General features: G+C 60.1%; 53 protein-coding genes, 2 tRNA genes and 2 pseudogenes (1 of these 57 only partly in view). 30 read left to right on the top strand and 27 right to left on the bottom strand.

Going from position 1 to position 56,364, the window contains the following annotated elements:
* From KQI17_RS09220 to KQI17_RS09195, 6 genes are all read left to right on the top strand, one after another.
* On the top strand, positions 1-328 hold the 3' portion of the coding sequence (locus KQI17_RS09220) for a DUF6017 domain-containing protein (protein WP_216495864.1). Its footprint begins 611 nt before the window's first position; only the last 328 of its 939 coding nucleotides appear in the window; the start codon falls outside the window, past its left edge; its stop codon occupies positions 326-328.
* A 60-nt stretch (positions 329-388) separates the two neighbouring features.
* Positions 389-6,898, top strand: a complete 6,510-nt coding sequence (locus tag KQI17_RS09215; protein WP_216495863.1) for an S-layer homology domain-containing protein — start codon at positions 389-391, stop codon at positions 6,896-6,898.
* Between the two features lie 235 nt (positions 6,899-7,133).
* Complete coding sequence (locus KQI17_RS09210; RefSeq protein ID WP_216495862.1) at positions 7,134-7,562, top strand: RNA polymerase sigma factor; 429 nt, start codon at positions 7,134-7,136, stop codon at positions 7,560-7,562.
* On the top strand, positions 7,552-7,815 hold the full coding sequence (locus tag KQI17_RS09205) for a helix-turn-helix domain-containing protein (protein ID WP_216495861.1): 264 nt from the start codon (positions 7,552-7,554) through the stop codon (positions 7,813-7,815). Before KQI17_RS09210 ends, KQI17_RS09205 begins: the two co-directional genes overlap by 11 nt.
* 457 nt (positions 7,816-8,272) lie before the next feature.
* Positions 8,273-8,419, top strand: coding sequence for a transposon-encoded TnpW family protein (locus KQI17_RS09200; protein WP_216495860.1), 147 nt, complete (start codon positions 8,273-8,275; stop codon positions 8,417-8,419).
* Positions 8,420-8,508: 89 nt separating this feature from the next.
* Complete coding sequence (locus tag KQI17_RS09195) at positions 8,509-10,164, top strand: recombinase family protein (protein WP_216495859.1); 1,656 nt, start codon at positions 8,509-8,511, stop codon at positions 10,162-10,164.
* A 97-nt stretch (positions 10,165-10,261) separates the two neighbouring features.
* Here the strand turns inward: KQI17_RS09195 and KQI17_RS09190 are convergent, their stop codons facing one another.
* The 4 genes from KQI17_RS09190 to KQI17_RS09175 form a co-directional block, all read right to left on the bottom strand.
* Positions 10,262-11,677: a spore germination protein gene (locus KQI17_RS09190; RefSeq protein WP_216495858.1), complete on the bottom strand. Its 1,416-nt coding sequence runs from the start codon at positions 11,675-11,677 to the stop codon at positions 10,262-10,264.
* 6 nt (positions 11,678-11,683) lie between these two features.
* A complete protein-coding gene (locus tag KQI17_RS09185) occupies positions 11,684-11,962 on the bottom strand; it encodes a hypothetical protein (RefSeq protein WP_216495857.1) in 279 nt (92 codons plus the stop codon).
* A gap of 110 nt (positions 11,963-12,072) precedes the next feature.
* Complete coding sequence (locus KQI17_RS09180) at positions 12,073-13,473, bottom strand: GNAT family N-acetyltransferase (RefSeq protein WP_216495856.1); 1,401 nt, start codon at positions 13,471-13,473, stop codon at positions 12,073-12,075.
* A gap of 104 nt (positions 13,474-13,577) precedes the next feature.
* Complete coding sequence (locus KQI17_RS09175) at positions 13,578-14,459, bottom strand: LysR family transcriptional regulator (RefSeq protein WP_216495855.1); 882 nt, start codon at positions 14,457-14,459, stop codon at positions 13,578-13,580.
* Between the two features lie 180 nt (positions 14,460-14,639).
* Here KQI17_RS09175 and KQI17_RS09170 point away from each other — a divergent pair, with 180 nt between their 5' ends.
* Positions 14,640-16,043 carry a sodium-dependent transporter gene (locus tag KQI17_RS09170; protein ID WP_216495854.1) on the top strand — a complete coding sequence of 468 codons (1,404 nt, stop codon included), beginning with the start codon at positions 14,640-14,642 and terminating at the stop codon, positions 16,041-16,043.
* A gap of 58 nt (positions 16,044-16,101) precedes the next feature.
* Here the strand turns inward: KQI17_RS09170 and KQI17_RS09165 are convergent, their stop codons facing one another.
* The 6 genes from KQI17_RS09165 to argC form a co-directional block, all read right to left on the bottom strand.
* Entirely contained in the window at positions 16,102-17,214 is a 1,113-nt protein-coding gene (locus KQI17_RS09165) for an alanine racemase (RefSeq protein ID WP_216495853.1), read from the bottom strand.
* Between the two features lie 24 nt (positions 17,215-17,238).
* Positions 17,239-18,696, bottom strand: coding sequence for a Na+/H+ antiporter NhaC (nhaC, locus tag KQI17_RS09160; protein WP_216495852.1), 1,458 nt, complete (start codon positions 18,694-18,696; stop codon positions 17,239-17,241).
* A 453-nt stretch (positions 18,697-19,149) separates the two neighbouring features.
* Positions 19,150-20,373, bottom strand: a complete 1,224-nt coding sequence (locus KQI17_RS09155) for an aspartate aminotransferase family protein (RefSeq protein ID WP_216495851.1) — start codon at positions 20,371-20,373, stop codon at positions 19,150-19,152.
* Positions 20,374-20,407: 34 nt separating this feature from the next.
* Positions 20,408-21,283: an acetylglutamate kinase gene (argB, locus tag KQI17_RS09150; RefSeq protein ID WP_216495850.1), complete on the bottom strand. Its 876-nt coding sequence runs from the start codon at positions 21,281-21,283 to the stop codon at positions 20,408-20,410.
* Positions 21,284-21,295: 12 nt separating this feature from the next.
* Positions 21,296-22,522, bottom strand: a complete 1,227-nt coding sequence (gene argJ / locus KQI17_RS09145; RefSeq protein WP_216495849.1) for a bifunctional ornithine acetyltransferase/N-acetylglutamate synthase — start codon at positions 22,520-22,522, stop codon at positions 21,296-21,298.
* 47 nt (positions 22,523-22,569) lie between these two features.
* Positions 22,570-23,643: an N-acetyl-gamma-glutamyl-phosphate reductase gene (gene argC, locus KQI17_RS09140; protein WP_216495848.1), complete on the bottom strand. Its 1,074-nt coding sequence runs from the start codon at positions 23,641-23,643 to the stop codon at positions 22,570-22,572.
* A 227-nt stretch (positions 23,644-23,870) separates the two neighbouring features.
* Between argC and KQI17_RS09135 the strand changes: the two genes are divergently transcribed.
* From KQI17_RS09135 to KQI17_RS09120, 4 genes are all read left to right on the top strand, one after another.
* Positions 23,871-24,797, top strand: a complete 927-nt coding sequence (locus KQI17_RS09135) for a LysR family transcriptional regulator (protein WP_216495847.1) — start codon at positions 23,871-23,873, stop codon at positions 24,795-24,797.
* 194 nt (positions 24,798-24,991) lie between these two features.
* Entirely contained in the window at positions 24,992-26,368 is a 1,377-nt protein-coding gene (gene fumC / locus KQI17_RS09130) for a class II fumarate hydratase (protein ID WP_216495846.1), read from the top strand.
* Positions 26,369-26,395: 27 nt separating this feature from the next.
* Complete coding sequence (locus tag KQI17_RS09125; protein ID WP_216495845.1) at positions 26,396-27,565, top strand: NADP-dependent malic enzyme; 1,170 nt, start codon at positions 26,396-26,398, stop codon at positions 27,563-27,565.
* A gap of 30 nt (positions 27,566-27,595) precedes the next feature.
* Positions 27,596-29,779: a two-component regulator propeller domain-containing protein gene (locus KQI17_RS09120; protein WP_216495844.1), complete on the top strand. Its 2,184-nt coding sequence runs from the start codon at positions 27,596-27,598 to the stop codon at positions 29,777-29,779.
* Here KQI17_RS09120 and KQI17_RS09115 read toward each other — a convergent pair.
* A complete protein-coding gene (locus KQI17_RS09115) occupies positions 29,753-30,085 on the bottom strand; it encodes a hypothetical protein (RefSeq protein ID WP_216495877.1) in 333 nt (110 codons plus the stop codon). The two genes, KQI17_RS09120 and KQI17_RS09115, sit on opposite strands and share 27 nt — an antisense overlap.
* Here KQI17_RS09115 and KQI17_RS09110 point away from each other — a divergent pair.
* Positions 30,068-30,253 (top strand): annotated as a pseudogene (locus KQI17_RS09110) (tyrosine-type recombinase/integrase); the annotation flags it as partial. The gene KQI17_RS09115 and the pseudogene KQI17_RS09110 overlap by 18 nt on opposite strands.
* Before the next feature lie 117 nt (positions 30,254-30,370).
* Here the strand turns inward: KQI17_RS09110 and KQI17_RS09105 are convergent.
* Positions 30,371-30,447, bottom strand: a tRNA-Arg gene (locus KQI17_RS09105).
* A gap of 173 nt (positions 30,448-30,620) precedes the next feature.
* Here KQI17_RS09105 and cysK point away from each other — a divergent pair.
* Both cysK and KQI17_RS09095 read left to right on the top strand, forming a co-directional pair.
* Entirely contained in the window at positions 30,621-31,553 is a 933-nt protein-coding gene (cysK, locus tag KQI17_RS09100) for a cysteine synthase A (protein WP_216495843.1), read from the top strand.
* Between the two features lie 3 nt (positions 31,554-31,556).
* Positions 31,557-32,447, top strand: coding sequence for a serine O-acetyltransferase (locus KQI17_RS09095; protein ID WP_216495842.1), 891 nt, complete (start codon positions 31,557-31,559; stop codon positions 32,445-32,447).
* Between the two features lie 109 nt (positions 32,448-32,556).
* Here KQI17_RS09095 and KQI17_RS09090 read toward each other — a convergent pair whose 3' ends face one another.
* The gene (locus KQI17_RS09090; protein ID WP_216495841.1) at positions 32,557-33,018 is read right to left on the bottom strand and encodes a GyrI-like domain-containing protein; all 462 of its coding nucleotides are present in this window, start codon (positions 33,016-33,018) and stop codon (positions 32,557-32,559) included.
* Between KQI17_RS09090 and KQI17_RS13645 the strand changes: the two are divergent.
* Positions 33,018-33,614 (top strand): annotated as a pseudogene (locus KQI17_RS13645) (oligosaccharide flippase family protein); the annotation flags it as partial. The gene KQI17_RS09090 and the pseudogene KQI17_RS13645 overlap by 1 nt on opposite strands.
* Positions 33,615-33,702: 88 nt before the next feature.
* The gene (locus KQI17_RS09085; protein ID WP_253285753.1) at positions 33,703-33,888 is read left to right on the top strand and encodes a phosphatase PAP2 family protein; all 186 of its coding nucleotides are present in this window, start codon (positions 33,703-33,705) and stop codon (positions 33,886-33,888) included.
* 93 nt (positions 33,889-33,981) lie between these two features.
* Here KQI17_RS09085 and KQI17_RS09080 read toward each other — a convergent pair whose 3' ends face one another.
* The 9 genes from KQI17_RS09080 to KQI17_RS09040 form a co-directional block, all read right to left on the bottom strand.
* Positions 33,982-35,343 carry a hypothetical protein gene (locus KQI17_RS09080; RefSeq protein WP_216495840.1) on the bottom strand — a complete coding sequence of 454 codons (1,362 nt, stop codon included), beginning with the start codon at positions 35,341-35,343 and terminating at the stop codon, positions 33,982-33,984.
* Positions 35,315-37,096 carry an MATE family efflux transporter gene (locus KQI17_RS09075; RefSeq protein WP_216495839.1) on the bottom strand — a complete coding sequence of 594 codons (1,782 nt, stop codon included), beginning with the start codon at positions 37,094-37,096 and terminating at the stop codon, positions 35,315-35,317. Before KQI17_RS09075 ends, KQI17_RS09080 begins: the two co-directional genes overlap by 29 nt.
* Before the next feature lie 51 nt (positions 37,097-37,147).
* The gene (locus tag KQI17_RS09070) at positions 37,148-38,737 is read right to left on the bottom strand and encodes a dicarboxylate/amino acid:cation symporter (protein WP_216495838.1); all 1,590 of its coding nucleotides are present in this window, start codon (positions 38,735-38,737) and stop codon (positions 37,148-37,150) included.
* Positions 38,738-38,791: 54 nt separating this feature from the next.
* A complete protein-coding gene (locus KQI17_RS09065) occupies positions 38,792-39,088 on the bottom strand; it encodes an STAS domain-containing protein (RefSeq protein WP_216495837.1) in 297 nt (98 codons plus the stop codon).
* A gap of 63 nt (positions 39,089-39,151) precedes the next feature.
* The gene (locus KQI17_RS09060) at positions 39,152-39,433 is read right to left on the bottom strand and encodes a hypothetical protein (protein WP_216495836.1); all 282 of its coding nucleotides are present in this window, start codon (positions 39,431-39,433) and stop codon (positions 39,152-39,154) included.
* 182 nt (positions 39,434-39,615) lie between these two features.
* Positions 39,616-40,893: a sensor histidine kinase gene (locus KQI17_RS09055; protein WP_216495835.1), complete on the bottom strand. Its 1,278-nt coding sequence runs from the start codon at positions 40,891-40,893 to the stop codon at positions 39,616-39,618.
* Entirely contained in the window at positions 40,890-41,618 is a 729-nt protein-coding gene (locus KQI17_RS09050; RefSeq protein ID WP_216495834.1) for a LytTR family DNA-binding domain-containing protein, read from the bottom strand. The genes KQI17_RS09055 and KQI17_RS09050 overlap by 4 nt, the downstream gene beginning before the upstream one ends.
* A 337-nt stretch (positions 41,619-41,955) precedes the next feature.
* A complete protein-coding gene (locus KQI17_RS09045; protein WP_253285752.1) occupies positions 41,956-42,372 on the bottom strand; it encodes an N-acetyltransferase in 417 nt (138 codons plus the stop codon).
* A 114-nt stretch (positions 42,373-42,486) separates the two neighbouring features.
* Positions 42,487-42,816 (bottom strand): tRNA-binding protein, encoded by a 330-nt coding sequence (locus KQI17_RS09040; protein ID WP_216495832.1) that lies wholly within the window; start codon positions 42,814-42,816, stop codon positions 42,487-42,489.
* Positions 42,817-43,029: 213 nt separating this feature from the next.
* Here KQI17_RS09040 and KQI17_RS09035 point away from each other — a divergent pair, with 213 nt between their 5' ends.
* Genes KQI17_RS09035 through KQI17_RS09010 form a run of 6 tightly spaced genes read left to right on the top strand, consistent with a single transcriptional unit; the run spans position 43,030 to position 46,797 of the window.
* On the top strand, positions 43,030-43,269 hold the full coding sequence (locus KQI17_RS09035) for a hypothetical protein (RefSeq protein WP_216495831.1): 240 nt from the start codon (positions 43,030-43,032) through the stop codon (positions 43,267-43,269).
* Between the two features lie 36 nt (positions 43,270-43,305).
* Complete coding sequence (locus tag KQI17_RS09030; protein ID WP_216495830.1) at positions 43,306-44,058, top strand: hypothetical protein; 753 nt, start codon at positions 43,306-43,308, stop codon at positions 44,056-44,058.
* Positions 44,059-44,079: 21 nt separating this feature from the next.
* On the top strand, positions 44,080-45,117 hold the full coding sequence (locus tag KQI17_RS09025) for a hypothetical protein (protein WP_216495829.1): 1,038 nt from the start codon (positions 44,080-44,082) through the stop codon (positions 45,115-45,117).
* A gap of 32 nt (positions 45,118-45,149) precedes the next feature.
* On the top strand, positions 45,150-45,629 hold the full coding sequence (locus KQI17_RS09020; protein ID WP_216495828.1) for a hypothetical protein: 480 nt from the start codon (positions 45,150-45,152) through the stop codon (positions 45,627-45,629).
* 12 nt (positions 45,630-45,641) lie between these two features.
* Complete coding sequence (locus KQI17_RS09015) at positions 45,642-46,586, top strand: hypothetical protein (protein ID WP_216495827.1); 945 nt, start codon at positions 45,642-45,644, stop codon at positions 46,584-46,586.
* Positions 46,587-46,596: 10 nt separating this feature from the next.
* Positions 46,597-46,797, top strand: coding sequence for a hypothetical protein (locus KQI17_RS09010; protein WP_216495826.1), 201 nt, complete (start codon positions 46,597-46,599; stop codon positions 46,795-46,797).
* Between the two features lie 74 nt (positions 46,798-46,871).
* Here the strand turns inward: KQI17_RS09010 and KQI17_RS09005 are convergent, their stop codons facing one another.
* Positions 46,872-47,123 carry a hypothetical protein gene (locus KQI17_RS09005; protein ID WP_216495825.1) on the bottom strand — a complete coding sequence of 84 codons (252 nt, stop codon included), beginning with the start codon at positions 47,121-47,123 and terminating at the stop codon, positions 46,872-46,874.
* On the opposite strand from KQI17_RS09005, the gene KQI17_RS09000 reads away from it, so the two are divergent.
* Positions 47,118-47,279, top strand: coding sequence for a hypothetical protein (locus KQI17_RS09000; RefSeq protein WP_216495824.1), 162 nt, complete (start codon positions 47,118-47,120; stop codon positions 47,277-47,279). The genes KQI17_RS09005 and KQI17_RS09000 overlap by 6 nt on opposite strands.
* A 248-nt stretch (positions 47,280-47,527) precedes the next feature.
* On the opposite strand, the gene KQI17_RS08995 is transcribed toward KQI17_RS09000, so the two are convergent.
* Positions 47,528-48,973, bottom strand: coding sequence for a pyruvate carboxylase subunit B (locus KQI17_RS08995; protein ID WP_216495823.1), 1,446 nt, complete (start codon positions 48,971-48,973; stop codon positions 47,528-47,530).
* Positions 48,974-49,378: 405 nt separating this feature from the next.
* Between KQI17_RS08995 and KQI17_RS08990 the strand changes: the two genes are divergently transcribed.
* Complete coding sequence (locus KQI17_RS08990; protein ID WP_253285754.1) at positions 49,379-49,906, top strand: manganese efflux pump MntP family protein; 528 nt, start codon at positions 49,379-49,381, stop codon at positions 49,904-49,906.
* A gap of 72 nt (positions 49,907-49,978) precedes the next feature.
* Here KQI17_RS08990 and KQI17_RS08985 read toward each other — a convergent pair whose 3' ends face one another.
* The 3 genes from KQI17_RS08985 to KQI17_RS08975 all read right to left on the bottom strand — a co-directional run bounded on the left by KQI17_RS08985 (position 49,979) and on the right by KQI17_RS08975 (position 51,980).
* On the bottom strand, positions 49,979-50,128 hold the full coding sequence (locus tag KQI17_RS08985) for a hypothetical protein (RefSeq protein ID WP_022018892.1): 150 nt from the start codon (positions 50,126-50,128) through the stop codon (positions 49,979-49,981).
* A gap of 77 nt (positions 50,129-50,205) precedes the next feature.
* Positions 50,206-51,336 carry an S-layer homology domain-containing protein gene (locus tag KQI17_RS08980; RefSeq protein WP_216495821.1) on the bottom strand — a complete coding sequence of 377 codons (1,131 nt, stop codon included), beginning with the start codon at positions 51,334-51,336 and terminating at the stop codon, positions 50,206-50,208.
* On the bottom strand, positions 51,333-51,980 hold the full coding sequence (locus tag KQI17_RS08975) for a redox-sensing transcriptional repressor Rex (protein ID WP_216495820.1): 648 nt from the start codon (positions 51,978-51,980) through the stop codon (positions 51,333-51,335). Before KQI17_RS08975 ends, KQI17_RS08980 begins: the two co-directional genes overlap by 4 nt.
* Positions 51,981-52,129: 149 nt before the next feature.
* Between KQI17_RS08975 and KQI17_RS08970 the strand changes: the two genes are divergently transcribed.
* The 6 genes from KQI17_RS08970 to KQI17_RS08945 all read left to right on the top strand — a co-directional run bounded on the left by KQI17_RS08970 (position 52,130) and on the right by KQI17_RS08945 (position 55,633).
* Positions 52,130-52,206: transfer RNA gene (locus KQI17_RS08970), tRNA-Arg, on the top strand.
* A 184-nt stretch (positions 52,207-52,390) separates the two neighbouring features.
* Positions 52,391-52,951 carry an RNA polymerase sigma factor gene (locus tag KQI17_RS08965; protein WP_253285751.1) on the top strand — a complete coding sequence of 187 codons (561 nt, stop codon included), beginning with the start codon at positions 52,391-52,393 and terminating at the stop codon, positions 52,949-52,951.
* Entirely contained in the window at positions 52,948-54,174 is a 1,227-nt protein-coding gene (locus tag KQI17_RS13640; RefSeq protein WP_253285750.1) for a PepSY domain-containing protein, read from the top strand. Before KQI17_RS08965 ends, KQI17_RS13640 begins: the two co-directional genes overlap by 4 nt.
* Before the next feature lie 335 nt (positions 54,175-54,509).
* Entirely contained in the window at positions 54,510-54,809 is a 300-nt protein-coding gene (locus KQI17_RS08955) for a nucleotidyltransferase domain-containing protein (protein ID WP_216495818.1), read from the top strand.
* Positions 54,810-55,002: 193 nt separating this feature from the next.
* Positions 55,003-55,398, top strand: coding sequence for a hypothetical protein (locus tag KQI17_RS13635; protein WP_253285749.1), 396 nt, complete (start codon positions 55,003-55,005; stop codon positions 55,396-55,398).
* Entirely contained in the window at positions 55,388-55,633 is a 246-nt protein-coding gene (locus KQI17_RS08945; RefSeq protein WP_216495817.1) for a DUF6718 family protein, read from the top strand. The genes KQI17_RS13635 and KQI17_RS08945 overlap by 11 nt, the downstream gene beginning before the upstream one ends.
* The last annotated feature ends 731 nt before the right edge of the window (positions 55,634-56,364 follow it).

The following is a 56,364-nucleotide window of genomic DNA, read 5'->3' as shown; positions in this document are numbered from 1 at the left end:
AAAAGAGGTCATGGAGCAAATTGACTACATTTCCCTGCAAAAACGCTATCCGTATGATGATGTGGATTGCCTGCTGGAGCTGATCGTTGACATTCTTTGCAGCACCGCGGCGACCATTCGAGTCGGCGGAGATATTCTTCCGGCAGGCGCAGTGAAGGAGCGATACCGACAGCTCGATATGGCACACATCGAGTATGTGATCGAAGGTCTGCGGCAAACAACAACAAAAATCCGAAACATAAGGGCTTACCTGCTCACGACGCTCTACAATGCGCCGCTGACGATGGGTCCTTATTATTCTGCCGCCGTGCGGCATGACAGCGGTTAGAAATGTGTTCCACGGTGGGACACATTTTTAGCATAAATCAAAATCAGGAGGTATGAAAGCATGGCAAATGAAATCAGCAAAAACTCTTCCCCCGGCAACGCATCGCCCGCTCCGCAGCAGATCCCGCTTGCGGAGATAAGCGATCTCCCCGGCAGCACAAGCACCCGCGTCTATACCCCAAAGGAATTGGGCGGCCTTGTGAGCAGCATCCAGTCGATCGGTGTCCGTGAGCCGATCATCGTCCGACGCACCGAGGACGGAAGGTATCAGCTTTTGGCAGGTCAGCGGCGCCGCAAGGCGAGCGAGCTTGCAAAGAAAGCAACCATTCCGGCGCTTGTGTACGAAATGACGCTGCAAGAGGCATTGGACTACCACAAGGCGCAGGCGATCAACCCGATGGCGGCGATCCCCGGTAAGGCAGCAGCTCTGTCAAAGCCGGAGGGCAAGCAGGACACGCCTGCCGCACATACTGCCCCCGACAAGGGCAAGGACGCTGAAAAGCCCACGCCTGCGGCATCTGCCAAGAGCGAGCCTGCCAAGACGGAGGACAAGCAGTCCGCGCCCGCCGCGGCAACTGCCCCCAACAAGGGCAAGGACGCTGAAAAGCCCACGCCTGCGACGCCCGCCAAGGCCGAGCCTGTCAAGCCGGAGAGCAAGCAGGCTGCGCCCACCGCACATGCTGCCCCCAACAAGGACAAGGACGCTGAAAAGCCCACGCCTGCGGCATCTGCCAAGGCCGAGCCTGCCAAGACGGAGGACAAGCAGACCGTGCCTGCCGCGCCCACTGCCCCCGACAAGGGCAAGGACGCTGAAAAGCCCACGCCTGCGGTGCCCGCCAAGAGCGAGCCTGCCAAGACGGAGGATACGCAGACCGTGCCTGCCGCGCCCACTGCCCCCGACAAGGGCAAGGGAGCTGAAAAGCCCACGCCTGCGACGCCCGCCAAGGTCGAGCCTGCCAAGACGGAGGACAAGCAGACCGTGCCTGCCGCGCCCACTGCCCCCGACAAGGGCAAGGGCGCTGAAAAGCCCACGCCTGCGATACCCGCCAAGGCCGAGCCTGTCAAGACAGACGACAAGCAGACTGCTCCTGCCGTACACGCTGCCCCCAACAAGGACAAAGACGCTGAAAAGCCCACGCCTGCGACGCCCACCAAGGCCGAGCCTGTCAAGGCAGAGGACAAGCAGGCCGTGCCCGCCGCGCCCACTGCCCCCGACAAGGGCAAAGAGACTGAAAAGCCCGCGCCTGCGACGCCCGCCAAGAGCGAGCCTGCCAAGACCGAGGACAAGCAGGCCACGCCCGCCAAGGCTGCGGCAAAGGCTCCCTCCGGTCCTGCCGCCATCGGTCCTACCGGCACAGCCATTACGCAGGTATTTGAAGCGCGGCTGACACCGCCGAGCGAAAAGGACTTGAAGGAGCTTCCCGTTCCCAAGGAGGGCGAGAGTTACTTCATCACCCTGCACCCTGCTTATTTGGAGCGCTCCAAATTCAACAATTTTTCCGTAGACAAGAACAGTGAGAACTTCAAGGAGCTGCGCAAGGCTGTGGAGCAGGCCGGTATCAAAGATCCCGTGCTGGCGCGTCCGAGGGAGGGCGGCGGTCTTGAGATCCTTTCCGGCCAGCGCCGTCACCTGATCGGCACAGAGCTGAACTACCCGATTCCGACGATCATCCAGCGCATTGACGACGCCGACGCGAAGATTCTCGTCGCAGACAGCAATCTGCACCGTGATAAGATCAGCACCTATGACCTCTCCCGTGCATTGAAGATGAAGATGGAGGGCATGAAGCAGAAGGCCGGCCGCAAAAAGAAGGGCGAGGTGGGCGAAAGACTGAACACAGATGAAGCCCTTGCAAGAGAAATGGGTATCACCGTCAGCAAATTTAACCGTATGCAACGAACAAAAAGCAAAATCCTGAGCATCCTACTCAGCCTGGTGATGCTGCTCTCGCTGCTCCCCACCACGGCGCTGGCGACAGAAAGTCACCCCGCTGCCGAGGCAGTTTTAGTTGACGGCGGCAAGTATTTTGGCAAGCCGGGGAAACTGTATTATAAAAACGGCGATTCTGACGCCAGCTTCAGCGGCACATCAACAGATTTCAACGCCGCGTATGATCCGGATACCGGCATCCTGACGCTGCAAAATTACAACGGCGGGAGCATCGTAGCAGGCGGAGCCACCACAGCGAACATCACCATTAAACTGCTTGGTAACAACACCGTCACCGGCTCTGTCAGCAGTGATATGGGCGGCAATATAACCATTACTTCGGATAGCAGCGGCGAGCTCTCAATTACCAACACATTAAGCGGCAACAACAAACGCGCAATCGGCATCGAGGCCGGTTTAGCTGGCAGCTATCAAACCGGCAATGTGACAATCATGGGCGATGCCAAAGTGATCATCAGCGCAACCAACAACAATAACGTTATCAACTATGCGGAAGCCTACGGCATTTTCGCAAAGGAAAACATCACCATCTCCGGAGATGCCTCCGTGGACATCACCTGCGCTACGCCGGACAATACGACAGGCGGTGATAACTGCAACGGTCTGCGTGCAGATAAAGATGTGACCATCGACACCAACGGCACGATTAAGATCGATGTGACAAACGCCGGTAAGGATGAGAATAGTGGATACAGCTTCGGTGTTTATCCTATGGGAACTGCAACCTTGACCAAGGTTGGCAATATGGAGGTCAAGTGGAAAAAAGAGGCCAGCAATTCCGTGAACTCCGGCGGTGCCGTCTACAAAAAAGGAACGAGCCTCAGCGGCACAGACTACGCAATCAATGAGGATGAGACTAACTGCTACGCCTCCTACCGCTTCGGCACGCCCTATACGGTGACGGTCGAAAACGGCACGCTCACCGGTCCCGGCGTCCCCAATGCAAGCGGCAGCGGAATGTTCCTTAAGAACGACACGGTGAACATCACGCCCAGTGAAATGAAAGGTAAAAGCGGTGAGAAAATTCCCTTCCAGAAGTGGACTTCTGAACAAGTGACGTTCACCGACCCGACCGCGGAGAACAATTCCTTCAACGTTCCCGCCAACGCTGTCACCGTGACAGCGAAGCACAATCCCTTTGTCGGAGCGCCGACCTTCACGCCCACCGGCACGACCGGCACCGACGGAACACTCACTTTCAAAACGAAGGTAAAGACGAGTGGAGATGAGTATTTCAATTTGGTGAAGGCCGAGGATGACAGCTATCATAGCTTTAACCCGGGAACTTCCTCCACATCCCCGCCGTATGAGTACCGCTCTGCGGCGACATCAGGTCACAGTTCCAGTCAGGTTGAACCCGGCGATTACTATGTCGCCGAAAAGCTGAATGGCGCATGGTATCTGAGCGAGAAGTTCACGGTGAGCTACACCGCCGCGCCCACGCCCACGACTAACATCAGCCTCGATACGACCGGCACCGTGGACTTTGGCAGCTTGGAAGCGAGCTACACTACCGCTCCGACAGCGCAGACCGTTACCATCACCAACAACGGCACGGTGGGTACCGGCGCGCTGACCATCGCGCTGGAGGGTACTAATGCCGGCAGCTTCACGGTGAGCCCGAGCAGCATCACGGATATTGCAGCCAGCGGTACGGATACCTTCACCGTGCAGCCCAATACCGGGCTTTCTGCCGGTATTTATACCGCTACCGTTAAGGTCAGCGGCACCGGCGTCACCGAGCAGAGCTTCGATGTGAAGTTCACCGTGACAGCCCCGGCTACTCCTATCACGGATACGCTTGTCCCCGTGACCGATCTGACCGGCAAGAAGTACAATGAGTCCGCGCAGGAGCCGGCCTTCGGCGGCGGCCTTACCCGTGACACCGATTATACGGTTTCCTATGAGGTCAAGTCTGGCTTCAACGGCACACTCAACAGCGACGGCAAGCCCGTCGGTGCAGGCACCTATGTTGTGACCGTTGCCGGCAAGGGCAGCTACACGGGCAGCTTCACCGAGGACTTTAAGATTGACAAAGCCGATCCCGTTTATACCGAGCCTACTGCCAAGACCGGCCTTGCCTATACCGGCTCCCCGCTTAAACTGATCACCAAAGGCAGTGTGAGCAAGGGCGGCGAGATGCAGTATAATCTGGATAGTGGCGCTTACAGCACGACTATTCCTACTGCGACTGATGCGGGCAACTATACTGTGCATTTCAAGATCGTCGAGAATAACAATTATAATGCGGTTGCCGAAGCGCGGGTAGGCACCGGCGCAATCAACATCGCCCAAGTTGAATGGGGTACTCCTACCGAAACTCTGACGCCGGTGAATCCCACTACTCCTGGCGGCAACGATGGCCAGATCACCGGCACCACCAATGTTATGCAGTACAAGAAACCTACCGATAGCACTTGGACGGACTGCACCGGCAATGCGACCAGTTTGACCGCAGGCACCTATTATGTGCGCTATAAAGCGGACAGCAACCACACCGCCAGCGACACGAAGTACAAGACGGTCACATTGACCGATCCCGGCACGACGCTTTATGGCGTGACAGTCACGGGTGGTACTGCTGCCCCCACCGGCGATCAGGCCGCAGGCGCGGAAGTGACCATTACCGCAAACGCCAAGACAGGCTTTAACTTCAAGGAGTGGACCGGTCTTGATGCTGGCGTCTATAAGACCGGCAGTAGCAAGACCAGCAACCCCGCAACCTTTACCATGCCTGCTTCTACCGTTAATGTGACGGCAACCTATGAAGCCGCTGCCCTCATCGGCACGGTGAACATTACCGGCACCTTGAAGTATGGCCAGGAGCTGACCGCCACGCTGACCGGTGACAACAACACCGGCAATTTGGACTACAAGTGGTATCAGAACGGCACAACACAGGTTGCGGCCAACAACACCGGCAAATACACGCTGCGTGCAGACGACATCGGCAAGACCATCACCGTGAAGGTGTCCAGCACCGTTCAGACCGGCGAGATCACCAGCGCTGCTACTGCCGCTGTTGTCAAGGCGGACGGCCCTGCGGCTCCTTCTGCGTTCACTCTCACCTTTACGCTCAACAGCGACGGCACGACCTTTACGGCGACCATCCCCACCGTGGCAGGCGGTGAATATAGCTTCGATGGCACGAACTATTCTGCAACGAACACCAAGGCTGATTGTACCGCAAACACCAGCTACACCGGCCATGTGCGGATCGCAGAGACTCCCACTCAAAAGGCCAGCGCAGCGACCAGCGACACGCAGACCTCCCCGAAGCTGACCGTTGCCACCCCGACCTTTACGCCCAACGGTGCGAGCGGCTTCACCGGCACGCAGAGCGTCAACATCTACTGCACTACGGCAGGTGCAAAGATTTACTACACCACAGATGGCACAACGCCGACGACCACCAGTACCGAGTACACGACCGCTCTCAGCCTGACCTCCACCACGACGGTCAAGGCTATCGCGGTCAATGCGGGTATGAATGACAGCGCAATCGCAACGGCTACCTTCACCAAGTATTCCGGCGGTGGCGGTGGCGGCGGTGGCTCCAGCAGCGGCGGCAGTGCAGCGACCCCGTCTGTTTCCGACAAGGCAGCCAAGGAGCTGAAGAATGCCAAGGAAGGCTCCACCGTCACCATCGACATGAAGGGCGAAACCAAGCTTCCTGCCAGCGTCACCAAGGAAATCGCAGGCAAGGATGTTACCGTTGAGCTGGATATGGGCGGCGGCATGGTCTGGTCCTTCAACGGTCTGGATGTTCCGAAGGGCGGCGTGAGACTGGACCTCGGCGTTAAGACCGGCACAAAGGCCATTCCCGCCAAGGTCATCAACGCCCTGACCGGCGAGACGACGACAATTCAGCTTCAGCTTAACCACAACGGTCCCTTCGGTATGTCGCTGAATCTCTCCGTTGACCTCGGCAAGAAGCACAACGGTTTGTACGCCAACCTCTACTTCTACAATTCCAAGAGCGGCGAGCTGGAATTTCAAAGTGCCGGTATGATCAGCGGCGGCAAGGCAAGCTGGGCATTTGACCACGCTTCCGATTACGCCATCGTGATCGATAAGGAAAGCCATGAGCCGATGACCTTCATCGATGTACCTGCCAGCGCCTACTATGCCGAAGCAGTCAATTGGGCAGTCGCCAAGAAGATCACCGGCGGCATCGGCAACGACCTGTTTGCTCCCAACGATCCCTGCACCCGTGCGCAGATCGTCACTTTCCTGTGGCGCGCGGCGGGCAGCCCCGCTCCCAAGAACACCGGCACCGCCTTTGGCGATGTGAAGCCCGGCAGCTTCTATGAGCAGGCCGTGGCGTGGGCCGTGGAGAACGGCATCACCGGCGGCACCGGCGACGGCAAGTTCAGCCCCGACGCCACCTGCACCCGTGCGCAGAGCGTGACCTTCCTGTACCGCGCGGCGGGCAGCCCCGCGGTCAGCGGCAGCGCTGAGTTCGGCGATGTGGCGACCAACGCCTATTACGCCGACGCGGTGGCATGGGCCGCCAAGAACGGCGTGACCGATGGCATCGGCGGCGGTCAGTTCGGCTCCGGCAGCGACTGCACCCGCAGTCAGATCGTCACCTTCATGTACAGAGCGTACAACAAGTAAATATACCCTCATAAAGAAAGGCGAGGCGGCATTTGCCGCCCCGCCTTTCTTGCTTATGCCGATGCGAAACCAGTCGAAATAAATCTCACGGTGAGACACATTTCGCTGCCTTCTTTGTCGAATAATAGCGAGAAAAATATCTTTATGGGAAGTTTTGGCATATTGTGGAGTTTTTTTCAAGTTAGGCACCCCTTTTTCCGTATTTCATATAAGGGCAAGGAAAGGAGGACAACCTATGACCACAAAAGAACTGCACGACTATAAAGAGCGAGCCTTTGACGCATTTTGCCGAACGGTCATTCGCAACGAAAGCGCCGATGCGTTGCGGGATCTCGCTGAAAAATCCGAGCACGAAATTGAAATGTCCATGCTGCCCCGACAAGATCAGGATGCGCTGTCCTGCACCGACGAATACCATCTTTTCTCTCTTGTGTTTCTCGTTGGCAACCTGAAGATCAGCGTCGATGAGCCTGCCATTGCGCACGCCTTGCAGTATTTGACGCCGCACAAGCGCGATGTACTGCTGCTGTATTACTTCCACGGAGAAACAGACGCGGAGATCGGCAAACGAATGAAGCAGACGGAAAGCGCCGTCTTTAGACGCCGGATCGCGGCGCTGCAACGGCTGAAGGAGATCATGGAGGATCTGAACGATGAAGCATAAAAGGATCAGATACGACGAGATCGTAAGGGCAAAGCACGGCGACACAGAAGCGATGTACGCCATCTTGCAGCACTATGAACGCTACATAGCGCACTTCTCCAAGCGCAGGGTGACAGATGAATACGGCAACCTCTATGTATTCATCGACAAGGATATTAGTGAGCGCATCGAGTCAAAGCTCATGTTCTCCATCATCTTCAAATTTGATTTGGAGAGTATACCGCCGGAGCTGCTGACCGAAACGACCGAATAGATCGTCCTACTGCTAAAGCGCATCTTTAATAACGAAGGTGCGCTTTTACAGGCTGACGATCAGCCTGCGGCAATATGCCGTATGACAAGTGAATAGGGAGATCGGGTACATTCCGTTTGTGTCGAGCCGGACGGCGGGTGCGCGAAGATGCTCCGTTCAGAGCAGAGCGGTAAACACCGGCGCCGTGAGCTGCCCTTGGCAAGGGCTGCGGGCGAGAACACACAGACGGATATGATGATACTTGCGTTGGCCGTGCGTCACAGCGCGGGACGCCCCGCTATAAGAATGGGGGGAGGCACTTTACACCTATGGAGCAGCTTTGCCAGCTGCCGCCCGAATTGCCTTTGGATACCAAGTGAGATATGAAGTCTGCGTCTGCATGAGGGCGCAGATTTTGTCATAATTTGCGTTCCACCGTGGGACGCATTTCGCCAAACGATCAGGAGGTGCTTTTACAATGAGTGAAACCAAACCTGCCCCGTGCATGGAGACTACCTGCAAGGTCGGCAATACGACCTACATAGTAAATGGCTTTTACGCTTCCGAGGGAGCTACCGCGACTGAAAAAATCAAGCGTTTACTTGACAAAGAAACAAAAAAGTGATCGTGCGAAAATTTGACGCTTTTTTTCAGATATAGTACAATATAAGTGTCAGTTAGGTCACACGGTAGCTGCCGGATTGGAGGCTTCAAATGAACAGGCAGCAAGAAAAAATCACAGCCCTTGACCGTCTTATCCGCGAAAAGTGGGCGGCACTCTATGCTCGGCTTTCCCGTGACGACGACAACGAGGGCGACAGCAACAGCATTTCCCATCAAATCGAGATATTGACAAAGTACGCCAAGGAGCATGGCATCGACAACTTCAAGATATACAAGGACGACGGTTTTTCGGGAACAAACTTCAACCGTCCCGGCTTTCAAGAAATGCTGGATGACATTGAGGATGGTCTTGTGAGCATGGTCGTTGTCAAGGATATGTCGCGGTTTGGCCGCAACTATCTTGAAGTCGGGATGTACACGGAAATACGCTTTCCCGAGAAGGGTGTACGCTTCATCGCTGTCAATGACGGCGTTGACAGCGAGCGCGACGATAATGATTTCACGCCTTTTCGGAACATCATCAACGAGTGGTATGCGAAAGACACCAGCAAGAAGATACGCGCTGTTTTTCGCAACAAGGGAATGTCCGGCCAGCGCATTTCTACCCGATCTCCGTATGGCTACCTCCGCAACGAGGATGGCAGCCTGCGAGCAGACGAGGAAACCGCGCCGAATGTGCGATTGATCTTTCAGCTCTGCGCCGAGGGAAACGGCCCCGGCAAGATCGCCCGTATGCTCAAGGAACGAGAGATCCCTACGCCAAGCACAGTTGTATTTCAGCGTACCGGTCAGACAAGATATTATCACCCAGACGATCCCTGCCGGTGGACCTCCGATACAGTTGCGGGCATTTTGGAGCAGGACGCCTATTTGGGCCGCACATCCAATTTCAAGACCAGCAGAATATCGTATAAGAGCAAAAAGATGGTAAACACCCCGCCCGAAAAGTGGGTAACATTTGAAAACACCCATGAGGCCATCATTGATGTGGAGCTATGGAACTCAGTTCAGAAAATACGCTCCCAACGCCGTCGGCCGACCAAGATGGGCGAAATGGGTATGTTCTCCGGCCTTGCTTACTGCGCCGACTGCGGCTCAAAGCTATATCATTGTCGGAGCGGCTCTTGGTCGTATGAGCAGGAATCTTATACTTGCTCTGCGTATCGGACGCGGAAAAATTGCAGTGCGCACTATATCCGTGCGGTGGTGCTGGAGCAGCTTGTGCTTCAAAATATCCAGCGTGTTATCGCCTATGTGCAGGAGGACGAGAGCGAGTTTGTACGGCTTGTCACACGCAATCTGAACGCTGCACAGACTGAGGAGCTGGAACAAGCAAAGCGCCTTTTGGAGAAGAATATGCGTCGAGCGGACGAATTGGACACCATTATCCAGCGGCTCTACGAGGACAATATCAGCGGCAAGCTGACGGACGATCGTTTCAAGAAGCTGTCCGAAGCCTATGAGCAGGAACAGGCCGCCCTGCGCGAGAGTATTCCGACGCTGACCGCAAAAGTGGAGAGCATCGATTCCAAGGTCGTGAATTTGCAGCACTTTCTAAAGCTGGTGCGCAAGTATACACAGCCTGAAAAGCTGACCCCCGCCATGCTGCGCGAGCTGGTAGAAAAAGTGGTGGTCTATGCGCCGGACAAATCCAGCGGGCATCGCATCCAGCGCATTGATGTACATTATACCTTCATTGGCAAAATTGATTTTTCGCCCGAATACAGCAAAAAAGGAACAGCATGATACTTTCATACCATGCTGTTCCCACCGAAGAAGAAATGTTCTTTATCGGTAGCGCCCTGGAGGGCGGCTTTTTGAGCGATACGTTTGAGCAATACATTCAGGTGTTGTCGGGGGCGATGGGGCGGCGGACGAGCAGGGCGCGGAGCGCATGCCAGTTGAAGGGATAAATGGGATACATATAATGTCCGCCGGCGATGGGCCTGGTGGTGACGAGCAGGACAATAATGAGCAGCGTGCCGAGGGCGAGTCCGACCCAGCCGAAGGCAGCGGAGCTGACGAGCAGCACGAGGCGCAGAAGCTTGAAGGCGTAGCCGAGCTCGTAGCTCGGCTGGGCGAAGTTCGCGATGGCAACGAACGCCATGTAAGCCAGCACCTCCGGCACGAGCCAATGCGCCTGCACGGCGAAGTCGCCGAGCACGAGCGCACCGATCATGGAAAACGAGTTGGAAAAGACGCTGGGGGTGTTGAGCGAGGCGAGCTTGAGGAGGTCGACGATGAACTCGGTCAGGAGAAGCTGGGCGAGGAGGGGGACCTCGTACTCGCTCGTGACGGCGAGGAAGCTCAGCGTGCTGTTGGGAAGATCAGGGTCCTGCACGAGCAGATACCACACGGGCGTGATGAAGAGCGTGAGCAGAAAGACGACCACGCGCAGGATGCGGAGGTATGAGCCGACGAGCGGCGGGAAATAGAAGTCGTTCGCCTCCTGCACGAAATCAAAGAAGCGGGTGGGCAGGATCATGGCGGCGGGGGAGTTGTCCACGAGGACGATGATGCTGCCCTCCATGATGCTCGCGGTGGCGGCGTCGGGGCGCTCAGTATAGCGAACGCGTGGAAAAGGGTTGAACCATTGCCTCTGGTCCATCATGGATTCCGCGATGGATTCCTGCGACATGGAGATGGAGTCCGCGTCGATGGCGGCGAGCTTCGCGCGGACGCGCGCGAGGAGCGCGCGGTCCACCTTGTCCTCGAGATAGCAGAGGACGACGTCGGCGCGGGATTTCTCGGAAATTTTGTGGCCCTCGAGCGTCAGCTGCGGCGTGCGGATGCGGCGGCGCAGGAGCGCCGCGTTCTGCACGAGCGTTTCGATGAAGCCGTCGTGCGCGCCGCGCAGCACCTTGCCCGAGGACGGCTCCTCCACGCCGCGGGAGGGGTAGCTCTTCGCGTCGATGAGGATACATTCGCCGTAGCCCTCGGCGAGGAGCAGCGTTTTGCCGAGGAACACGGCGGTGGCCGTCTGCCGGAGATCTGCTTCGGCGTTGACCTCGCTGAAGGTCACATAGCGGTCGATGAAGGTCTGCGCGTCGGCGGCGTCGGCGGTGGAGGGCAGGGCGAGCCAGAAGCCGATCATGCGCTCGAGCACCGCGTCGTCGCCGTAGCCGTCCACGACATACAGACGGCAGCGGCGGCCGCCCGCGACGAGGTCGCGGGCGATCATGTCGAAGCAGCGCTCGACGCCGAGCAGGGCGTCGAGCGTGCGGACATCCTGTTCAAAGTGTCCCGTCAGGCGCTCCATGGCGGCTTACCGTCCTTGCATGTCAAGATAGTCCCAGACGTAGCTGGCGACCTCGTCGGGGGTGCGCAGGCTCTTGGCGCCGGAGACGAGACGCTGCTGCTCCTCGGGCGAGAGGCCGGCGTAGCAGCGGTTGGCGTTGACGTCGCCCGCGAGGAAGGATTTGAGCAGGGTGTAGCCCACGCGCTCATCGGAGCAAAATTCGGAATTGGTTCCCATCGTGAAGATCTCCATTCTGCCGCTCTGCCTTGCGCTGCTCTCCGTCGGCGGCGGATGGAGAGCCTGCATACGGCGCGGCTGCCGCCTGTCGGCGTGCCGCAGATGCCGCGATCTTTTATGTGGACACAAAAAATCGCCTCTGCACTATTGTGTGCAGAGGCGGTCTTTTCATACGCGGTTCAGACCTCTTTATCAAAATAGAAGAAGGTCTCATCCTCGCCGGCGCGGTGCATACAGGAGGAGAGCATCCTGTAGGAGGCGTCGTTTTCCTTATAGCATTTGGCGACGACGTGGGCGAGGTGGAGCCGGTAGAGCGCCCAGTCGGCGACGGCGGCGAACGCCTCCATGCCGTAGCCGTGGCCCGCGAAGCCTGGCGAGACACGGCAGCCGAGCTCCGCGCCGCCGCAGGAATCGAAGCGGTAGAGGACGACCTCGCCGATGAGCGCGCCGTCGAGCCGGACGGCGAAGTTCACGGCGCGGGAGCGGGCGTAGTCCTCCCGCGCGACGGCGAGAAAGTAGTCCTCGTAGGGCGTGCCGTCGTAGTCCTTGCGGAAGTCGTAGCCCCACCAGCGGTTGCGGTCGTCGTCGAGGCAGAGGGCGGCGTAGGCGGTTTTGTCCGCATCGGTGAGCGCGTCGAGCGTCAGACGGGCGGTGGTGAGGGTCGGAATTTCGGTGATGTTGACCAACTCGTTGAGCACGTCGAAGCGCAGCTTCGCGCCGAGGTGGTCGGGCAGGTACTGGAGCTTCGAGGTGCGCAGGCCCTTGTCGCCGGCGTCGTCCTCGCGGTTGAGCCAGCGCACACCGTCCACGGCAAATTCCTGCGCGAACGCCTGCACGGTGGCGGGATAGACGCCCTCATAGCCGTAGAGGGCTTTTTCGATATGAATTTGCAGCGTGTCGCCGCAGCGCTCCGCCATGGCGACGGAGAGGAGTCTGCCGTCCAGCTCCATGCCACCGACGAGGAAGTGCGGGCTGCCGGTCATGCGGAGCATTTTCTCGGCGCAGCGCAGCTCGTTTTTCGCCGAGTCGGACGCCTTGGTGAAGACGGCCTCGTAGTCGCGGAAGAACTGCGTGATGAGCGGCAGGTCGCTCTTCCCGAGCGGGCGGAAGGCGGCGTCGGGATAGAGCTTGCGGAACTTGTTGATGTGGTTGCGCTGTCCGGAGTAGCGGCGTCCGGCAAAGTCGCGCAGATCCTCGGCGGCGTAGATATAGTCGCGCCAGACGCGCGGGGAGGAAAAGCGGAAGTAGGGGTAGCGCGCGGCAAGGCGCTCCGCCTTGTCCTGCGGGACGACGGAGAGGACGAGGGGAATATCCCGCTCGCGGCAGTCGTCCTCGATGAGCGTGAGCGCCGCGTCCTCGTCGCCGTCGGGGCCGGGAACGGGGTAGTCGAAGCAATACTGACCGTCGATGAAATTGCGGACGATCAGGCAGCCCGCGCCCTCCGCCCACGAGGGGTGCAGGTGGCTGCGCCACATGAGCTTGACGAGGGCAGAGTATTCGCAGAGCTGGTATTCGCAGCTTTTATAGTAGCGGCGCAGGCGGGCAATGTCCCGCTGCGTGACAGGAGTAAAGGTGAGCATAGGGTGTTCCTTTTCTTTCGCGTTGTTTTCTCTGCGCCCGCGGGTCGGCGGGCTTCCTTATTATAACCGCTTCGGCGGTGATTACAAGTGGCTTTTGCAACGGCTCAGGGCTGCATTTCCGCGACGACGCGCTTCGTGCAGTCGATGAAGTGGCGCAGGCCGTCGCTCGCGGCGTCGAGCGAGCGGACGGCAAGGCCGAGCTCACGCGAGGACGCCGGCTCGACCGGCAGGAGCTTCACGCCGTCCGTGCGGCCGCGGACGGTCAGCTCGGTCATCATGCTCACGCCGAGTCCGTGGCTGACCATGCTGATGACGGTGGGATCGTCCACCCAGGTCGGGAGGATGTGCGGCTTGACGCCGATGCGGTTGAAGATACGCATGATGTCCTTATCGAAGCCCTGCGAGGGCATGATGAAGTCGCGCGCCTCGAAGGCGGCAAGCGGGAAGGCGGTCATGCCCTGCGTGTCGAAATCCTTCGGCAGAACGGCAAACATGGGATCGTCGGCGAGATGCACCCACTCGTACTGGCCCTCGTCCTGCGGAGAGACGAGGATGGCGTCCATCTTGCCCTGCGCGAGCAGCTCGTAGGGGACGTCGACGTGGTCGGCCATGCGGATATCCACGTCCACGTCGGGGCACTCCTCGCGGAAGCGCTGGATGATGCCCGGCAGCCAGTGCATGGCGATGCTGGCATAGGCGCTGACGCGGATGATCTCCGTGCGCGAGGAGGCGACCTGCTCGATCACGCTGTCGAGCCGGGCGTTGGCTTGCAGAAATTCGCGCACGGCGGGCGCGATGCGCTCGCCCTCCTCCGTGAGGCGCACGCCGCTGCGTCCGCGCTCGAGCAGCGTGAAGCCGACCTCCTTTTCCAGCGAGTTCATCATGTGCGTCAGGCCCGACTGCGTGTAGCCGAGGACCTCTGCCGCCTTGGTAAAGCTGCCAAGATCGACTGACATGAGCAGGGCCTCTAATTTCTTGCTTTCCATAGAAGTATTTCCTTTCTATTAGGATCGCTCATATTTTTATTATAATACGTCGCTTTACTTTTGGCAAGAAAGACGGTATCATTTGACTAATTTCTGTTTAATTTATACATCTCATTAAAATATATGAGGACGAATTTGACGGAAAACGGAGAGAGAAACGTAGTTAAAGGAGAAAATCACATGGAAAACAATCGTGCCCAATGGGGAAGCAAGATCGGCTTCATCCTGGCGGCGGCGGGCAGCGCCGTCGGTCTCGGCAACATCTGGAAATTCCCCGGCAAGGCCTTTGAGGGCGGCGGCGGCGCTTACATTCTGATCTACCTTGCCATTGTCGTTCTCATCGGCTTCCCCGTCATGCTCTCGGAGCTGTCCGTCGGCCGCGCCGCACAGGCGAACGCCATCGACAGCTTCCATAAGCTCGGCTACCGCGGCTTCCGCTGGGTCGGCGTCACGGGCGTCGCCGTGGCGTTCATCGTCACCTCGTATTACTGCCACGTCGGCGGCTGGGTGCTGCGCTATGTCGTGTCCTACATCACGGAGGCGCAGACGGTCTATGCCGATCCGCTCGGCTATTTCTACGGTCTGCTCGGCTACAACGCCGCGACGGGCGAGACATGGTTCCCGCTGACCGCCATTCTTTTCGCCGCGGTCTTTATGGCGGTCAACGCCTTCATCATCATCAAGGGCGTTGAGGGCGGCATCGAGAAGTTCAACAAGGTCGGTATGCCCGCCCTGTTCGTCATTCTCGTCGTCCTGCTCGTGCGCACCGTCACGCTCGACGGCGCACAGGCCGGCTTCGCCTATATGCTCACCTGCGACTGGAGTAAGGTCGGCTTCAGCACCTTCCTCTCCGCGCTGGGGCAGGCGTTCTTCTCCCTGTCCCTCGGCATGGCCATCATGATCACCTACGGCTCCTACCTGCCCAAGCACGAAAACCTCGGCAAGAACACGGCGCTCATCTGCACGATGGATACGCTCGTGGCGCTGATCGCCGGCTTCATCATCGTCCCCGCGGTGTTTGCGACCCTCGGCTCCGAGAATGTCGGCAAGGGCGGCGGCTTCGCCTTCGCGTCCCTTGCAGGCGTGTTCCAGAATATGCCGGGCGGCGTATTCTTCGGCGTGCTGTTCTATCTGCTGCTTCTGTTCGCCGCGCTGACGAGCAGCATCTCCCTCATCGAGGGCGTGGTCGCGTTTCTGACCGAGCGCTTCGGCTGGAAGCGCAAGCCCACCGCCATCATCGTCTGCACGCTGATGTTCCTCATCGGCTGCCTGTACACCATGTCGCAGGCCGCGTTCAGCATCAAGGGCATCTGGTTCGACTTTGCCAACGGCGTGAGCTTCCCCATCTTCGGCGACTTCATGGAATTCCTCACCGACCGTCTGCTGATCCCCGTGTGCGCGCTGGGCGTGTGCATCTTCGTGGGCTGGATCTGGAAGCCCGAGAACGCCGTGCGCGAGATCGAGCTGGACGGCAAGCCGTTCAAGCTGGCCAAGGTCTACAGCGTGCTGGTCAAGTACGTTGCGCCCATCTCCATCCTGCTCATCATCGTGGCGAGCTTCGTCACCGGCACGACGCTGAGCTGAGAAAACGAAAAAGCGACGAAAAGCCCTCCGCTCACCGAGCGGAGGGCTTCCTTGTGCGTTATTCCGCCGTGTACAGGCGGCCGTTTTTCCGATAGACGATGCGGACCTCGGGCGTGTTGGTGAGGTAGACGAGCGAGCCGTAGCTCACGCCGAAGTCCAGCACGTCGCCGAGCCGGACGGGGACGGCGGCGTCCTCCGCGTCAAGAATGGTGTGGTCCGAGGACGCGCCGAGGACCTCCACGCCCGCGAGGCGCGGCGTGAGGTCGAAGGGATCGCCGTAATCGACGCGGCCCGCGGCGCAGAGCGCGCGGCGGCGGATGCCGCGGTCGGTGTATTCGCGCGTTTTGCCGAAGGCGTCCACGGTCAGCTCGCCGACGGGATAGCTGGGCTTCGGCTTGCACTCCACGACCTCCATGCGGAGGGTGAACACGTCACGGCGCAGAAAGTCGGGATAGCAGCCGTAGATGCCGCCGAGGAGGGCGAACTCGCCGATGCGCAGATGGTTGACGCGCGCGGGCAGCGTGCCGTCAAGCGCCATGTGGACGGAGGTGGACGCGCCGCCGGAGATGTATTGCAGCTCGCGGCCAATGGCGCGCTCCACCGCCTCGGCGGCGGAGACCAGCTCGCGCAGCTTCTCCGGCGTGGCGGCGACCGAGCCGTAGCAGCCGAGATTCGTGCCGACGCCCGCCAGCTCCAGATGGTCGAGCTTATACTCGACCTCAAGCGCGGCATCGACCAGTTCCTCGCGGCTCCAGAAGCCCTCGCGCAGATCGCCGAGGTCAGCCATCAGGATCACCCTGTGGCGCGTTCCACGCTTCGCGCAGACCGCGTTGAGGGCGCGGAGCGTTTCAAGCTCGCTCTGGAGACTCATGTCCGCGACCTCCGCGACCTCCGGAAGCTCGGAGAGCATGGGGATGCGGATGAGAACGCGCTCGCAGGCGACGCCCGCGCCGCGCAGGGCGCGCAGCTGACTGAGACGGGACGAGGCAAGGCTCCGCACGCCGCATTCCGTATAGACCCCGGCGGCCTCCGGCAGCGCCGAAAAGCCCTTGACCACGCCCGCGACCTCGACAGAAAGGCTCTGGCAGCGCTCGATGAGCGCTGCCAGATTTGCTTTCAGCTTGTCAAGGTCGATCTCTAAAAGAGGGTATCGTGCCGTTCCTCTGTTCATAGACCGTTCCTTTGCCGTTTTGATTTATTCCGCCTTAGCCGCAGCCTTGGACTTCTTATAGGGCTTGCCGGCAAGATCCTTGACCGTCCAGCCGATGAGGGCGCACAGCCAGTTGATGAGCGGCATCAGCCAGTTGAACAGAGCCCACGGGCCGTAGCCGCCCGCGCCCCACGCGTTGATATCAAGGGTGCTGGAGATAAACACGCCGCAGGTGTTCCACGGAATGAGGGCGGAGGTGACGGTACCGGCGCTTTCCAGCGTACCGGAGAGGAGAGCCGGGTGCAGACCCTTTTCTCTGTATTCCTCGGCATACATACGGCCGGGAACGACGATGGAGATGTACTGCTCGGGCATAACGGCGTTGGAGAGAACGCAGGTGCACTCGGTGAGGAGCACGAGACCCGCGGGGCCCTTCGCCAGCTTCTTGAGGCTGTTGACGATGACCTCGAGCTGGTGGGTGTCCTCCATAATGCCGCCGAACATCATGGCGATGATCGTCATGGCGACGGAGGACATCATGCCGAGGATACCGCCGCTTTCAAGCAGACGGGTCATGGTGTAGCTGGTCTCGGGAGAGAGGGTCTCCTCGAACATGGCGAGCACTTCGTCGCTGAAGTAGTAGCCGTTCATGCCGAAATCAAACACGGTACCCATGTTGCACTCGGGCTGGAAGATCATGCCCATGATCGCGCCGGAAATGATGCCGAGCGTGATACCAGGGATGGCGGGCATCTTCATGGCAACCGCCACGATAACGATGACCGGGGGCAAGAGCAGCGCAGGGTTGATATTGAACACGGCCTCGAGCGCGCCGGAGAACTCCGTCACGCGGCTCATGTCGGCATCGCCGCCGTGATACTGCATGGCGCCGAGAATACCGAAGGCAACGAGGGTGATGCCGTAGGTGATGCCGGTGGGCAGGATCATGGCCTTCACGTGGGTCATAACGTCCGTGCCTGCCATAGCGGGCGCAAGGTTCGTGGTATCGGACAGCGGGGACATCTTATCGCCGAAGTAGGCACCGGAGAGGACCGCACCGGCGGTCATGCCGGGGCTCATGCCGAGACCGAAGCCAATGCCCATCAAGGCGACGCCCATCGTACCCATCGTGCCCCAGGAGGTACCGGTGGCAAGAGAGGTGATGGAGCAGATGAGAACAGACGCAATGAAGAAGATCGCGGGCTTGAGGACCTTCAAACCGTAGAAGATCATTGTGGGAACGACACCGGCGTTGATCCAAACGCCGATGAGGATACCGACGATGACGAGGATGCAGACAGACTGGAGGGCTTTATAAATACCGTCCATCATGGACTTTTCGATGGCCTCCCACTTGTAGCCGAGGTAGAGCGCCATCAGCGCGGCGCCCATAACGCCGATGAACATGGGGACATGCGGGTCTGTTTCATACTTGACGATGCCGAGCGCCAATGCGCCGACCAAGATCAGCATGGTGACCAGAGCTTCCCACAGCTTTGGCATACGCGGGGTCTTCACTTTCTTTTCTTCACTCACTTGATTGTACCAACCTTTCTCTAAATACATGGTGCGCATAGGGCGGGAACGCTCCCGTCTGCGCAGCTTTGTAGATGGTGAACACTGTTTTACGGTATTTGCGAGGGTCTGTGCGCCCGCAGACCGGCAGATGAGACCGGCGGCGGGAAGACGTGATCTTGACGGTATTCCCCCTTTATTCGGTGATTTTTCCCTCCTTGAATGATCAGGAAACGATTTGCTGCGGTCTCCCCGTCCTCCCTCGCCCCCCTGCGAAGGGGAGGACGGGGAAATTGCATGTAAGGCTGATACGGGAAGCGCGCGGCGTACCGATTAAATATGCGGATATTTTAGCATATTTTATGCACGGTGGCAAGTGCCGCGCGCTTGCCGGATATCACAAAATTTACCCCTTGGGCTTGGCGATAACGCTGTGGCGCTTTACCAACCGAGCTTGGTCATGGCGTCGTCGACCGCCTTGATGCACAGGTCGATCTCTTCCTTGCCGGTGATCAGCGGCGGAACGAAGCGCAGGACGTTGCCGTTGGTGTTGTTGATGAGGACGTTGGCATCCTTGTAGCACAGGTCGACGACGGGCTGGCCGCTGGGATGGTTGAGCTGGATGCCGTTGATCATGCCGAGGCCGCGGATCTCGTTGACCGCCTTGGGATGGTTCTTCTCGATGACCTTGTGCATCTGATCGCGGAAATACTCGCCCATGACGCGGGCGTTCTCGATGACGCCCTCGTTGATCATGACGTCGAGCGTGGTGGCAGCCAGAGCGCAGGCGAGAGGACCGCCGGCGAAGGTGGAGCCGTGGGTGCCGGGGGTGAGGGTCTTGGCCGCGTCGCCGCGGGCGCAGACCGCGCCGATGGGCACGCCGGAGCCGAGCGCCTTCGCCATGGAGCAGGTATCGGGCTCCACGCCGTAGTTCTGATGCGCGAAGAGCTTGCCGGTGCGGCCGGAGCCGACCTGGACCTCGTCGAACATGAGGAGGATGCCCTTCTCGTCGCACAGGTCGCGCAGGCCCTGCAGGAACTCCTGAGAGGCGGGACGCACGCCGCCCTCGCCCTGGACGGGCTCGGTCAGGATGGCGCAGACGTATTCATCCATGATGTCCTTGACGGACTGGAGGTTGTTGAACTCGGCATAGCGGAAGCCGGAGGGCAGGGGCTCGAAGTAGCGGTGGACGGCATACTGACCGGTGGCGGTGCAGGTGGCGAGGGTGCGGCCGTGGAAGGAGTTCTTCATCGTGATGACGACGAAGCGCTCGGGATGGCCGTGATCCTTGGCGTACTTGCGGGCGAGCTTGATCTGGCCTTCGTTGGCCTCGGCGCCGGAGTTGGCAAAGAGGACCTTATCGAAGCAGCTGTTCTCGACGATGAGCTTCGCGGTCTGGACGGCGGGCTCATTGTAGAAGTAGTTGGAGCAGTGGAGGATGGTCTCCGCACGCTCCTGCAGGCACTTGACGATGGCGGGATGGCAGTGGCCGAGACCGTTGACGGCGATGCCGCCGACGAAGTCGAGGTACTTGTTGCCGTCCTTGTCGAAGACGTAGACGCCCTCGCCGCGCTCCATGGAGATGGGCATACGGACGTGGTTGCCGTACAGGTACTTGTCACCGTTTTCGATGACTTCCGCATTGGTCTTGAACTTTTCGATCATGGTAGAGTCCTCCTGTTAAAATTTTATGTATTTTTTACCATTTGATGCCAACGCTCGGCTGTGCGGTGCCGATCGTGGTGCCGGTGCCTTCGGTGGTGAAGGCCTCGTAGAGTACGGAGTGGGGCTTGCGGCCGTCGATGATGTGGACGCTGGTGACGCCCTCCTCGATGGCCTCGACGCAGCAGTCGACCTTGGGGATCATGCCGCCGGCGATGGTGCCCTTGTCCTTGAGGGGCTTCACGTCCTGAATGTTCAGGTAGCTGATGACATCGCGCACCTTGATGTCGTTGCACAGACCCTCGATGTCGGTGAGGATGACGAGCTTTTCCGCACCGAGCGCGCTGGCGAGCTTGCCCGCGGCGGTGTCGCCGTTGATGTTGTAGGTGTTGCCCTGCCCGTCGGTGCCGACGGGGGCGATGACGGGGATGAAGCCCGCGTCGAGCATGGCGTTGATGGCGTCGGCGTTGACGTAGTCGATGTCGCCGACGAAGCCGAGCTCCTCGCTGCGCTTGTGGCAGTGATAGATGTCGCCGCTCACGCCGGAGAGGCCGACGGCCTTGCCTCCGATCTGGTTGATCCTGCCGACCAGCTCGGTGTTGACCTGACCGACGAGAACCATCTCGACCACGCGCATGATGTCCTCGGACGTGTAGCGCAGACCGTTGATGAACTGCACGGGAATGTTGAGCTTCTCGAGCATCTTGTTGATGCCGGGGCCGCCGCCGTGGCTGAGCACAGGCTTGAGGCCGAGGAGCTTGAGCATCACGACGTCGTGGAGCACGGCGTCCTTGAGCTCGTCGTTGATCATGGCGTTGCCGCCGTACTTGATGACGATGACCTTGCCCTGATACTTTTCAAGGTAGGGCATGGCCTCCATCAGGGTCTCTACCTTCTTCGCAACGTCGCTCATGGGTGGCCCTCCTTAGGTGCGGTAGTCGCCGTTGATCTTGACGTATTCGTAGGTGAGGTCGCAGCCGTAGGCGACCGCCTTGCCGTCGCCGCTGTGGAAGTCGACGATGACGGTGATGTCATGCTCGGTGAGCACGGCCTTGGCCAGCTCCTCGCTGAAGTCGGTGCCGAAGCCGTCCTTCATGACCTGGACCTCGCCGGCGCTGCTCTTGATGATGCAGTCGGCCTTGGTGGGATCGACGTCCGCACCGGAGTAGCCGGCGGCGGCCATGATGCGGCCCCAGTTCGCGTCGCGGCCGAACACGGCGGCCTTGAACAGGGTGGAGCCGGCGATGGCCTTGGCGACCAGACGGGCGTCATGCTCGGTGGGCAGGCCGTAGGACTCGACGACGATCAGATGGGTCGCGCCCTCGCCGTCGGAGGCGATGCGGCGGGCCATATCGATGCAGATGTGCTCGATGAGACCGGCGAGAGCCGCCTTGTCCTCCTCGGTCTTGACCTCGACGCCGGAGGCGCCGTTGGCGAGCAGGATCATGGTGTCGTTGGTGGAGGTGTCGCCGTCGACGGTGCACATATTGAAGCTCTTGTCGATGGCGTTGTGCAGCATCTTCTGCAGGTCGGCGGAATCGCACTTGGCGTCGGTGGTGACGTAGGCGAGGGTGGTGGCCATGTTGGGGTGGATCATGCCGGAGCCCTTGGCCATCGCGCCGATGCGGATGGTGCCGGAGGAGAGCTCGAGCTCGTAGGCGGATTCCTTGCGGACGGTGTCGGTGGTCATGATGGCATAGGCCGCGTCGGAGCCGTTGGCCTTGTCGAGCTTGACAGGGATGATCTGGCGGACGCCGTCGAGCACCTTCTCGACGGGCAGCTTCTGGCCGATAACGCCGGTGGAGCAGACGAAGACCTCGTTCTCGCCCACGCCGAGGAGCTTCTCAGCCTCGCGCTCGACGGTCCGGGCGTCCTCGATGCCCTGCGTGCCGGTGGCGGCGTTGGCGTTGCCGGAGTTGATGACGATGGCGCGGGCCTTGCCGTTCTTGAGGATCTCACGGTCGAGAATGACGGGAGCGGCGCAGAACTTATTGGTAGTGAACACCGCGGCGCAGGACGCCTCGGTCTCGGAGTAGAGGACGGCCACATCGGGCTTCTGGGACTTGCGGCTCTTCACGCCGACGTACACAGCGCCCGCGGTAAAGCCCTTCGGGGAGGTGATGCCGCCGCCTTCGATCACTTTGTATTCCATAGTGTTGTTCTCCTTTTCTTATTTTTACCTTATATAAAATCAGTTCCTTACGGATACATCGGGGGCATCATGAGGCCGGTGGTCTCGGGCAGGCCCATGATAAGGTTCATGTTCTGAATGGCCTGACCGGCGGCGCCCTTGCCGATGTTGTCGATGACGGAGGAGACGATCAGGCGGTGGGTGCGGGAATCGAAGGTCGGGGTCATCTCGACGAAGTTGGTGCCGTAGGCCCACTTGGTCTGCACGGGGAGATTGGCCGGGAAGACCTTGACGAAGGGTTCGTCCTTGTAGAAGTCCTTATACAGCTCGTAGACCTCCTCGTTGGTGAAGTCCTTATCGCAGGTGGCGTAGATGGTGACCTCGATGCCGCGGACCTGCGGGAGGAGGTGCGGCTGGAAGTTGATGTACTGCCAGGTCTCGGGCTTCATCAGATCCTTGCCGGTGATGTAGGCGATGTTCTGCTCAATCTCGGGGGTGTGGCGATGGCCGCCGCCGAGGGCGTAGGCACAGAAGTTGTTCTCCGCCTCGGTGAGGAGCTTATTGAGGGCGGGACGGCGGCCGGCGCCGGTGTAGCCGCTCTTGGCGTCGATCACGATGGTGTTCTCAACGATGTGGCCGGTCTTGAGCATGGGCTGGAGGCCGAGGGTGGAGGCGGTGGGATAGCAGCCGGGGTTGGCGATGAGCTTCTTGCCCTTGGCCAGCTCGCGGTTCATCTCGGGCATGCTGTAGACGGCGTCATGGGTCATCTGGGGATTGGTGTGCTTGTCGCCGTACCACTTCTCCCAGACCTTCACGTCGCGGAAGCGGATGTCCGCGCCGATGTCGATGATGCGGGAGCCTTCGGCGAGAACGATCTCCGCCCACTTGGCGACCGCGCCGGAGGGGACCTGGATCATCACGACGTCGCTCTTGCGGGCGGTCTCGCGCACGTTCTCCTCGGTCAGATCCAGGATGGTCTGATCATAGAAGCCGCGCAGGGCGGGATGATGGGTGGAGATGGCGTCGCCCACGCCGTAGGTATCGAGAACGTTGACGAGCTCGCCGTCGGGATGGTTGACCATCATGCGCAGCACTTCGCCGCAGACATAGCCGGTCGCACCGATGCAGGAATAATGGATCATGGTGATAGCCTCCTCAAAAATTTTCTGCGATTTGCAACAACGCCGTCGTGGGCTTGCAAACCGCTTCGCGATAGTGTTTAATTATCTACGCATACAGTATATAGTTTTAATGCGGAATGCACAAGAAAATCATTGTTCTGCTGAACATTCCAAAACGGAATGCTTGACAGATGATTCACATTCGGCTATCATGGCCTTAATGCCGATGCAAGCAAGGAGATGAGCGCATGATCCACAAATATCTGGCCTACCTCAAGACCATCGAGACCGGCAGCATCACACAGGCCGCCGCGGAGCTGGGCTACACGCAGTCTGCCGTGAGCCGCATGATCGCGGACCTGGAGGAGCATTGGGACGTCCCGCTGCTCACGCGCAACCGCTCGGGCATCGAGATCAGCTCGGAGGGGACGCAGCTGCTGCCCATCCTTCAATCCATCGTCAAGGGGCAGGAGGAGCTCAGCTTTGCCGTCGGCGAGCTGCACGGACTGCAAAACGGCCTCATTCGCGTGGGCGCGTTCACCAGCATGGCGACCGGCTGGATGCCGCTGATGATCAAGTCCTTCCACGAAAAATACCCCAATATCCGCTTTCAGATCTTCAACGGCGAGTACAACCAGATCGCGACCTGGCTGCGCCGCGGGCAGATCGACTGCGGCTTTCTCGCCCTCCCCTGCGCCAAGGAGTTCGACACGACCTTCCTGCTGCGCGACTCGCTGACGGTCATCCTGCCGCCGAACCACCCGCTGCGCGACGCGGAATGCTTCCCCGTCAGCCGGCTGTCGGACGAGGATTTCATCAGCCTCAAGGAGGAGCAGGACTACGAGATCAATTTGTTCCTCGAGCATCTCAGGCAGTCCCCGCGCATCAAGTTTGAGGTCAGCAGCGACTTCGCCATCCTCGCGATGGTCGAGTGCGGGCTGGGCATCAGCGTGGTGCACGATCTGATCCTGCACCCCAACCGCCACGGCATCATCAAAAAGCCGCTCGACGAGCCGTACTACCGCGACATTGCCATCGCCACGAGCGCGGCGGCGCAGCCGTCCACCATCACGCGGATGTTCTGTGAGCACGCGCTCGAGTGGGCGAGGGATACCAGCTCCGCCATCGCCCCCGCCACGGCGGAGGCCCCGGAGTACGCGGAGCTGGCAAAGTAAAGAGATGGGAAAAAGGGACCGTTCTCTGCGGAAGAGAACGGTCCCTTTTGCGGTAAAGGCGGCGTTATGCAGCTTCTCCGGGCGGCGCCCGCGTTTTTGCGCCTGTTTGCCGCCCGGGCGTAAAATCGCCTGTTGACATCCGTGCCACGGCGTGTACTATGGAGGTAACAGATCAAACGGAAGCGAGGAAGCGTATGGAATACAGGATAGAGCGGGACTCGATGGGGGAGGTCCGTGTCCCCGCGGACCGCTACTGGGGCGCGCAGACGCAGCGCTCGCATGAGAATTTCCCCATCGGCGTCGGGATCGAAACGATGCCCGCGGAGATCATCCGGGCGTTTGCCGTTCTGAAAAAGGCGGCGGCCATCGCCAACCGCGAGCTGCTGCCCGCACGGATGAGCGCGGAAAAATGCGCCCTGATCGGCCACGTCTGCGACGAGATCCTCGCTGGTGAGCTGGACGGACATTTCCCGCTCGTTGTGTGGCAGACGGGCTCGGGCACGCAGTCGAACATGAACGTCAACGAGGTCATCGCCAACCGCGGCAACGAGCTGGCGGGAAAAAAGCTCCTGCACCCGAACGACGACGTCAATATGTCGCAGTCCTCGAACGACACGTTCCCCACGGCGATGCATATTGCCGCCTGCCTTGCGGTGGAGGACCGCCTTCTCCCCGCTGTTTCCGCGTTGGAGCAGACCCTCCTGCGTCTGGAGGCGGAGAATGCCGACGTGCTGAAATCCGGGCGGACGCATTTGCAGGACGCGACGCCCATCACCTTCGCGCAGGAGATCTCCGGCTGGCGGACGAGCCTCGCACGGGACCGTGAGCTGCTCACCGCCGCGCTGCCTCCCCTGCGGGAGCTGGCGCTCGGCGGCACGGCGGTCGGCACGGGACTCAACGCCCCCGATGGCTTTGGCCGGGCGGTCGCCGCGGCTGCCGCAGAGCTGGCCGGGAAGCCCTTTGTCACCGCGCCCAACAAGTTTCACGCGCTTACGTCGAGGGACGAGCTGGTTTTTGCGCACGGCGCGGTCAAGGCGCTCGCGTGCGACATGATGAAGCTCGCGAACGATGTGCGCTGGCTCGCCTCGGGTCCGCGCACGGGGCTGGGGGAGATCACCATTCCAGCCAACGAGCCCGGCTCATCCATCATGCCCGGCAAGGTCAACCCCACGCAGTGCGAGGCGGTGACGATGGTGGCGGTGCAGGTCATGGGCAACGACGCTGCCGTCGGCATAGCGGCATCGCAGGGGAACTTTGAGCTGAACGTCTTTATGCCCGTGTGTGCCTATAATTTTTTGCAGTCCGTCCGCCTGCTGAGCGAGGCCATCGCTTCGTTTGACAAAAACTGCGCGTCCGGCATCCGCGCAAATCGGGAGAGGATGGACGAGAACGTGCGCCGCTCGCTGATGCTCGTCACGGCGCTCAACCCGCACATCGGCTATGAAAACGCCGCGAGGATCGCAAAGAAGGCATACGCGGAGAATCTGACGCTGCGCGAGGCTTGCGCCGCGCTGGAGCTTCTGCCGCCGGAGGAATTTGACCGCATCGTCCGCCCCGAGCGGATGGTTTGAAAGCCTGCCAATAAAAAGGAGAACGCTATGGATTACGCAAAAGAATCGCTCCGCCTGCACGGGGAGTGGAAGGGCAAGATCGAGATGGTGACCCGCGTGCCGGTCAAGACGAAGGACGATCTGTCCCTTGCCTACACCCCCGGCGTCGCGCAGCCGTGCCTGGAAATTCAGAAGGACATCAACAAGAGCTACGAGCTTACCCGCCGCTGGAACATGGCAGCAGTCATCACCGACGGCAGCGCCGTTCTGGGCCTCGGCGACATCGGCCCCGAGGCCGGTATGCCCGTCATGGAGGGCAAGTGCGTGCTCTTCAAGGCCTTCGGCGATGTGGACGCTTTCCCCATCTGCGTCAAGACCAAGGACGTGGACGAATTCGTGGAGACGGTCTATAACATCTCCGGCAGCTTCGGCGGTATCAACCTTGAGGACATCGCCGCGCCGCGCTGCTTTGAGATCGAGCGCAAGCTGAAGGAAAAATGTGACATTCCCATCTTCCACGATGACCAGCACGGCACCGCTGTCATCACGCTCGCGGGCCTCACGAACGCGCTCAAGGTCGTCGGGAAGAAGAAAGAGGACGTGAAGGTCGTCACCTCCGGCGCGGGCGCGGCGGCCATCGCCATCACGAAGCTGCTGCTCTCCGCGGGCTTCCGCGACATCACGATGTGCGACCGCAAGGGCGCGATCTACCAGGGCTGCGAGGGGCTGAACTGGATCAAGACCGAGATGGCCGAGGTCACGAACCTGAGCCGCAAGGCGGGCACGCTCGCCGATATGCTGGTGGGCGCGGATGTGTTCATCGGCGTTTCCGCGCCGAACACCGTCACGACCGAGATGGTCAAAACGATGAACAGGGACGCGATCATTTTCGCCTGCGCGAACCCGACGCCGGAGATCTTCCCCGACGCGGCGAAGGCGGGCGGCGCAAGGGTCATTTCGACCGGCCGCAGCGACTATCCCAACCAGATCAACAATGTGCTCGCATTTCCCGGCATCTTCCGCGGCGCGTTCGACGTGCGCGCGAGTGACATCAACGAGGAGATGAAGGTCGCGGCGGCGGAAGCGCTGGCGGGTCTTGTGGGCGATGAACTCTCCGAGGACTATATCATCCCCGCGGCGTTCGATCCGCACGTCGGTCCCGCGGTGGCGAAGGCGGTCGCCGAAGCCGCGCGCAGGAGCGGCGTGGCAAGGATCTGAGCCCGACCGGCGGAGCTGGAGCCTGCCTATGTGCGAACGGTATTCGACCAGACCAACGGCCTGCCGACCGACGAGGCAAACGCCGTCCTGCAGACGAGGGACGGCTACCTGTGGGTGGGCAGCTACGGCGGCCTTCTGCGCTTCGACGGCTCCGAATTCCACAATTTCAGCACCGAGGGCGCCATTGCGACGCCGTCGATCCGCTGCCTGTTTGAGGATTCCGCCGGCCGGCTGTGGATCGGCAGCAGCGACGCCGGGGTGTTCGTCTACGAAAACGGCGTCTTTACCGCCGTGCCCTGCACGAAAAAGAACAGCTATCTGAGCATACGCGATTTCGCGGAGGGACGCGACGGCACCATTTACGTTGCCTCCACCTCCGGCGTGTGCCGGGTCCGCAGCGGACTTCTGGTGCCCTACAGCAACCCGTACATAACGGGCGAAACCGCTTATGCGCTGGGGATCGACCGCTATGGCCGCCTGTGGTGCGCCATGAGCACGGGAAAATGCGCGGTCATGCAGGACGACCGTGTGCTGGCCATGCTGGACGCGGAGCTGTTCTTCGAAGACGGCAGCGCGATAAGCTGCCTGACCTCGGACCGCGCGAACAACATCTATCTGGGCACCAACGGCTCGGCGCTGGCGAAGGTCGCGTGCAGCGGTCAGAGGTTGGACGGCACGGCCTTTATAGTGCAGACCTACGAGGTGACGGACGCGGTCAACCACAACCGGATCGACGTTACCGCTGAGGGAGATATACTGGTCTCGGGCCAGCAGGGCTTTGCATGGGTCACCGCCGACGGTACGCAGCGGGATCCCCATACGGGCACGAGCACCGACGCGGTGAACTGCGCCGCTCTGGATAGCCGCGGCCGCCTGTTGTGCGGGACCTACTCCGAGCTGGGTCTTGTGCGCTATGACACGGGCGGCGGAGAGATTGTTTTCTTTAATCAGAGCAACGGGCTGGGGAGCACGCGAATCCGCGTGGCTTTCGAGCTGCGGGACGGCATAGTGGCCGTGGGAACGCAGGACGGCCTTGCCCTGATCCGGGGAGATAAAGATGTCGCTTTCTACGATAAAGACAACGGGCTGGAGACGCAGTCGATCCTCTGCATCGTTCAGGCTCCCGACGGCACGCTGCTGGCGGGCAGCGCCGGAAGCGGGATCTACGCGCTGGCGCAGGACGGCTCGATCACGAAATTCAGCTACGAGCAGGGGCTGGAGGACGGCGTGGTGCTGCGCATATTGCAGGAGGAGGACGGCCGCAGCGCCTTTGTCAGCGCGGGCAGCCACCTGTATTATTGGGCGGACGGGACTTTCCGCAGGCTGGACGGCCTGCGCATCGGTCCCGGCTCGATCTTCGATCTCTACAAGCGGGACGGAAAGCTGTGGCTGCTGCAGGACAGCGGCATTTACGCCTTGGATAAGGCGCGGATCTTAGCGGGAGAAATGCCGCACGCCACCCAGTACGGAACGGCCCGCGGGCTCACTGGCTCCCTGCGGGTGAACACCTGCAATTATATGCCCCCGGACGGCAGTCTGTATCTGGCCACACGAAACGGCGTCAGCGTGTTTGACTTCCGGGAGATCTCCGCGCCGATGCCGCCGCTGGTCATCAACAGCATCCGCGTGGACGACCGGACCTACGAGTCCCCGGAGCGGCTGACGCTCGGCAGCGATGCCCGGCGCATGACCATCCGCTTCTCCGCGCTGACCTATTCCGGCGCCACCGATCTGTGCATCGGGTATCAGCTCGTGGGCTTTGCCAAAGCCAAGACCTACACGGTGGGAACATGGCTGGAGGTCTGGCTGGAAAACTACGCAAAAATCAAGCTGCGCCCATCGACCTACAAAACCTCGCAAGGCTTTCTGAAAAACCACATCAAGCCGCAAATCGGCAGCATTCCGCTGGCAGATCTCACTTCTCTGGACTTGCAGCGGTTCTACAAGCACTTGCTGGACGGCGGGCGGGTAGACCGCATCGAGGCCAAGAAAAAGCCGAAAGGTCTGGCTCCCAAAACGGTGCGGAACATCCATCAGATGATCGGCTCGGCATACAACCTCGCCATGCCGCGCATCGCGCGGCGCATAACAAAGGGGCTATTCTCTACCGTAGAGAATAGCCCCTTTGAAACCCCAAGAGAACGCAAGGGGCTGCCGCCCCTTGACCCCCGAACTGCTCATATTAAATCACCATCTCAGCAACCGTGTGTTTGATTTTTCTTCTGAACGATTTGGTGTGCTTCTCTTTCCGCTCAGCCGCTGCTGCGGAGCCAGTACAGCAGTCGCTGCAAAAAAATTTGCCCCCCCCACAGGGGCAGCGGCCAAGCGGACATAGACGAAGGTCAAATCGAAAGCGGCAACAAAAAATGGCGGGTATTTCTTTGCGCAGCGCGTGCAGTCGTTCTGTCGCGAGCCTGCAATGAAGTGGGTCACGGGCGCAGCCCGTGCGCGTTTTCTCGCCGCTTTTGCGCGGTCAAAAGCGGTGCCGCCGGAGGCGGGAGCTTCCATGATCTGCGCCACACCTTCGCAACCATGGCCCTGCAAAACGGCGTGGACGTCAAGACCGTCAGCAGTATGCTGGGTCACTACTCCGCGGGTTTCACGCTGGACACCTACGCCCACGTCACCACCGACGCCCAACTGAAAGCGGCGCAAACAATGGGCAATATCCTCTCCCGTGCCGTCTGATGCTTTCCGCTACCCGCTCCCGTTGGGGTCAGCGTTTGGGTCAGAAAAAAGCGGTACACTAAAAACGGAACTTATAAAAAGCAAAAGTCCTCGAAATCAGACGATTTCGAGGACTTTTGGTACGCCGTGAGGGATTCGAACCCCCGGCCTTCTGGTCCGTAGCCAGACGCTCTATCCAGCTGAGCTAACGGCGCGTGTCCTTTCAGACAGCTTGTGTATCATAGCACAACGGCTCCGAAAATGCAAGGGGTATTTTCACATTTTTGTCTCTTTTTTGCCCGGGGTGGGAAAAATGCTTGCAATGCGCCCGTCCGGCGCATATAATATCCTATTATTTTCCTTGCATTTTCAAGAAAGGAGCGCCCCTATGAACATCTTCCATTCCGTCGCCGAATTAGCGGGAAACACCCCGCTGCTGGAGCTGTGTCGCTACGAGCACAAGCACGGTCTGAACGCCCGCATCCTTGCCAAGCTCGAGTGCTGCAACGTAGCGGGCAGCGCCAAGGATCGCGTGGCGAAGCACATGATCGAACGCGCCGAGGCGGAGGGGAAGCTCGTTCCGGGGAGCGTCATCATTGAGCCGACGAGCGGCAACACCGGCATCGGCCTCGCCGCGATGGCCAAGGTCCACGGCTACCGCGTGATCCTCACCATGCCGGAGAGCATGAGCGTGGAGCGCCGGAATCTGCTCAAAGCCTACGGCGCGGAGCTGGTGCTGACGCCGGCGGCGGAGGGCATGGCGGGCGCCGTGAAGCGCGCGGAGGAGCTGGCGGCGGCAACACTGAAGAGCTTTATCCCCGCACAGTTCGACAATCCCGCGAACCCCGAGGCGCACTATCTCACCACCGGCCCCGAGCTCTGGCGCGATACCGACGGCTGCGTCGATCTTTTCGTCGCGGGCATCGGCACGGGCGGCACATTCTCCGGCACAGGACGCTATCTCAAAGAGAAAAATCCGGACGTGAAGCTCGTGGCGGTCGAGCCGGCGGGCTCGCCGCTGCTCTCGGGCGGCAAGGCCGGGCCGCACGGACTGATGGGCATCGGAGCGAACTTCATCCCGAAAAATATGGACGTTTCGCTCATCGACGAGATCGTCTGTGTCCGCGAGGAGGACGCCTATGCCGCGGGCCGCGATATGGTCGCGTGTGAGGGTGTGCTCGTCGGCATCACTGCGGGCGCCGCGCTTTGGGCGGCGACGCAGCTCGCGCTCCGGCCGGAGAACGCGGGCAAGACCATCGTTGCGCTGCTGCCGGACGGCGGCGAGCGCTATCTATCCACGCCAATGTATCAGGGGGAATGACCGATGTCCGATAAAAATGAAATCATCCGCTCCGCCGCCGCGCAGGTGGCGGAGAACTACCGCAAAAGCGATATTTTGATGTACGGCGACGCGCTGCGCCTGCCGAGCCGCACGGCGGTCATAGAGATCATCCGCGACTTTCAGAAGATCCTGTTTCCCGCCTACTACGGCGACCGCGACCTGCTGAAGCTCCCGCCGGAGCAGTACAGCGCCCTGCTCATGGGGCACGTCTACGACAAGCTGCTGCGCCAGCTTGAGCTGGTGATGCCGGAGGGGGAGGAGGGCGCGCGCCGCGCCGAGAAGGTCTGCGAGGCGATGATGGAGCGTCTGCCCCATATCCAGGAGCTGCTGCTCAAGGACCTGACCGCCAACTACAACGGCGACCCCGCGGCCTCGAGCCGGCAGGAGATCATTCTGTCCTACCCCGGGATGTTTGCCATCTTCATCTATCGCATCGCGCACGAGCTGTATCTGGAGAAGGTGCCGATGATCCCGCGCATCATGACAGAGTATGCCCACTCCCAGACGGGCATCGACATCAATCCCGGCGCGACCATCGGCGAGTACTTCTCCATCGACCACGGTACCGGTGTGGTCGTCGGCGAGACGACCGTCATCGGCGACCGCGTGCAGCTCTATCAGGGCGTGACGCTCGGCGCCATGTCGCCCGCAGGGATGCACCACAGCGCGGAGACTCCCGCCCGCCGTCACCCGAAGGTCGGCAGCGACGTGACCATCTATGCCGGCGCGACGCTGCTCGGCGGCGCGACGGAGGTCGGCGACAACGTGGTCATCGGCGGCAACGCCTTCCTGACCGAGTCGGTCGAGAGCGACACCAAGGTGAGCATCAAGAAGCCGGAGATGACCTTCCGCGTGAAGGGCGGCCGGTTCTGAAAACAGAAATGGAAAAGCCCGCATCGAAAGATGCGGGCTTTTCTAATGGGCAAAACAGAGGCGAATTCAGAAGCCTGGAGGTATTGGCGCACACATGCGAACGGGCCGGCTATTCCTCCTCGAGCGGCAGGGCGACCTGCGTGACGAACTTCGCGGGGTCCTTGTGCTGCGGCGGGCCCTCGAGATAAATGCGGCGGAGCTTCCCCGTGGGCGTGAGCCCATGCCGCCGCGCATAGGCGCGGAGCTTCTTCTCCGCGGCGGGCAGGTCCTCATAGGCCCCGTGGTGGTAGAGACTGAGCGCCGGCGTCGCGGGCAGCGTTACCACATGATCGCCCTCGCTCTCCGGCGGGACAGCCGCGCAGAATGCGACCTCTTGAGGGTGTGCAATGGCAGACTCCACAAGGTACATCCGCTGCGTGATGTCCGTGCCGTAGAGCCGCATTCCCTCCAGCGCGACGGCGCGAAGCAGAGCCGTGCGCTCCGCCACCGTGGACGCCGGATACACGCGGCGGTAGACCGTCTGCCGTGGCAGAAGAACGCGCCTGACCTGCGGCGGCGCTGCTGCTGGCAATGCCGCTGCTGCGAGTGATGGCGGGCAGCCGGTCGTTCGGCGCGCTGCAGGCGGCGTTTATCCTAACCGCCTGCGTCCACGCTCTCTGTGCGCAGTTCATCCGTGCCGAGGGCCACACCACACTCTACGCTGTGCAGGGGCTTCTCAACACCGCGCTCTACATCGCGTTCAATGTGCTCTTTCTCACGGTGTTCCGCTGGGGCGTGATGGGGTATTTGCTCTCCACGGTCGCGGCCGACTGCCTGAGCGCGCTCTTTCTCATATGCAGGGAAAGGCTCTGGCGGCAGCTCCGCCCGGCGCCGCGCGCCGCGCCCTGGCGGCAGATGCTCGCCTACTGCGTGCCGCTGATCCCCACGGCTGTCTTCTGGTGGATCATGGGCGTGTCGGACCGCTATCTGGTGAAATGGTTCGTGGGGAGCGATGCCAACGGCATCTACGCCGTTGCCTACAAGATACCGACCATCCTGACCATCCTCGCCACGGTGTTTATGGACGCCTGGCAGCTCTCCGCCATCGCCGAGTCGGGCGACCGCCGGGCGCAGGCGCGCTTTTACGCGCGCGTGTGGGACGCGTGCTTCTCCGCGGTCTGCCTCTGCGCGGGCGGCATCATCGCGTTTTCGCCGCTGCTCATCCGGCTGCTCGCGGCGGAGAGATACCCTGTCCTCGGTCATCGGCGCGACGATTTTGACGAAAACGGACCGCCGCTTCGGCTATGCGGCCATCCCGCTCGCAGCGCTCATTGCCTTTTCGCGGCTGTATCTCTATGTCCATTTTCCAAGCGATGTGCTTGCCGCGGCGGTGCTGGGTGTTATGATCGGCGAGCTGGCCTTTTATGCTGACCGAAGGTGGACGGAGCGCAGAGGGACATAAGGCGTTTCCTGCCATCTCATTCTTTGAAATAAATCCTCAAAAAGACACACAAGCCGGAGGCTCCCATAACGAGGGAGCCTCCGGCTTGCGCGTTCAATTCAGATGCTCCAGCGCCGCCGCGACGGACCCCTGCAGGCTCGCCTCGACCTCCGGCGTCGAAACGGGCTGCTCCAAAAGCTCCGCTGTGGAAACGGGAAAGCGGCCGCCTTCACGGCTGCGCAGCAGATAGATCAGCCCAAGGGTCATCGCGTTGCGCTTCGCCTCGATGATCGCGGCCTCCTCCTCATAGCCGCCCGTCTCGCGCAGGGCGCGCACCAGTCCGCGGCGCATCTCAGCGAGATAGGTGGGCTGATAAAAGCCGCCGAACACCGTGAAGTCGCGGAGGAAGTGCGCCTCCAGAAAGCAGAGGAACAGGCCCGGCAGGAGCGACCCGTCCCGCAGCCCTTCCGTCAGCGCCTGCGGCGTGAGGGGGACGGTCACAGCCTCGCCCAGCGAGTTTTGACCCGTCAGCGCCGCTGTGCCCGCGTTCTCCCGCAGCCGCAGGGGAAACAGCACCGTGCGGCGGTCGAGCCCCCAGAAAAAGTGCGTGCCGCCGGTGTTTCCCGTCCAGCAGCCGGAAACGCCGTTCAGCTCCCGCAGAAGCGATGCGCGCAGCTCCTGCCGGAACAGCATTTGGCAGGTGAGCGCGTCTTCCGTCCGAAGATCCCTTTCCAGCAGGCGGGCGGTGAGCGTCTCCATCGGCATCCAGAGGTACTGCGGCGCACGGTCAGTAAAATAGCGCTGGGAGAGCATGGCGTTGATGACCGTGGTCTGCTCCCGCAGCGTGCCGCAGCGCTGCACACGGTCGGAGAACAGGACCTCGCGGCAGAAGCGCTCCAGCGCGTCGGCTGTGCGAAGTGAGCAGGAGCCGCGCCGCGTCTCCTGCCGCAGGCGGCTCAGCGCATTGTCTACCATGTCCGGAGAGATGCCCTCCACGGCGGCCACGCAGGCGTGGCGCAGCTTGAACGGATAAAACGGCAGCCGCAGGCAGCCTCCCGGCGCGGTGCAGTCGTAGACCAGCATCCCTCGCGGGTAGACATTGTTGTCCAGCCTCGGGTTGGCACAGGACAGAAACGGAACGACCGCCCCGGTCTCGCCCTGCAGCCGCAGCCATTGGTCGCAGAGGATCGTGTCCTGCACGGTCATGTACTCGAACGCGGGATGATGGTGGTTGGCGGTGGACAGGCAGCGGCGGCGCCGGAGAACGTCCGCACATTCCCCGGCGGTCTCCGCGCCGAAAAAGGGCGTGAAGTAGTCCCGTACCTCGTCCAGCAGCTCCTCTGAGGGAAGAATGTCCGGTAGCGGCCGGTGGTGGAGCTGCCCGAGATAGGTAAGCAGCGTTTCACCGCCATGCCGCCGCAGCAGCTCCGCGGCTGCCGGGTAGTTTTCAGCAAGTGCCGTCATTTGCTCCGTCATTTTGTGCCGCCTCCAGTTTGATTGAAAGCACCGTGTTGTTCATGTTCATGATGCGCGTATAGGTCTTTTGGTCGGTGAGCCGCTCGAGTAGGCTGATGTTGTTCATCTGAAGGATGTCCTCGTCGTCCACGAACGCCAGCGGGTCGAAGGGCGCACCGTCGTCGCGGATACGGACGATCAGGTTGCCCTCCTCCAAAAGAAGGCAAATGTCGATCATGCTCACATGCTCGTTGTGGTTGATGATGTTGAGGGCGGCCTCCTCAAAGGCGATGGCCAGCAGGACGCCTTTGTTGCGGGGGATGCCGTTCTGTTGGCAGAACAAGTCAATCTCCCGGTGGATGTCCGCGACGTTTTCCGCCTTTCCTGTGATGGAAAAGCTGTGGCAGCTCCGGTCCGCCTGATCCTCCAGCCCGAGGAGGGCGACGTTCCCACAGGTCCGCTTTTCCCGGAGCAGCGTGACCGCGGGGGACAGCAGCTCCACCAGCAGGCACCAGACGGCCACGGTGGGGACGCTGCGCCAATGGAGCCGCGAAATGGCCGCCACGCAGAGCAGCAGAAGCAGTATTTTGAGCACCACGTTCTGCAGCGTCAGCAAGAGTACGGACAGGCGCTGCCGTTGAACGCTGGGATAGAGCCTGGCGAGCAGGTCGTTGAGCCAGAGGAGGGGCAGGCTGAGCAGCATGATGCGGAGCGAGAGCACGGTGTCCGGCTCTGCGTCGATGCCGTAGGAGCGGAGAAACGGCGCGGAGAAGCAGAACAGTCCCGCCATGAGCGCCGCGACGAGCGCATAGGTGTACTTGGACAAAAGGGAGAGCATCTTCCGCAGCCCGTAAAAGTCGCGCTCTCCGTAGAGCATACTGCCCAGCGTGGAGATCGTCTGCAGCGCGCCGCCCGCCAGAATACGCAGGATGAAGCGAAGCTGGCTGTACACCGCGTAGAGCGCCACGCCGATGTTGCCCACGAAGTACATCAGAAGCAGGTTCACCGTCAGGCCGGAGAAGATGCGTGAGGCCTTGTCTGTGGCAAAGGAGGAGCAGGACGAGGCCAGCTCCCGCCCGGTCTCGCGCAGGTCGTCGGCGCGCAGAACAAAGTGGAAGGTGCGCTTTTTGGACAGCAGGTAGGGAAGCACCACCAGAATGCCCGCCGCGTTGCCGAGCAGAGAGGCCGCGGCCGCGCCGGCGACGCCCATGCGCAGATACTTCATAAAGACGATGTCCAGCACGATGTTCACTCCGTTGGCGGCGACGACCGAGCCCATGGCCAGCTTGGAGCAATCGTCCAGAATGGCGAAGCTGGAAAGGACGAGATTGATCCCCACAAAGGGCGACGAGAGCAGGATGAAGAAGGCATACCGCGCCACATCGTTCGCGATTGCGCCGTTGTTGGACAGGATGCCGCTGAAAAAGCCGCAGAACGGCAGCAGGCACCAGCAGAGAAGTCCGCCCGCGAGCGTCAGAAGAAGGGACAGGGTGAAGACCCCGTTGGCCTGACGGAGCCTTCGCTTGCCCAGCAGGATGCCCGCGGCGACCGGCCCGCCGGAGGAGAGGACGAAGCCGAATAGCTCCGCCACATCCACAAAGCTGTCACAAAGGCCCGCGGCAGCGACGGCATCAGCGCCCAAAAGGGCGCCGATGAGCATAAAGTCCACAACGGAGACCAGATAGGCGGAGGCGGTCACCACCGTGCCGACGCCGAAAAACTCCCGCGTCTTGCTGCGTATGATGGCCTCGTTCCGCAAGTATTCATATCCCATTTTGCTTTCCGCCTTTCGCGCTTCGGGACGGTCACACGCCGGTGCGCGGGCCTATCCCGGGTTTTTGAGACGTTCCGTATCCAGCATTCCCAGCTGGCCTGCGACGGTCGTGACCTCGACCTGCAGGCAGGTCAGGTTGGATGCCGTCGCGATAAAGTCGATCATGGAATTGATCGCGACAGCCAGAGCGAGGGCCTCGCCGGGGATGCCGAGCTGGGTGAACATGACCGTGTAGCAGGTCAGCGCGCCGCCGGGGATGGGCGGCATCGCCAGCGACAAAAGCCCGGTCACAACGATCATCGTGAGGAGCCACGCGGGCGTGATGGCCGTGCCGAAATTTTCCGCCATGCACAGGCAGGTCGCCACAAAAGCGACCGCAACGCTGGGCATATAGAGGACCTGTTCCAGGGGCACGGCGAAATGCGCGAGCATCGGCGGGATACCCAGCTTCTTCTCGCAGGTCTCTAAATTGGTGGCGAACGCCGCGGAGGACGACGCCGTGGTGAGACCGATGAGGAAGGTCGGCAGCAGCTTTTGCACAAGCAGCCGGAAACTCACCCGGCGCCGCGCGGCAAGGATGCCGATGAATACGAGACACATCAGCGGGCAAAGTGCATAGGTGATGACGATGGCCTTGAGGATGCCCGAGAGCTCGGAGCCGAAGTCGGAGCCCAGCAGAGCGAACAGACTGAAAAATACGAAAAGCGGGATCAGGTCGCCGATGGCCTCCATGAGGAACTGGACCACCTCGTTCGTCTGCTCAATGAACGTGCGGACGGCGGCGGCACGGTCGCCTAGGATCAGCAGGGCGATGCCGACGGCGGCGCCCAGAAAGATGATCTGCAGCGTGTTACCGTTCAGGAACGGAGAGATGATATCCGAGGGAACGATATCCAGAATGATCTGATAGATGGTCGAGAATCCGCTCAGCGCCGCGCCGCCCGAGGACAGCTCCAGCGGGAAAAGCCATAAAAGGCAGACGGTCGCTCCCGCGCTGACGAGGAAGCTCAGCGCCGCAATGCGGCCGATCACTTTCTTCCCGATCCTTCCCATCATGGTCATATCGCCGATGTTGAAAATGCCCCAGCAGATCGCCAGGAAGATCATCGGCGAGGAGATGGTGCGCAGCAGGTTTAGGATCAGCGTAAAGAGCGGGTCGGTCACGGCCCGGACGCCCGCCTGCGCGCTCGCGGGAAGCAGGCGCTGCAGCAGCCCGAGGACGACCGCCGACACGATGGCGAGCAGGAGCTTCTGCATCTGCCCCAGCTTCCGCTTTCTGGGCGGCTCGACGGTCAGACAGTTTTCACCGTTTTGATAGCTCTGCGTCAGCGTAAGGCCCGCCTGCGCCAGCAGGCGGCTGGAGAGCAAGCAGTTTTTCAGCACGTCGTCGGCCTGAAGCTCCTTCCCCTCGACGCGGATCTCGACCCGCTGCCTGCCCAGACGCTTTTTCGCGCAGAAGGTGACCGGCGCGCCGGGGAGCGCGGAGGACCAGCTCTCCAGGATCTCCTCCAGCGAGAGGCGAAGCCGCAGGATATCCTTTCGGTCCGCCTCCGCCTCCGTCAGAGAATCCGCGAACTCCTGCGAAAGAAGATCCACGGTCTCCGGCGACAGCCGATAGCCTTTCTTTTTCGATGTCAGCATACTCATTTCCTCCCGCTCATCCGTTCTTTTTCCGCTGCGCTCCCGAACGAACGCTCATTCGATGCGAAGGATATCGGAAAAGCCCGTGACCTCAAACACCTCCATCACGGCCTCATTCACGTTCCGGAGCAGCATCACGCCCTGTCGGTTCATGAGCTTCTGCATCGCAAGCAGCACGCGAAGCCCCGCGGAGGAGATATACTCCAGCTTTTCCAGATCAAACACAAGGCGCGAGACGCCATCGACGCTGCCGCGGAGCTCCTCCTCCAGCTTCGGCGCGGTCGTCGTGTCCAATCTTCCCTCCAGAGCGACCGTCAGGGTCGTTCCGCTTACTGTCTTTTGAATGTTCATCGTGCCCCTCCGCATAAAGATCTTCCGTTGCCGCCGGCCGCGGCAGACCGGGCCGGCCGGAGACTATGGCTTGTCCTCCTGCCGCTCCGCCCTCCGCTCGAGCAGCATCTGATCCGTTTTCTGCCGCAGAAGCAGCAGCATATCCAGCTGCTCGGCGTTGAGGTCCAGCCCCCGCTCCCGGAACAGCGACAGGAGCTTTTCACGGTACTCGCCCTCCCGCAGCGTCGGATATTGCTTTGCCAGCTCGTTGAGCTTTTGCCGCAGCTCCTCGTTGGTGTCCGCTTCCCAGTTGAATTTGGCAGTCTCCGCAAAGGAGAGCTTTTTCTTCTTCCAAGGCCAGTTCATAAAGATTGTCCTTTCCGCGTCCCTGCGCTGTCGCCGGCGGACGGCATTCTTCCTTTTCCGGAGACAGCATAGCACAGCTGCGCTCCGCCGGAGCAAAAATACCGAAATTGGTCGTTCTGCCTCCCGAATTGGTCGCGGGCAAAAAAGAAAACCGCCCTCGGGAGGTTTTCCGGATTCCGTATCTATGGATTGAGAATGACGCAGGCGGTGCAGACGCCGGCTTCAACTTTGTAGTGTACCTCACCCTGATAGCGCTCGGCGGCGGAAACGATGCTGTCGATCCCGACGCTCCGCTCCGCGGGCAGGCCGTTTTCCAGCTTCAAGTTGACGCAGGGGTTGCTCACCGCGAGGACTGTCTTTTTCCCGACGTTTCGGATGTGGACGCGGATGGGGCCGGCGCTGTGCGCCGCGGTACAGGCGTTGAGGGCGTTTTCCAGAAGGTTCGCGAGGATGGCGACAAAGTCCACGTCGGCGACGTCGGACTGCGCCGGAGTGTCCGCCTGCGCGGTGAACGCCACGCCCGCCGCCTTCGCCTTTTCGGCGTAGGAGCGCAGCAGCTCGTTGACCATGGGGTGCGGGCACCACGCGGGGAAGTTCTCGGCGACCGCCTGCTCCTGCTCAAGATAGCGCAGGATGCCGTCGGTGTCACCCGCGCGCGCCATGGCGGCGATGCAGGCGTCGTGGTGCCGCTTGTCGTGGCGGATGCGGCGACTCTCCCGCTCCGCCCGGCCGACGGTCTCCACATAGCTCGTCAGGTATTCCAGCTTCTGCTTGACGAGCGCTTCTCTGGCGTCTCTGCGCATATAAAAAATGGTGCCGATGCTCAAAACGCTGACCGAGGCGTAGGTGCATACCGTGGAGCAGAAAGCGAACAGGGTATCCGGCTCCACTCCGTCGTCCAACCGTATCCTTGACATGAGGGCTATGAACAGAAAAAAATAGATCGCGGAAACGGCGCTCAGGAGTTTCCAGCTCTGCTTCCGAAAGCCGCTGACCTCGCGGAGCAGCGGCCTGCCGTATTTCCGGTAGGCGAGCAGGATCGGCAGCGCCGTGACAATATGGAGCGCGGTGCGCACAAGGTATTTGACCGCCATCGGGCGGTCGGGCAAAAGAAAATAGCACAGGTAAAGGCCGCCGGACCAGGAGATGCAGCACACGCAGAAAAACGTGATGAGCAGAAAGACCTTTTTCCAGAAGCCGTCCGCGGACACCGCAATGAAAACGGCGGAATAGCTGAGAAAGCCGACCGTCAGCGACACCGGCAGCCGCAGCGGCGCCGGCAGCAGGCCGAAGCACAGGTACAAATCCAACAGAAGGATAAGTCCCTCCGCGCCCCATAGCAGCGCTGTCCTTGGCACGGACCAGCGTCGCTCCTGCATCAGCAGCCCGGCCGCCAGCAGCGCCGCAAAGATCGCCAGTCCCACATAGAGGATCGTTCCGATGTAGCGGGGATCCGTCATCCGTTTCTGACCTCCTCTAAGTAGAAATCAAAGTATGCCTGCTTAATTTGGGCGCGCAGCCGCCGCGGAACGGGAATGCGCTCGCCGCCGTCCATGATAAGGTCCGTGCCGGAAAAGCAGCGGACGTGTGCAAGGTTCACAACGTAGGAGGCCCCGCACGGGATCATGCCGCGCCGTCCCGCCAGACAGTCCTGCAGCTGGGCGGCGGTCAGCCGCGCCGTCAGCTTCCGGCCGGAGGCCAGAGAGAAGCTGCGCCGCTTGCCGTCGGTCTCGATGTACAGCACGTCCTCCAGCGCGACGCGGTGCAGCTCGCCCTCGCAGGGGAGCAGGAGCCATGTCCGCTCCTGCCGTAGGGCGATCACACGGTCCAGCGAGGCGCTGAGCTTTTCCTGCGTGTACGGCTTTTGAATGTAGTCCGCGGCGTGGAGCGCGAAGGCGTCCACCGCGTAATCCGAGCTGGTCGTCAGGAAAAGGATGTCCGTATTTTCGCTGCACCGGAGGATGTCCCGCGCCAGCTCTGTCCCCAGCATTCCGGGCATACAAATGTCCAGCAGGGCGATATCCGGACAGCCGGCCTTCTCAAAGGCGTCCAGCATCGCAAAGGCGGAGGAATAGACGGTCGTCTCGATGCCGTGCTCCTGATGCGCGGCCGCGTAAACGCGGAGGTCCTCCGCGATCCGCTCGCGGTCTCCGGCGTCGTCGTCGCAAATGGCTATTTTCAGCATCGTCCCGCCTCCTTTGCCGTGCTTTTCTGTATTATATACCGCCGCTTGCCGCTTCGCAAGCGGTCGGCTCCGCCGGATCCAGCCGTTTTGCGGCTTTCCGCGCGGCGCCCCGCGTGAGGTCCATTGTATCAGCCGGAAGAACAATGCGCAAGCGAAACGCTTGCGCATTGTTGGCATTGTCGGTCATCCGTGGGTCGAGCCGCAGAAGGTCCTTGCGGAAATTAAAATCGAATAAGGCTCAACGATAAAGCCGGAGTGATCGGGAGCGACGGAAAGGCCGCGGCATAAGCTGTCGCGGTGTACTGCCGTCCGCGCACCGGCGCCCGGCGCGAGAAAATCACCGCGCCGTCCAATGGTATGCGATCCGGGGTGAGCCGTCCCTGACATGGATGATCCCGCACTTCTTAAAGCCGCTCTTCTCGATCAGCCGCTGCATCGTCGTATTGTTGGCGTGGGTATCGACGCGGACATTGGGGGAAATGCTTTTGCAATGATCAGCGGCGCATTGGAACAGCCCGTGGACCCGCCCGTCACCGGCCAGCCGATGGATCGTGACGTAGGGCTCGTCGTTCAACCATTCGCCCTCCTCGATGTGTGCGTAGGTTGGCTCCGCGCCATCAAACAGGGCAAATACCCCGTGTATGCCGGTCTCATCGTATATCACCTTGCAGACCTTTTTTTGAAGGTCGGACCGGATCAGGTCCGCGCTCGGATAAGAGCGACCCCATTGGGTGGGATTTCCCGACCGGATCATGTAGTCTTGTGCGTATTCGTATATTCTCCGGATCTCTCCGAGATCAGCTTCTGTCGCATTTCGCAGGCTGAGCATATGGTTTCCTCCGCTTTCCTTTGTTTGGCTTTCTCCGCGTCAGCCCAGCTTATCGCCGTTTTGGACCTTCTTGTCCGGTGTGACCAGCACGACGCCGCCCTCGCTGTATGTGCCGAGGACAAGGACCTCCGACATGAAATCGGCGATCTGCCGCGGCGGGAAATTGACGACGGCCAGCACCTGCTTGCCGATCAGCTCCTCCGGCTTATAGCGGTCGGTTATCTGCGCCGATGATCTTTTCGTGCCGATCTCGCCGCCGAAATCAAGCATCAGCTGATAGGCCGGCTTCCGCGCCTTTGCAAAGACCTTTGCGTCCGTGATCGTGCCGACGCGAATATCCAGCTTCATGAAATCATCAAATGCTGCCATGCTGAGCACATCCGTTCCTCGCACGATTTCTTGCGCTCAGCATACCACAGCTCCGGACGGTTGGCAATGGGGCGCGGCAGCCTTTTTGAAAAGAATACGCGCCTGCGCGAAAGACCTAACCTTTGGTTAATGGTTTTCCGTTTTCATCCGCCGTACAATGAAGGTACGGTGGATCTTTTATCCCCCAATACGCTGAAAAAGGAGGACGCACGCTTGAACCGGAGATACCTGTCAGCCGTTGAACCGCTGCCGGACCACATTCTGCAGGTCGATTTCGTATCTGGCAGCCGCCTGCTTCTGGACATGAAACCGTATCTCGACAAGACCCGCTTCCGCTCCCTTTCCGACCTGCGGGTATGGAGCAGCGCCGTGACCAACGGCATCTTCGTCCGCTTCGGAAGCGTGGAGCTGAGCCACGACGAGCTCCTTTCCATGGCGGAGCAGGAGCATTGAAGCAAACGATCTGGATCAAAAAAGGAGAGAAAAACGATGAAGAATCGAAAAAGCTATTATTCCCTGCTGCTGGCGCTGGTGCTGTGCCTGTGCCTGACCGCCTGCGGCGGCAGCGGCGATACCATCGACGACGGCAGCGAGGACTACAGCGGCAATGAGGTCAACACCCCGGATTCCTTTGAGGGGATGGTCAAGGACTCCGAGCTGGCGACGAACTATGCCATGTACTGGGGCACCTGGGTCGACGCGGACAACAACAGCGAGCTGATCGTGGCGATGGCCGATAGCGGAGATGAGGTCCGCTTTGATCTGTATCAGGACGGGAGCATAGAGGCAAGCGGCTTTGTCCAGTTCTCGCAGGAGTACAGCGGCGATTATTTCTACAACGAGTTCGACGGCTGGGCCCACCACTGCTGGCTGGCCGACGACGGCACGCTGCAGATCGAAGGCTTCGGCGGCTTTGAGAAGGACGCCTCCGCCGGCGACATGGACGCGTCGGACACGGGCGCTGCCGACGATGTTTCCGCGCTGGCGGGTATGTGGTATCTGGACGGCGACGTGAATGCCGCGAGCTGGATCGAGTTCGACGGCTCCGGCATCTGGACGCTGTACGAGCGCTCGGCCGAGGGCGATTGGAGCGAGGCCGACTACGGGACGCTCCGCGCGAACGGAGACAGCCAATACGAGGCGGTATCCGACGCGTATGAGGGTGTAAGCTACGACGCCTATCTGGCGGATGATAACGCGATGTACTGGGGCGGCGAGAACGACTATTACCAGAGAACATAAGCAGCGGGGAGGGAAGTGGCGATGAAGACGCGGAAAAAATACCGGTCCCTTCTGCTGACGCTGCTCCTCTGCCTGAGCCTGACCGCCTGCGGCAGCCCGGAGGACGACCTGGCATCACCGGAGGAGACCGCAAAGGGAAACACGCTGGTGACCGATATGGAATTCCTTGACGGAATGTGGAGCGTCGACGGCCTTTCCATGCTCTATTTCGACAGCGGGAACGGCTGGTACATCTACCATTCCGCTTACGGCCCCACCGGATACGGCGAATTTACCGACGAGACCGGCAAGCCCATGATCAATTACGCCGGCTTCCTGTACGACTTCTATCTGCGCGAGGACGGCGTACTGCTGCCAAACCAGAACGGCAGCGGCGGCAGCGATACGCCGAGCATCGACCACCATACCTTCCGCCGCGACGACGCGGCGGAGCTCACGGTGTGGACGCTGGAGGATCTGGACGGGAGCTGGCAGAACGCAGCGGGCGAGACCATTGTGATCGATGCCGCGGCGGGCGAATATACCGCTCAGGCGCCGCGCTATTCCGCGGAGGGCACCGCCAGAGACGAGTGGCAGGGCATGGGGCCTTACCTCTACGACAACGGCAGCCGTGCCTATCTCTGTCCCGCGCCTGACGGCGGCAGCTTTACGATCTCAAGCGGCGTTGCCGGATGCTACAGCGAGGGTGGACATTTCGACGGCGTCTTTTACCGCATAGACGGCGCGGACGTCTCCGCCGGCGTCTCCACCGACGTCTGGAGCGATGAGCTCTATCAGCACGACGCCTGCCAGTTCGAGGGCGTCTGGTATCCCGACGGCGACCTTGCGGCGGAGACCTATATCCGGATCGACGATATCGGACGCTGGAGCTATTACCGGCGCGCTCCCGGCGCCGAGCCCGTGGAGACGGACTATGGGACCTTTTCCTATTCTGTCGACGAGACCAGCATCTACTATGCGGATTCCGCCCTGCACGACGGTGTATCCTACCGCGTGTTCGAGCTGGACGACGATGCTCTGGTGTGGGACGACGAAGGCACATACTATTGGATGGAATGACGGAAGGAGCGTGAAGGAACCGGATGAAACGAATGAAAAAACGCCTTGCACTGCTGCTCGCGGCGCTCCTCTGCCTGAGCCTGACCGCCTGCGGCAATCAGGACGGCGACAAAGCGGGCGGCGACTGGCGCACCACCGGCGTGGTCGATGCCTACGGCACGGTCGCGCGGGACGGGGAGGAGATCGATGTGTGCGCCTGCCTCGGCCCCAAAGCGCTGTATTTCTATTACAACAATGAAAAGCACGAGCTGTTTGACACCGCCGTGCTTCCGACTGACGAGCTTGGCGATGAGGACTGGCAGTTCGGCGAGATGTCCCTCAGCGACTTCAGCGGAGACTACAACAGCGACCTGCGGCTCACGATCTTCCACGAGGACATGAGCGAATCCTACATCGTGTGGGAGTGGGAAAAGAACGCCGGCTATCTCTACCGGCCGTCCGACTCCTATTTCCGCGAGAGCCGCGTGGTCGATGAGCCGCCGGCGGATGACAGCCTGACGGAGCAGACATGATGGAGGGCAGCCATGAAAACAAAAAAAGATAAATTCGAGCCGATCGGCACGGAACGGATGACCGACGCGGAGCTGTCGAAGCAGTTGGGAGGCTATCAGAGAACGGAGAGCATCAGCATATCGCTGGGCGTTTTACTGGTGATCGCCGGGTGTATTTCGATGTTTATACAGCGTGACCCCTTTTTGGTCTGCGCTTTGGCGTTCCCCGGCGTGGCACTGTTTCTGCTGGTGGCCAAGCCCGCTCAAACGAAGAAAAAAGCTCTGATGCAGCAGCAGCTGGGCGGCTTCTTCCGCACGGAGCTGACAAAAGCCTTCGGTCCGGAGCCGGAGCCGGCCACACTGCCCATCGACTGGGCGTACTTGGCGGCGGCAAAGCTGTCGGCGGTCCCCTTTACGGAGTGTACCGTGACGGACTTCCACGAGGGCGAGCACAAGGGGCTGCGGTTCTCCGCGGCCAACGTGGAGCTGCGCCGCACGGTGGAGGAGAAGTCCGGCCCCGACAACGACAACTGGATGACCCGAACCGAGACGCTGTTCCGCGGCATCGTGGTCCGCTGCAAGGACATCTGCGACCCGACGCTGGACATCGCCCTGAACGACCTGTTTCAAGAACGGAAGAAGGACGACATCACCGACCCTGCCGCCTTCCGGAAGCACTTTGCCGCTCACACGGCGGATGGCCGGGAGGCGGACGATCAGGTCACACCGCAGCTGCGTGACCTGGTGCAGAAGCTGGAGGCATCTTCCAACAGTGCCAAGCTGTGCGGTCTTATCCTACGTGACGGCGATCTGACGCTGGCCCTGAACACCCGGTATGTGTTTGCGGGCGTTCCGGAGGAGCTGGATCTGCGGGACATCGACGGCATCCGCAAGTGGTTCACCGCCTCGCTGACCGGTATGGGCAATCTTCTGGATCTGATAACGGAAAGCCCCGCCTTGACGGGCGCGGCGGAATAAGGAGGACGATATGCCTCTTTGGTTAGCCGTTGTGCTGCTTTTGCTGGCGCTGGGCGGCATCGTGCTGTGCCGCAGGTATCTGCGGCATGACCGCTCGGCACAGGCTTTGTGCATCGTGGTGTGCGCGCTGGTCGCGCTGGCCTGCGCGGTTTATATCGGTCTGACCGTCCTGCTTGTGGCGGCGGTGCAGGACCGCCCGCCCACGCTCTGAGGGCGGCATAAGGCATAAGAGGACGCGCCATTCTCGACGGAAAAGCCGCCGGTTCGTTTATCGAACCGGCGGCTTTATCGTATTGCTTTGGGCAGCGCACGGTAGTATTTTTCCATTTCGCTGTACCGGAAGGCGATCAGACAGCCCGGCGGCGCGCCGCGGGAGAGCAGCACGAAGCAGCGGTCCGATCCGGAGCGGATCAGCTCGCACAGGGCGTTCCAGTCGTTCTCGTCCTGCATATTCTGCAGGTCGTCGAGCAGCAGAACGCGCCACCTGCCGTCGGCAGGCGGGAGCGCGAGGCCCTCGTCACCGGCGGACAGGTGCAAAACGTCCTGCCCGCGCAGCAGAGTCTCGGCGAGCGCGGTCTTACCGAAGCCGCAGGGGCGCTGAAAAAGAGAACGCGCCCTCCGACCATGAAGTGTTCAAAGCGTTCCGCGATGGCGGATTTAATGATGATCTCCGGCACGTTTCATCCTCCGTAAAGCATAATGGCATGGTTTTATCTCGGGTATCTCCACTATACACGTTCAAACGGAAATGTAAATCATACCAAAGTATGAGAAAACGGACGAAACGGCGGAGATCCATTCACTTTTTCCTTACGGGATAGCAGACCTCGGTGACGAACTCGCTCGGTGTCGGGATATCGGCCCTTGACGGCCTTCTGCGCTTCGACAATTTTTGCGCAAAAGAAATGAGACAGCCGAGGCTGTCTCATTTCGGGCGTTCGTTACTTTTTGCGGGAGAGCGGCGCGATGTGGCGCTCAACCTTCTCCGCGTGCTCGAGCGGCTTGATGAAGCGCTGGCCGAGCGGATGGCGCGTGTTGCGCAGCTTGATGAACTTCTCCGCCACCTGCGGGAAGAGGGCGAGGGAGAGCACGTCCTCCTCGCTGCGGGCGAGGCCCTTGTACTGCTCGCGGTACTTCGGCAGCTCCGGCTCAATGAGGTCGGCGTGGCGGCAGGTGATGACGTCCTCGGGCTTGATGCCCGCCTTGGCGCGCACCTCCTCGTTGACCGTGCCGGGCAGCTTGCCGTACTCGCCGCGCAGCATGGCACGGGATTCCTTCGGGAAGTTCTTGTAGCGCTCGCCGAAGATAATGTTCATCACGGCCTGCGTGCCGACGATCTGGCTCGACGGCGTGACCAGCGGGGGATAGCCGAAGTCCTCACGCACGCGGGGGATCTCGGCGAGCACGTCGTAATACTTGTCCTCCTTGCCTGCCTGCTTGAGCTGCGAGATGAGGTTGGAGAGCATACCGCCGGGCACCTGATAGAGCAGGGTGTTGGTGTCGACGTTGAGCACCTTGGGATCGAGCGCGCCGCTTGCCTTGAGGCGCTCGGCGACCTTACGGAAGTGGACGGCGGCCTCGCTCATCTTGCCGAGGTCCAGACCCGTGTCGCGCACGGTGCCACGGAGCGTGGCGACGAGGGATTCCGTCGCGGGCTGGGAGGTGCCGTTGGCGAGCGGGGAGAGCGCGGTATCCACGATGTCCACGCCGGCCATCGCCGCCATGAGATAGACCATGTCGCCCGTGCCGCTGGTGTTGTGGGTGTGCAGGTGGATGGGAATGCTGACGGTCTCCTTCAGGCGCTTGACGAGGGAGTAGGCGTCCATCGGCAGCAGGAGGTTCGCCATGTCCTTGATGCACAGGGCGTCCGCGCCCATCTCCTCCAGCTCGCGGCCGAGCTTGACAAAATAGTCCTCGTTGTGGATGGGAGAAATGGTATAGGAAAGAGTCGCCTCGACCTGTCCACCGTATTTCTTGGTGGACTTGATGGCCTGCTCCAGATTGCGCACGTCGTTGAGCGCGTCGAAAATGCGAATGATATCGATGCCGTTTTCAATGCTCTTGGCGCAGAACTCGTCCACCACGTCGTCGGCATAGTGCTTGTAGCCGAGAATGTTCTGACCGCGGAAGAGCATCTGCAGCTTCGTGTGCGGCAGGTGCGCGCGCAACTGGCGCAGGCGCTCCCATGGGTCCTCGTTCAGGAAGCGCAGGCAGCTGTCGAAGGTCGCGCCGCCCCAGCACTCGAGGGAATAGTAGCCGATGGAGTCGAGCACCTCGCAGGCGGGGAGCATATCCTCCAGCGTCATGCGCGTGGCCGCCTGCGACTGATGCGCGTCACGCAGGATGGTATCGGTGATCAGAAGCGGCTTATTCGATAAAAATTCCATAAGAACAGGAGGTCCTTTCCTAAAATTACCTTTAGTTTAGCATACTGCCGCAGATTTAGCAAGAGGGTATTTGACGGATTTCCGTCATTTAACGGCAAGAAAATGACGGAGAAGTTGCGAAAAACGGCAAAGCGGTAAAAGTGCTGTAAAAGAGGCGTGGCCGGCCTTGACTTTTTCCCTTGCCTTGTGCTATACTGTGCAGGCTTTGAGGGAGTAGATGGCGCGAGAGCGTGGCAAGTCAACAGACTGGCCGAAAGGCCTGGCTTGTCTTAAACACCGAGACTCAAGTATGGCTTCGCCGTACCTGTGTCTTGTCTTCGGGTGCGGCGACGTACCTGATTTTTTATGTGCGGAGGACAAACCGTGGGATTTTTTGAACTGTTCCTGATCGGCATCGGCCTTTCGATGGACGCTTTTGCCGTGGCCATCTGCAAGGGCCTCGGCATGGAGAGGATCAACAAGCGCGACGCGCTGCTGCTGGCGTTGTTCTTCGGCGGCTTTCAGGCGCTCATGCCGCTCATGGGCTATCTGCTCGGCAGCCGGTTCGCGAGCTACATCGAGCGCTGGGATCATTGGATCGCCTTTGTGCTGCTCGCCTTCATCGGCAGCAGCATGATCCGCGAGAGCCGTGAGCAAGAGGAAGAGGAGATCGAGCACGGCGGGAGCATCCGCTATCGCGAGCTCTTCACGCTGGCGGTCGCCACGAGCATCGACGCGCTGGCCGTCGGCGTCTCGTTCGCCTTCCTCGGCGTGCGCATCGCGCCCGCCGTCACGCTCATCGGCTGCACGACCTTTGTGCTCACGCTCGTGGGCGTTTGGGTCGGCAATCTCTTCGGCTCGCGCTACAAGAGCCGCGCAGAGCTGACCGGCGGTATCATTCTTATCCTGATCGGCGTGAAGATCTTGCTCGAGCATTTGGGCATTTTAGGATAAGATCACTGTAATATTGATAAAAAAGAGGACTGCGCTCACGCGCAGTCCTCTTTGTGTAGCTTGTGTCGATGCTCAGCAGCCGCAGCCGTTGTTGCAGCCGCAGCCATTGTTGCAGCCACAGCCGTTGCCGCACCCGCCGCCGCAGCCGCAGCAGCAGATCAGGAGCAGAATGATAATGATGATCCAGCAGCACCCGCCGCCGCCAAAACCGTTATTGCACATAAAAGCAACCTCCCATGAAGATAGAGCCGCCGCCGTGGCGGTCTCAATCCATAGTATGCGCCTCGTGCAAAAGAGTGTCAGGCGATCCGCGCGGTTTTGACGAGTGCCTGCGCGGCACGGTAGCCTGCATCGGTGAACACACCCGCGTCGATGAGCTTCCGGCTCAGCGCGGCGCCGCCGCTTGTGCGGACGGAGAGCGCGTAGTAGGAGAGGTAAGCGACGTCCGCGCGTAGGAAGTCGGAGGACCGGAGCGCTGTGCGCTCGCCGGCAGTCAGGACGCCCGCGGCCACGGCGCGGTCGAGCGCATCGGAAATATTGGTGGTGGCGGTGGAGCTGTAGCCGAGCGCGCGGAGCATGAACTCCACATACATGACGGCGGAGGCCGTCTGCTGCGTGCCGAAGTAGGAATAGCCGAGGCTGTCCGTTCCCACGCCGTTGCTGTAGCCCCTTTCATAGGCGTAGGCGACGTAGGGGGCGCACCAATCCGGCACATCGATGAAGGGATGGGAGACCGTACAGGCCAGCGCGGCCTTTTCCTCACCGAGCATACGGATGAGCATGACGAGCGCCTCGGCGCGGGTGGGAGCCTTTTCCAGCTCATAGCCGCTGCCGATGCCGCTGCCCGTGCCGCGGAAGAGGGAGAGCGACTGGAGCGCCTCGGCCATCGCGTTGCGGTCCGGCTTGTCGGAAAGGGCGAAGTGATAGCTGCCGCAGTAGCTGAGCACGGCGGTCTTGGACGTGCAGGTGAACAGCGCCGTGGTGTCCTCGGCGACGAGGCAGCGGTGGTTGATGGGAATGGCGCTGCCGCTCGTAAGCTCTCTGCCGTCGGTCACGTCCACGACCGTGCCGGCGGAAAAGGAAACGGTCAGCTCACCGGCGAGAGGGATGACCTGCAAGCCCGTGACGCCGGAGAGAATGTCGTCCTGCTTGACGCGCGCTTCGGTAAAGACGGCGGCGTAGTCGGAGCCGACAGCGGCCTCCGCCGCCGCGACCGCGGCATTCCAGCGGGACTTGGCGTCGTCGAGCGCGCCGGCATCCGCCTTGGTAACGGCCTCGTCGATCCTTTTCTCCGCCTGTCGGCGGAACGTGCCGTTCAGAAAGTCCAGCGAGATGAGAGGATCGCTCGCGTCGCCGCCCGCGGCGACGGCGTAGCCGACAAACACGAGCGCGGTCAGGACGAGAGCGAGAAGGAAGGTGCGTTTTTTCATTTCGGCTCCTTTACTCCGGGGGAAAAATGCTTGGTGATGCGGTAGCTGAGCGTGAGCAGACTGTCGGCAAAGTGGACGTTTTCAAAGAAAACGTTGCCGCTGAGCTCGACGTTGGTGAAGTTCCAGATGCCCTGTACACCGAGGGCGATGAGGCGGTCAGCGACCTCCTGTGCGACGCATTTGGGCACCGTCAGCACCGCGACGGAGGGGTGATTGGCGGTGCAGTAGGCGTCCAGCTCGTCCATCCCGCGAATGGTGACGCCGTTCACCGTGGTGCCGATGACGGCGGGGGAAACGTCGAAGGCGGTGTCGAAGAGGAAGCCGCCCTGGTCGAAGTCAAAGTTCTGCAGCAGCGCGTGACCGAGGTGGCCCGCGCCGACGACGATGAGGCGGCGCTTGTCATCCACGCCGAGGATGTGGCCGATCTCGGCGCGCAGCTCCATGATGTTGTAGCCGTAGCCCTGCTGACCGAATTCGCCGAAGCAGCTCAGATCCTGCCGGATCTGTGAGGCGGTGATGCCCATACGCTTGCCGAGCGAGCCGGAGGAGATGCGCACGATGCCCTTGGCGTGTAGCTCGTCGAGGTAGCGATAGTAGCGGGGAAGACGCCGGATCACGGCGTCGGAGATCTTCTCTTTTTTCATGCTCTGTCTCTTTTTTCAAATTTATAGATTGTCTCTATTGTAGAGGATGAAAGAAAAGTTGTCAATTTTTTTAACGATCTTTTTTCTACCAAATTTTGCTTTACAGTTTCGTAGAAGTTTGCTATACTATGGAGCGTTGAAGGAAATATGTGCCCGTAGCTCAGTTGGATAGAGCGTTGGACTCCGACTCCAAAGGCCGCTGGTTCGAATCCAGTCGGGCATACCAAAGCCTGCCGTTCTTGCTTGCGGTAGGCTTTTCTTTTTGCTGTTTCCGCAGTAAAAAGGGGACGAACTTCTTTGCCTAGCCCCATTGCATTCTTCTTTAAAAAATTTAAATTGCCCTGCAATAAATTATCCTTTCCGTGCATTACATGGATGACAGGAGACGGAAGCCTATGCTCAGCTTGCTGATGACAACCGAATACGCCCCGGCAGAGGATCGGCACGAGCTGCAGCAGTTGATCCTCCGCGTTGCCGGCGGTGAGCGTGAAGCCCTCGCGGAGCTGTATCAACGCACGCGCTCGGCGGTGTACGGTCTCGCGCTTTCCTACCTCAAAAATGCGCATGACGCGCAGGACCTTACGCAGGACGTCTATGTACAGGTGTGGGACTGCGCGGAGCAGTACCGCCCAACCGGTTCGCCGATGGGCTGGCTGCTGGCGGTCTGCCGCAATCTGTGCCTGATGCGCCTGCGGCGCGAGGAGCGTCATGCCGCGCTCAGCGAGGAGGAATGGGACGCCATTCCCGCGCAGGAGTGTGGACTGGACGCCGATGAGCGCACCCTTTTGCAGCAAGCGCTGGCAAGCCTTGCGGACGAGGAGCGTCGCATCGTGCTGCTTCACGCGGTCACGGGCATGAAGCACCGGGAGATCGCGGCGCTGCTGGAGCTGCCGCTTCCGACCGTCCTGTCGAAATATCACAGAGCATTGAAAAAAATGCGAGCTTATCTGGAAGGAGACAACGCCAAATGACCAACGAAAAAATGGAGCAGCGTCTGGCCGCGGCGGTCGAAAAGACCGCGCCGAACGATGTGAACGGCGTTCTCTCCCGCTGTGAAGAGCGGAAAGGAACGGTCATTCCCATGACGACAAAGAAAACGACGAAGAGAAAATGGACATCGCTCATTGCCGCCTGCCTTGCGGTGATGCTGCTCGGCGGCGGAGGGCTGTTCTACCAGCGGGCGAACGCGGTAGCCTCCGTGGTGTCGCTGGACGTGAACCCGAGCATCGAGCTGAAGGTGAATCGGAGCGAAAAGGTGCTTGTCTGCACGCCGCTCAACGAGGACGCGAAGGCCATCCTTGCGGATATGGGCAACGGCGCGGACCTCAAGGGTGCGAAGCTCGATGTGGCAGTAAATGCCATCGTAGGCAGCCTTGTGCGGAACGGATATCTCAACAGCATTTCCTCCGCCATCATGATCTCGGTGGAGGACAAGGATACCGCCCGTGCGGAAAAGCTCCAGCGTGAATTGACGAGCACCGTAGACGGTGTTTTGCAGACGAGCGAATCGAGGGCGTCCGTCCTGACGCAGACGCTGACGCAGGACGCGGGACTTACGCAGCAGGCGCGGGAAAACAGCATTTCGACCGGAAAGGCGGCGCTGGTGAACCGTGTGCTTGCACTCAACGCAACGCTGAAGTTTGACGCGCTGGCGAAGCTCTCGGTCGAGGAGCTCAAGGACCTCGCCGAGGCGGGCGCGCCCGCCATGCCGATCGGCAAAGCTGCCGCCGCCTATGCTGCGGAGCAGTATGCCGGAACAACGGAGCTGGATTCCGTTACGGCAGAGGTCGATCCCGAGCTTGACGAGTTCCCCGCGCACTATGAGGTGGAGCTGCACACGGCATGGGGCGAGTTCGAGTATTTGGTGGATGCCTACACAGGGAAGGTGCTCAGCGGGCAGAAAGATTTATTGGCCGCCGTTTCCATATCGAGTGAAACGACGAAGCCCTCTGGTCAAAAGCCTACGCCGTCCAAAGCGGTGCAGGATATCGGCTACGCCAAGGCGAAGTCCATCGCCCTGAACCATGCGGGCGTGAGTGAAAATCAGGCGTATGACATGGACATTGAGCTGGATGATGAGGACGGAAAGCTCGTCTACGAAATCGAGTTCAAATCCGGCAATATGGAATATGACTACGAGATCGACGCAGCCTCCGGTGCGATCCTCAAGCATGAGGCGGAGTTGGACGATTGATCTTGTGTATCTGCCGCCGGTCCGTTCATTGGACCGGCGGCAGATGCGCGGGAAAAAGGAAAAAGCATAAACCTGTGACTTATGATGGACAGAGGCCGCACCCGGTACCAGATTACCGAGGAAACCGAACAGAGTGACGGCTCTGTGTTTGTCCGAGTCCGCAAGCAGTATAACGACAAAGCCGATGTGAGCGAATATGTCAACTGGCACCAAACCGGCCTGAATTTAATCAGGCGGGTTTGTGATAGAAACTGCCATAAAAATCACTTTTATTTTTAAGGGCCTCATGTTATACTTTATACTGCAAATAAAGAATTTGCTATGGGGGCGATATAGTGGAAAAGCTAAATGCAATTCGAGAACAAGTCATTCGACTCTGCGCTCCAGAGAAGATTCTACTATTCGGTTCGCAGGCGAAAGGAACTGCGACTGCAAAAAGTGATATTGATTTTTGTGTCATAGCATCGACAAAGGACAAACGGTCATTATTGACGGATTTATATTGTGATACGGAATCTGATACGCCGATTGACTTCCTTCTGTATACGCCGGAAGAATGGGAACACAGTGTAGCGGATAGCCAGAGCTTTGCCAACAAATTGAACCGAAAGGGAGTTGTACTCTACGAACGATGAATTTATTTATTCCAAAAGATATTCTTGATTTGTTGTCTTATCGTTCAACGCTTGGGCGAAGTTTGAAGCAGATATCATTAAGTGCAACACCAATACGATCCTTGATGATATAGCGAAGTACAGAGCAGGGTATATTGATACACTGGTTCAGGAGAATTTAATAGGTTCCCGCTTCAAAAGCGATGACTCCATCATGCGGAAATATGAAAAGACGCTCGCTAACCACGGCGGCTTTAAGCAGTGCTTTAATGATGTGCTTGGATTCCGGCTTCGCTTCGACGAGTATCCTAACGACTTCCCAGACTATTTTAGAGTCGTTGATTTGCGGAACGGAAAACAGGTAGATGATGGTTATCGTGCGATTCACCTTTATTATCAGAGAGATAGTTTAGCATACCCAATAGAAGTGCAGCTGTGGTGTGGAAAGGATTACCACTTTAACCTCTGGAGCCACCAGTATGTCTACAAGTACAAAAGTCCGGAAATCGGGAAAAAGCTTTATCAGGAGTATACTGCCAATATACTCAAAACCGAGCAGGACTTCCAAAAGAGATTGCAGGAACTGGAGGAGTATGACAATGGGCGATAAAAAAATATACATCGTTGCAAAAATCTTTGATCAGCGGGGCTGTCTTGCCTACTGCTGCAAGACGCCCAACGAGGCCCGCTGCCTACCCGGAACACTGGAGGCATTGAGAGCGGATGGAGTTCAAATTGTTATTCTGGACTCTCCCGAGATTTATTCTGAATATGCGCCATACACCTATATCGAAGACATGAAAGAGTTCATCGATAAGGTTGCTCAGTTGAATCGAGCTGCGTGACCTGCGACCCGCTCAGACTACTATTTGACTATTACCGCAAAAAACCTCGGACGCCCTGCGCTGCAAGGCGTCCGAGGTTTTTCTTCAAAATGCCGAAAATTTGTGCAATCTCAACCAAGCCCTTGCGCCGCAGGGCTTTCCGGCTTGACGGCCTGATAACTCCGACTCCAAAGGCCGCTGGTTCGAATCCAGTCGGGCATACTAGAAGGTGGCAACAATTCGGATATTTTAAGCGCAACGCTTAGAATACCAAAGGGCTGCCGCCTTTTTTCTTTCAAATTCCGCACTCAGAAAAAAGATATTTTCGCGTTATTTTGGTAACTGGGGAGATTCGAACTCCCCCTTTCACAGATTCAAAGGTAAAATCCTGAGAAGCGCCCTTTTTGCGGGTGCAGAATAGAGCGATTTTTCCTCAAAATTTCATATGATCTTTCAGGCGTCTGTTTGTTGGTTTCGTCGAAGCCATCAAATAGGCGCCCTTTTTCATTTCACAACTTAATCCGTCAACCGGCCGGAGCATTTTTAGGATGCTCCGGCCTATTTTTGGTGCCTTAAGGCGTGGAAATAACCCCCCAGTTCTACTGGGGGAAGAAAAATAGCTTTAGCATGAGTAAAACCTCCTATTGCGGTATACTGGTAAAGGTTTGGCGACCGCATTACCAGAGCAATAGGAGGTTTTATGCAATTTAAAAAAGACGAAAGAAACGAAATAAAGAGCACATCACATTCAA

The organism is Oscillibacter sp. MSJ-31 (genome assembly GCF_018918025.1).
Lineage (GTDB): Bacteria > Bacillota > Clostridia > Oscillospirales > Oscillospiraceae > Hominicoprocola.
The sequence above is the reverse complement of the archived record's forward strand: the minus strand, read 5'-3'. Positions and strand labels throughout refer to the sequence as shown.

What these genes read in the sequence shown, in the direction of transcription:
- KQI17_RS09215 (WP_216495863.1), top strand. Translation starts at nt 389, where the DNA reads ATGGCAAATGAAATCAGCAAAAACTCTTCCCCCGGCAACGCATCGCCC.
- KQI17_RS09210 (WP_216495862.1), top strand. Translation starts at nt 7,134, where the DNA reads ATGACCACAAAAGAACTGCACGACTATAAAGAGCGAGCCTTTGACGCA.
- KQI17_RS09205 (WP_216495861.1), top strand. Translation starts at nt 7,552, where the DNA reads ATGAAGCATAAAAGGATCAGATACGACGAGATCGTAAGGGCAAAGCAC.
- KQI17_RS09200 (WP_216495860.1), top strand. Translation starts at nt 8,273, where the DNA reads ATGAGTGAAACCAAACCTGCCCCGTGCATGGAGACTACCTGCAAGGTC.
- KQI17_RS09195 (WP_216495859.1), top strand. Translation starts at nt 8,509, where the DNA reads ATGAACAGGCAGCAAGAAAAAATCACAGCCCTTGACCGTCTTATCCGC.
- KQI17_RS09190 (WP_216495858.1), bottom strand. Translation starts at nt 11,677, where the DNA reads ATGGAGCGCCTGACGGGACACTTTGAACAGGATGTCCGCACGCTCGAC.
- KQI17_RS09185 (WP_216495857.1), bottom strand. Translation starts at nt 11,962, where the DNA reads ATGCAGGCTCTCCATCCGCCGCCGACGGAGAGCAGCGCAAGGCAGAGC.
- KQI17_RS09180 (WP_216495856.1), bottom strand. Translation starts at nt 13,473, where the DNA reads ATGCTCACCTTTACTCCTGTCACGCAGCGGGACATTGCCCGCCTGCGC.
- KQI17_RS09175 (WP_216495855.1), bottom strand. Translation starts at nt 14,459, where the DNA reads ATGGAAAGCAAGAAATTAGAGGCCCTGCTCATGTCAGTCGATCTTGGC.
- KQI17_RS09170 (WP_216495854.1), top strand. Translation starts at nt 14,640, where the DNA reads ATGGAAAACAATCGTGCCCAATGGGGAAGCAAGATCGGCTTCATCCTG.
- KQI17_RS09165 (WP_216495853.1), bottom strand. Translation starts at nt 17,214, where the DNA reads ATGAACAGAGGAACGGCACGATACCCTCTTTTAGAGATCGACCTTGAC.
- nhaC (WP_216495852.1), bottom strand. Translation starts at nt 18,696, where the DNA reads ATGCCAAAGCTGTGGGAAGCTCTGGTCACCATGCTGATCTTGGTCGGC.
- KQI17_RS09155 (WP_216495851.1), bottom strand. Translation starts at nt 20,373, where the DNA reads ATGATCGAAAAGTTCAAGACCAATGCGGAAGTCATCGAAAACGGTGAC.
- argB (WP_216495850.1), bottom strand. Translation starts at nt 21,283, where the DNA reads ATGAGCGACGTTGCGAAGAAGGTAGAGACCCTGATGGAGGCCATGCCC.
- argJ (WP_216495849.1), bottom strand. Translation starts at nt 22,522, where the DNA reads ATGGAATACAAAGTGATCGAAGGCGGCGGCATCACCTCCCCGAAGGGC.
- argC (WP_216495848.1), bottom strand. Translation starts at nt 23,643, where the DNA reads ATGATCCATTATTCCTGCATCGGTGCGACCGGCTATGTCTGCGGCGAA.
- KQI17_RS09135 (WP_216495847.1), top strand. Translation starts at nt 23,871, where the DNA reads ATGATCCACAAATATCTGGCCTACCTCAAGACCATCGAGACCGGCAGC.
- fumC (WP_216495846.1), top strand. Translation starts at nt 24,992, where the DNA reads ATGGAATACAGGATAGAGCGGGACTCGATGGGGGAGGTCCGTGTCCCC.
- KQI17_RS09125 (WP_216495845.1), top strand. Translation starts at nt 26,396, where the DNA reads ATGGATTACGCAAAAGAATCGCTCCGCCTGCACGGGGAGTGGAAGGGC.
- cysK (WP_216495843.1), top strand. Translation starts at nt 30,621, where the DNA reads ATGAACATCTTCCATTCCGTCGCCGAATTAGCGGGAAACACCCCGCTG.
- KQI17_RS09095 (WP_216495842.1), top strand. Translation starts at nt 31,557, where the DNA reads ATGTCCGATAAAAATGAAATCATCCGCTCCGCCGCCGCGCAGGTGGCG.
- KQI17_RS09080 (WP_216495840.1), bottom strand. Translation starts at nt 35,343, where the DNA reads ATGACGGAGCAAATGACGGCACTTGCTGAAAACTACCCGGCAGCCGCG.
- KQI17_RS09075 (WP_216495839.1), bottom strand. Translation starts at nt 37,096, where the DNA reads ATGGGATATGAATACTTGCGGAACGAGGCCATCATACGCAGCAAGACG.
- KQI17_RS09070 (WP_216495838.1), bottom strand. Translation starts at nt 38,737, where the DNA reads ATGCTGACATCGAAAAAGAAAGGCTATCGGCTGTCGCCGGAGACCGTG.
- KQI17_RS09065 (WP_216495837.1), bottom strand. Translation starts at nt 39,088, where the DNA reads ATGAACATTCAAAAGACAGTAAGCGGAACGACCCTGACGGTCGCTCTG.
- KQI17_RS09060 (WP_216495836.1), bottom strand. Translation starts at nt 39,433, where the DNA reads ATGAACTGGCCTTGGAAGAAGAAAAAGCTCTCCTTTGCGGAGACTGCC.
- KQI17_RS09055 (WP_216495835.1), bottom strand. Translation starts at nt 40,893, where the DNA reads ATGACGGATCCCCGCTACATCGGAACGATCCTCTATGTGGGACTGGCG.
- KQI17_RS09050 (WP_216495834.1), bottom strand. Translation starts at nt 41,618, where the DNA reads ATGCTGAAAATAGCCATTTGCGACGACGACGCCGGAGACCGCGAGCGG.
- KQI17_RS09045 (WP_253285752.1), bottom strand. Translation starts at nt 42,372, where the DNA reads ATGATCCGGTCGGGAAATCCCACCCAATGGGGTCGCTCTTATCCGAGC.
- KQI17_RS09040 (WP_216495832.1), bottom strand. Translation starts at nt 42,816, where the DNA reads ATGGCAGCATTTGATGATTTCATGAAGCTGGATATTCGCGTCGGCACG.
- KQI17_RS09030 (WP_216495830.1), top strand. Translation starts at nt 43,306, where the DNA reads ATGAAGAATCGAAAAAGCTATTATTCCCTGCTGCTGGCGCTGGTGCTG.
- KQI17_RS09025 (WP_216495829.1), top strand. Translation starts at nt 44,080, where the DNA reads ATGAAGACGCGGAAAAAATACCGGTCCCTTCTGCTGACGCTGCTCCTC.
- KQI17_RS09020 (WP_216495828.1), top strand. Translation starts at nt 45,150, where the DNA reads ATGAAAAAACGCCTTGCACTGCTGCTCGCGGCGCTCCTCTGCCTGAGC.
- KQI17_RS09015 (WP_216495827.1), top strand. Translation starts at nt 45,642, where the DNA reads ATGAAAACAAAAAAAGATAAATTCGAGCCGATCGGCACGGAACGGATG.
- KQI17_RS09010 (WP_216495826.1), top strand. Translation starts at nt 46,597, where the DNA reads ATGCCTCTTTGGTTAGCCGTTGTGCTGCTTTTGCTGGCGCTGGGCGGC.
- KQI17_RS08995 (WP_216495823.1), bottom strand. Translation starts at nt 48,973, where the DNA reads ATGGAATTTTTATCGAATAAGCCGCTTCTGATCACCGATACCATCCTG.
- KQI17_RS08990 (WP_253285754.1), top strand. Translation starts at nt 49,379, where the DNA reads ATGGACGCTTTTGCCGTGGCCATCTGCAAGGGCCTCGGCATGGAGAGG.
- KQI17_RS08985 (WP_022018892.1), bottom strand. Translation starts at nt 50,128, where the DNA reads ATGTGCAATAACGGTTTTGGCGGCGGCGGGTGCTGCTGGATCATCATT.
- KQI17_RS08980 (WP_216495821.1), bottom strand. Translation starts at nt 51,336, where the DNA reads ATGAAAAAACGCACCTTCCTTCTCGCTCTCGTCCTGACCGCGCTCGTG.
- KQI17_RS08975 (WP_216495820.1), bottom strand. Translation starts at nt 51,980, where the DNA reads ATGAAAAAAGAGAAGATCTCCGACGCCGTGATCCGGCGTCTTCCCCGC.
- KQI17_RS08965 (WP_253285751.1), top strand. Translation starts at nt 52,391, where the DNA reads ATGACAACCGAATACGCCCCGGCAGAGGATCGGCACGAGCTGCAGCAG.
- KQI17_RS13640 (WP_253285750.1), top strand. Translation starts at nt 52,948, where the DNA reads ATGACCAACGAAAAAATGGAGCAGCGTCTGGCCGCGGCGGTCGAAAAG.
- KQI17_RS13635 (WP_253285749.1), top strand. Translation starts at nt 55,003, where the DNA reads ATGCGGAAATATGAAAAGACGCTCGCTAACCACGGCGGCTTTAAGCAG.
- KQI17_RS08945 (WP_216495817.1), top strand. Translation starts at nt 55,388, where the DNA reads ATGGGCGATAAAAAAATATACATCGTTGCAAAAATCTTTGATCAGCGG.